Source organism: Kitasatospora sp. NPDC004614, assembly GCF_042873675.1.
GTDB lineage: Bacteria > Actinomycetota > Actinomycetes > Streptomycetales > Streptomycetaceae > Kitasatospora.
In genome coordinates this window covers 726,564-783,150 of sequence record NZ_JBIALR010000002.1, presented here as the reverse complement: position 1 = coordinate 783,150, position 56,587 = coordinate 726,564, and the positions used below count along the sequence as shown (strand labels likewise).

The 56,587-nt window shown below is 72.4% G+C and carries 52 protein-coding genes (2 of these 52 only partly in view); 22 read left to right on the top strand and 30 right to left on the bottom strand.

Going from position 1 to position 56,587, the window contains the following annotated elements; all coding sequences use genetic code 11:
- The 6 genes from ACFYST_RS09185 to ACFYST_RS09160 form a co-directional block, all read right to left on the bottom strand.
- Positions 1–1,253, bottom strand: partial view of a uroporphyrinogen-III synthase gene (locus ACFYST_RS09185; protein ID WP_387644188.1) — the 5' portion only. 367 nt of this gene lie to the left of the window's left edge; only the first 1,253 of its 1,620 coding nucleotides appear in the window; it begins with the start codon at positions 1,251–1,253; its stop codon lies off the left edge, out of view.
- The gene (gene hemC, locus ACFYST_RS09180; RefSeq protein WP_387644185.1) at positions 1,250–2,224 is read right to left on the bottom strand and encodes a hydroxymethylbilane synthase; all 975 of its coding nucleotides are present in this window, start codon (positions 2,222–2,224) and stop codon (positions 1,250–1,252) included. Before hemC ends, ACFYST_RS09185 begins: the two co-directional genes overlap by 4 nt.
- 41 nt (positions 2,225–2,265) lie before the next feature.
- A complete protein-coding gene (locus tag ACFYST_RS09175; RefSeq protein WP_387644182.1) occupies positions 2,266–3,651 on the bottom strand; it encodes a glutamyl-tRNA reductase in 1,386 nt (461 codons plus the stop codon).
- A 31-nt stretch (positions 3,652–3,682) separates the two neighbouring features.
- Positions 3,683–4,555 (bottom strand): redox-sensing transcriptional repressor Rex, encoded by an 873-nt coding sequence (locus tag ACFYST_RS09170; RefSeq protein WP_387644179.1) that lies wholly within the window; start codon positions 4,553–4,555, stop codon positions 3,683–3,685.
- Positions 4,556–4,656: 101 nt separating this feature from the next.
- Positions 4,657–5,343, bottom strand: a complete 687-nt coding sequence (locus ACFYST_RS09165) for an exonuclease domain-containing protein (RefSeq protein ID WP_387644176.1) — start codon at positions 5,341–5,343, stop codon at positions 4,657–4,659.
- Between the two features lie 145 nt (positions 5,344–5,488).
- On the bottom strand, positions 5,489–5,767 hold the full coding sequence (locus ACFYST_RS09160; RefSeq protein WP_387861037.1) for a glutaredoxin family protein: 279 nt from the start codon (positions 5,765–5,767) through the stop codon (positions 5,489–5,491).
- A 99-nt stretch (positions 5,768–5,866) separates the two neighbouring features.
- Here ACFYST_RS09160 and ACFYST_RS09155 point away from each other — a divergent pair, with 99 nt between their 5' ends.
- From ACFYST_RS09155 to ACFYST_RS09145, 3 genes are all read left to right on the top strand, one after another.
- Entirely contained in the window at positions 5,867–6,805 is a 939-nt protein-coding gene (locus ACFYST_RS09155; protein ID WP_387644171.1) for an HAD family hydrolase, read from the top strand.
- A 465-nt stretch (positions 6,806–7,270) separates the two neighbouring features.
- Complete coding sequence (locus tag ACFYST_RS09150; RefSeq protein ID WP_387861035.1) at positions 7,271–8,119, top strand: ECF subfamily RNA polymerase sigma factor, BldN family; 849 nt, start codon at positions 7,271–7,273, stop codon at positions 8,117–8,119.
- A 408-nt stretch (positions 8,120–8,527) separates the two neighbouring features.
- Positions 8,528–9,685 (top strand): DUF5667 domain-containing protein, encoded by a 1,158-nt coding sequence (locus tag ACFYST_RS09145; protein WP_387861033.1) that lies wholly within the window; start codon positions 8,528–8,530, stop codon positions 9,683–9,685.
- A gap of 77 nt (positions 9,686–9,762) precedes the next feature.
- Here the strand turns inward: ACFYST_RS09145 and ACFYST_RS09140 are convergent, their stop codons facing one another.
- The 10 genes from ACFYST_RS09140 to ACFYST_RS09095 form a co-directional block, all read right to left on the bottom strand.
- Complete coding sequence (locus ACFYST_RS09140) at positions 9,763–10,767, bottom strand: lysophospholipid acyltransferase family protein (protein WP_387644163.1); 1,005 nt, start codon at positions 10,765–10,767, stop codon at positions 9,763–9,765.
- Entirely contained in the window at positions 10,764–11,819 is a 1,056-nt protein-coding gene (locus ACFYST_RS09135) for an NAD-dependent epimerase/dehydratase family protein (protein WP_387861032.1), read from the bottom strand. The genes ACFYST_RS09140 and ACFYST_RS09135 overlap by 4 nt, the downstream gene beginning before the upstream one ends.
- 159 nt (positions 11,820–11,978) lie before the next feature.
- A complete protein-coding gene (locus tag ACFYST_RS09130) occupies positions 11,979–12,077 on the bottom strand; it encodes a 30S ribosomal protein bS22 (protein WP_003948845.1) in 99 nt (32 codons plus the stop codon).
- Between the two features lie 123 nt (positions 12,078–12,200).
- Entirely contained in the window at positions 12,201–12,404 is a 204-nt protein-coding gene (locus tag ACFYST_RS09125) for a helix-turn-helix domain-containing protein (protein ID WP_035863710.1), read from the bottom strand.
- A 117-nt stretch (positions 12,405–12,521) separates the two neighbouring features.
- On the bottom strand, positions 12,522–13,409 hold the full coding sequence (locus ACFYST_RS09120) for a phosphatase (RefSeq protein ID WP_387861031.1): 888 nt from the start codon (positions 13,407–13,409) through the stop codon (positions 12,522–12,524).
- A complete protein-coding gene (locus ACFYST_RS09115) occupies positions 13,406–14,590 on the bottom strand; it encodes an acetoin utilization protein AcuC (protein ID WP_387861029.1) in 1,185 nt (394 codons plus the stop codon). Before ACFYST_RS09115 ends, ACFYST_RS09120 begins: the two co-directional genes overlap by 4 nt.
- 124 nt (positions 14,591–14,714) lie before the next feature.
- Entirely contained in the window at positions 14,715–15,980 is a 1,266-nt protein-coding gene (locus ACFYST_RS09110; protein WP_387861118.1) for an MFS transporter, read from the bottom strand.
- 97 nt (positions 15,981–16,077) lie between these two features.
- Complete coding sequence (locus tag ACFYST_RS09105; RefSeq protein ID WP_387644150.1) at positions 16,078–16,728, bottom strand: HAD family hydrolase; 651 nt, start codon at positions 16,726–16,728, stop codon at positions 16,078–16,080.
- Between the two features lie 11 nt (positions 16,729–16,739).
- Complete coding sequence (proC, locus tag ACFYST_RS09100) at positions 16,740–17,567, bottom strand: pyrroline-5-carboxylate reductase (protein WP_387644147.1); 828 nt, start codon at positions 17,565–17,567, stop codon at positions 16,740–16,742.
- 88 nt (positions 17,568–17,655) lie between these two features.
- Entirely contained in the window at positions 17,656–18,282 is a 627-nt protein-coding gene (locus tag ACFYST_RS09095; RefSeq protein ID WP_387861027.1) for a DUF6461 domain-containing protein, read from the bottom strand.
- A 144-nt stretch (positions 18,283–18,426) separates the two neighbouring features.
- On the opposite strand from ACFYST_RS09095, the gene ACFYST_RS09090 reads away from it, so the two are divergent.
- Together ACFYST_RS09090 and ACFYST_RS09085 are read left to right on the top strand one after the other, a co-directional pair.
- Positions 18,427–18,855 carry a hypothetical protein gene (locus ACFYST_RS09090; protein ID WP_387861026.1) on the top strand — a complete coding sequence of 143 codons (429 nt, stop codon included), beginning with the start codon at positions 18,427–18,429 and terminating at the stop codon, positions 18,853–18,855.
- Positions 18,856–18,982: 127 nt separating this feature from the next.
- Complete coding sequence (locus ACFYST_RS09085) at positions 18,983–20,011, top strand: hypothetical protein (protein ID WP_387861024.1); 1,029 nt, start codon at positions 18,983–18,985, stop codon at positions 20,009–20,011.
- Between the two features lie 7 nt (positions 20,012–20,018).
- Here ACFYST_RS09085 and ACFYST_RS09080 read toward each other — a convergent pair whose 3' ends face one another.
- The 11 genes from ACFYST_RS09080 to ACFYST_RS09030 form a co-directional block, all read right to left on the bottom strand.
- Positions 20,019–20,516, bottom strand: a complete 498-nt coding sequence (locus ACFYST_RS09080; RefSeq protein WP_387861022.1) for a hypothetical protein — start codon at positions 20,514–20,516, stop codon at positions 20,019–20,021.
- 48 nt (positions 20,517–20,564) lie between these two features.
- Complete coding sequence (gene ilvD, locus ACFYST_RS09075) at positions 20,565–22,409, bottom strand: dihydroxy-acid dehydratase (RefSeq protein ID WP_387644135.1); 1,845 nt, start codon at positions 22,407–22,409, stop codon at positions 20,565–20,567.
- 152 nt (positions 22,410–22,561) lie between these two features.
- A protein-coding gene (locus ACFYST_RS09070) for an IS5 family transposase (RefSeq protein ID WP_387861020.1) occupies positions 22,562–23,487 on the bottom strand; the annotation gives its coding sequence in 2 pieces (ribosomal slippage) (positions 22,562–23,047 and positions 23,050–23,487; 924 coding nt in all).
- Between the two features lie 38 nt (positions 23,488–23,525).
- The gene (locus tag ACFYST_RS09065) at positions 23,526–24,281 is read right to left on the bottom strand and encodes a class I SAM-dependent methyltransferase (protein WP_387861018.1); all 756 of its coding nucleotides are present in this window, start codon (positions 24,279–24,281) and stop codon (positions 23,526–23,528) included.
- Between the two features lie 14 nt (positions 24,282–24,295).
- Positions 24,296–24,694 (bottom strand): VOC family protein, encoded by a 399-nt coding sequence (locus ACFYST_RS09060; RefSeq protein WP_387861017.1) that lies wholly within the window; start codon positions 24,692–24,694, stop codon positions 24,296–24,298.
- Positions 24,695–24,783: 89 nt separating this feature from the next.
- Positions 24,784–25,587 (bottom strand): sugar phosphate isomerase/epimerase family protein, encoded by an 804-nt coding sequence (locus tag ACFYST_RS09055; protein ID WP_387644970.1) that lies wholly within the window; start codon positions 25,585–25,587, stop codon positions 24,784–24,786.
- A gap of 224 nt (positions 25,588–25,811) precedes the next feature.
- Positions 25,812–28,796 carry a hypothetical protein gene (locus ACFYST_RS09050; protein ID WP_387861015.1) on the bottom strand — a complete coding sequence of 995 codons (2,985 nt, stop codon included), beginning with the start codon at positions 28,794–28,796 and terminating at the stop codon, positions 25,812–25,814.
- Between the two features lie 101 nt (positions 28,797–28,897).
- The gene (locus ACFYST_RS09045) at positions 28,898–29,851 is read right to left on the bottom strand and encodes a Ppx/GppA family phosphatase (RefSeq protein ID WP_387644124.1); all 954 of its coding nucleotides are present in this window, start codon (positions 29,849–29,851) and stop codon (positions 28,898–28,900) included.
- Between the two features lie 49 nt (positions 29,852–29,900).
- Complete coding sequence (locus ACFYST_RS09040; RefSeq protein WP_387861013.1) at positions 29,901–31,178, bottom strand: SUKH-4 family immunity protein; 1,278 nt, start codon at positions 31,176–31,178, stop codon at positions 29,901–29,903.
- The gene (locus tag ACFYST_RS09035; protein WP_387861011.1) at positions 31,175–34,423 is read right to left on the bottom strand and encodes a toxin glutamine deamidase domain-containing protein; all 3,249 of its coding nucleotides are present in this window, start codon (positions 34,421–34,423) and stop codon (positions 31,175–31,177) included. Before ACFYST_RS09035 ends, ACFYST_RS09040 begins: the two co-directional genes overlap by 4 nt.
- 65 nt (positions 34,424–34,488) lie before the next feature.
- Entirely contained in the window at positions 34,489–34,833 is a 345-nt protein-coding gene (locus ACFYST_RS09030) for a WXG100 family type VII secretion target (RefSeq protein ID WP_387644115.1), read from the bottom strand.
- Positions 34,834–35,012: 179 nt separating this feature from the next.
- Between ACFYST_RS09030 and ACFYST_RS09025 the strand changes: the two genes are divergently transcribed.
- The gene (locus ACFYST_RS09025; protein WP_387861009.1) at positions 35,013–35,912 is read left to right on the top strand and encodes a hypothetical protein; all 900 of its coding nucleotides are present in this window, start codon (positions 35,013–35,015) and stop codon (positions 35,910–35,912) included.
- Positions 35,913–36,038: 126 nt separating this feature from the next.
- On the opposite strand, the gene ACFYST_RS09020 is transcribed toward ACFYST_RS09025, so the two are convergent.
- Complete coding sequence (locus tag ACFYST_RS09020) at positions 36,039–37,202, bottom strand: NADH-quinone oxidoreductase subunit D (RefSeq protein ID WP_387644110.1); 1,164 nt, start codon at positions 37,200–37,202, stop codon at positions 36,039–36,041.
- A 14-nt stretch (positions 37,203–37,216) separates the two neighbouring features.
- Entirely contained in the window at positions 37,217–38,218 is a 1,002-nt protein-coding gene (locus ACFYST_RS09015; RefSeq protein ID WP_387861007.1) for an SAM-dependent methyltransferase, read from the bottom strand.
- A gap of 105 nt (positions 38,219–38,323) precedes the next feature.
- On the opposite strand from ACFYST_RS09015, the gene ACFYST_RS09010 reads away from it, so the two are divergent.
- The 14 genes from ACFYST_RS09010 to ACFYST_RS08945 all read left to right on the top strand — a co-directional run bounded on the left by ACFYST_RS09010 (position 38,324) and on the right by ACFYST_RS08945 (position 50,672).
- Positions 38,324–39,547, top strand: coding sequence for a sensor histidine kinase (locus ACFYST_RS09010; RefSeq protein WP_387861005.1), 1,224 nt, complete (start codon positions 38,324–38,326; stop codon positions 39,545–39,547).
- A gap of 14 nt (positions 39,548–39,561) precedes the next feature.
- A complete protein-coding gene (locus tag ACFYST_RS09005) occupies positions 39,562–40,251 on the top strand; it encodes a response regulator (protein ID WP_387861004.1) in 690 nt (229 codons plus the stop codon).
- A gap of 143 nt (positions 40,252–40,394) precedes the next feature.
- Positions 40,395–41,309 (top strand): Rossmann-like and DUF2520 domain-containing protein, encoded by a 915-nt coding sequence (locus ACFYST_RS09000; RefSeq protein WP_387644101.1) that lies wholly within the window; start codon positions 40,395–40,397, stop codon positions 41,307–41,309.
- Positions 41,309–42,214, top strand: coding sequence for a pantoate--beta-alanine ligase (gene panC / locus ACFYST_RS08995; protein ID WP_387644098.1), 906 nt, complete (start codon positions 41,309–41,311; stop codon positions 42,212–42,214). Before ACFYST_RS09000 ends, panC begins: the two co-directional genes overlap by 1 nt.
- Before the next feature lie 43 nt (positions 42,215–42,257).
- A complete protein-coding gene (gene panD, locus ACFYST_RS08990) occupies positions 42,258–42,707 on the top strand; it encodes an aspartate 1-decarboxylase (RefSeq protein ID WP_387644095.1) in 450 nt (149 codons plus the stop codon).
- Between the two features lie 16 nt (positions 42,708–42,723).
- Positions 42,724–44,337, top strand: a complete 1,614-nt coding sequence (locus ACFYST_RS08985) for an L-aspartate oxidase (RefSeq protein ID WP_387861002.1) — start codon at positions 42,724–42,726, stop codon at positions 44,335–44,337.
- 53 nt (positions 44,338–44,390) lie between these two features.
- Positions 44,391–45,368, top strand: a complete 978-nt coding sequence (gene nadC / locus ACFYST_RS08980; RefSeq protein ID WP_387644090.1) for a carboxylating nicotinate-nucleotide diphosphorylase — start codon at positions 44,391–44,393, stop codon at positions 45,366–45,368.
- 23 nt (positions 45,369–45,391) lie between these two features.
- Positions 45,392–46,186, top strand: a complete 795-nt coding sequence (locus tag ACFYST_RS08975; RefSeq protein WP_035863765.1) for a type III pantothenate kinase — start codon at positions 45,392–45,394, stop codon at positions 46,184–46,186.
- Between the two features lie 130 nt (positions 46,187–46,316).
- Positions 46,317–47,009, top strand: a complete 693-nt coding sequence (locus ACFYST_RS08970; protein ID WP_387861001.1) for a hypothetical protein — start codon at positions 46,317–46,319, stop codon at positions 47,007–47,009.
- Between the two features lie 439 nt (positions 47,010–47,448).
- Positions 47,449–49,014, top strand: a complete 1,566-nt coding sequence (lysX, locus tag ACFYST_RS08965; RefSeq protein ID WP_387644084.1) for a bifunctional lysylphosphatidylglycerol synthetase/lysine--tRNA ligase LysX — start codon at positions 47,449–47,451, stop codon at positions 49,012–49,014.
- Between the two features lie 4 nt (positions 49,015–49,018).
- Positions 49,019–49,171, top strand: a complete 153-nt coding sequence (locus ACFYST_RS08960) for a hypothetical protein (RefSeq protein ID WP_387644082.1) — start codon at positions 49,019–49,021, stop codon at positions 49,169–49,171.
- A 105-nt stretch (positions 49,172–49,276) separates the two neighbouring features.
- Positions 49,277–49,669, top strand: coding sequence for a BlaI/MecI/CopY family transcriptional regulator (locus tag ACFYST_RS08955; protein WP_387644080.1), 393 nt, complete (start codon positions 49,277–49,279; stop codon positions 49,667–49,669).
- Between the two features lie 11 nt (positions 49,670–49,680).
- Positions 49,681–50,208: an amino-acid N-acetyltransferase gene (locus tag ACFYST_RS08950; protein ID WP_387644077.1), complete on the top strand. Its 528-nt coding sequence runs from the start codon at positions 49,681–49,683 to the stop codon at positions 50,206–50,208.
- Between the two features lie 104 nt (positions 50,209–50,312).
- Entirely contained in the window at positions 50,313–50,672 is a 360-nt protein-coding gene (locus ACFYST_RS08945) for an Lsr2 family protein (protein ID WP_387644074.1), read from the top strand.
- Between the two features lie 10 nt (positions 50,673–50,682).
- Here ACFYST_RS08945 and ACFYST_RS08940 read toward each other — a convergent pair whose 3' ends face one another.
- Complete coding sequence (locus ACFYST_RS08940; protein WP_387860999.1) at positions 50,683–51,129, bottom strand: hypothetical protein; 447 nt, start codon at positions 51,127–51,129, stop codon at positions 50,683–50,685.
- A 466-nt stretch (positions 51,130–51,595) separates the two neighbouring features.
- Here ACFYST_RS08940 and ACFYST_RS08935 point away from each other — a divergent pair, with 466 nt between their 5' ends.
- A complete protein-coding gene (locus tag ACFYST_RS08935) occupies positions 51,596–54,115 on the top strand; it encodes an ATP-dependent Clp protease ATP-binding subunit (protein WP_387644068.1) in 2,520 nt (839 codons plus the stop codon).
- A gap of 374 nt (positions 54,116–54,489) precedes the next feature.
- A protein-coding gene (locus ACFYST_RS08930; protein ID WP_387861117.1) for an immune inhibitor A domain-containing protein crosses the window boundary here: on the top strand, positions 54,490–56,587 show its 5' portion. It continues 236 nt past the right edge of the window; 2,098 of the gene's 2,334 nt are visible here — the first part of the coding sequence; it begins with the start codon at positions 54,490–54,492; its stop codon lies off the right edge, out of view.

The window sequence follows — 56,587 nt, the reverse complement described above, 5'->3', positions numbered from 1 at the left end:
ACCTCCCAGCCGAGCTCGACCAGGCCGGCCACCAGGGTCTCGGTGGCGATGTCGGCGCGCGGCAGCAGCACCCGGTCGATCGGGTCGAACACCGGGTCGTAGGGCGGCCAGTCCTCCAGCAGGCCGGCGGCGGACTGCTCGCCGGACGGCACCAGGTCGGGCTTCACGCCGAAGTCGACCAGCGCCTGCGCGGTGGTCTCGCCGACCGCCGCGACCTTGATGCCGGCGAAGGCGCGGGCGTCGAGCCCGTACTCCTCGAACTTCTCCCGGACGGCCTTGACGGCGTTCACCGAGGTGAAGGCGATCCACTCGTAGCGGCCGGTGACCAGGCCCTTGATCGCGCGTTCCATCTGCTGCGGGGTGCGCGGCGGCTCGACCGCGATGGTCGGCACCTCCTGCGGCACCGCGCCGTACGAGCGCAGCTGCTCGGACAGGCCGTGGGCCTGCTCCTTGGTGCGCGGCACCAGCACGTTCCAGCCGAACAGCGGCTTGGTCTCGAACCAGGAGTGCGAGGCGCGGTGGGCGACCTGCGCGCCCACCACGGCTATCACCGAGGTCGCCGGGTCCACCGGGGCGGAGACCGGCGAGGGCAGCACCCGGGCGGCCTTCAGGTCGGCGGCGATGGCGGCCAGCGTGGAGGTGAAGGTGCGCTGGCGGGTGGTGGTGCCGGAGAGCGTCGCGGACAGCGCCGCGTCGGGCTTGCGGCCGTGCGCCACCAGGGCGTTCGCGGTCGCGGGCAGCTGGCCCAGGGTGGTGCGCACCACCAGGGTGGTCTCGGGCGCGCCGAGGTCGACCAGCTGGCCGCCGAGCAGCGCCTCGCCGTCCACGAACCGGACGTCCGCGCCCTGGTCGCCGCGGAGCGGGACACCCGCGTAGGCGGGCACGCCGACCGACTGAGCGACGCCGGGAACGACCTCGAACGGGACGCCGGCCTTGGCGCAGCGCAGCATCTCCTGGGCGGCGCAGCCGTCCAGGCCGGGGTCACCGTCGACGGTGCGGACCAGGTGGCGGCCGGCCCGGACCGCGTCGGCGGCCAGGTCGCACAGCTCCTTGCCGGCGTCGGCCGGGTCGATCACCTGAACGCCGCTGGGGCAGTGGGTGCGGACCGCGGCGGCGGTCAGCGGGTCGGCGATCAGCACGTCGGCGGTGCTGAGCACGTCGACGGCGCGCAGGGTGAGCAGTCCGGGGTCGCCGGGGCCGGCGCCGAGGAAGGTGCAGCGCCCTGCGGGCGGGTGGAATCCGGCGGCGGTCATCGGGCGCGCTCCCCCATCAGGTCGGCCGCTCCGGCGTCGAGCAGCCGGGTGGCCAGGGCGCGGCCCAGGGCCGCGGCCTGCTCCTCGGCGGCTTCGTCGAGGACGAGCGGGCCGTTGGCGGACATCTTGAGCAGTTCGGCGCCATCGGTGGTGCCGACCACGCCCTCCAGGCGCAGTTCGGTGCCGGCCCAGGTGGCCAGCGCGGCGACCGGCGCGGAGCAGCCGGCCTCCAGGGTGGCCAGCAGGGCGCGCTCGGCGACCACGGCGGCCCGGGTGGGGACGTGGTCGAGCCGGGACAGCACGGCGGCCAGGGTCGGGTCGACGCACTCGACGGCGAGCGCGCCCTGCCCGGGGGCGGGCAGCATCAGCGCGGTGTCGAGGTGCTCGGTGATCTCGGCGTGGCGGCCGAGCCGGTTCAGGCCGGCGGTGGCCAGCACCACGGCGTCGAGTTCGCCGGAGGTGACGAAGTTGATGCGGGTGTCGACGTTGCCGCGGATGGCGACGGTCTCGAGGTCGGCGTCGTGCGCCCGGGCCCAGGCGTTGAGCTGGGCCATCCGGCGCGGGGAGCCGGTGCCGATCCGGACGGTGCGGCCGTCGGCCTTGCCGACCAGCTCGGCCAGGGTGAGGCCGTCGCGGGCGATCAGGGCGTCCCGGACGTCCTCGCGCTCGGGGACGGCGGCCAGCAGCAGCCCGGTGGGGGCGGCGGTCGGCAGGTCCTTGAGCGAGTGGACGGCCAGGTCGATGCGGCCCTCCAGCAGGGCGTCGCGCAGCGCGGAGACGAACACACCGGTGCCGCCGATCTGCGCCAGCGACTCCCGGGAGACGTCCCCGTAGGTGGTGATCTCGACCAGCTCCACCCGGCGGCCGGTGATCTTGGCCACCTCCTCGGCGACCATGCCCGACTGGGCCATGGCGAGGGCGCTGCGGCGGGTACCGAGGCGCAGCGGCGTCACTGTCTCTGGACCATTCATGAGGTGATCGTCCTGGTCGTGCTGGGGGGCTGACGGGGTGTTCATCTGGGTGCTCCGGCGGGCGGGGCGACGGCGGCCTGGGCGGCGGGGATACCGCCGGCCGGGATCGAGGACCCGGCCCGGTCGCCGGTCGGGGTGCCGGAGACAGCGTGCACTGCCGCGGGGTCCAAGTCGAACAGTTCGCGCAGGGCTTCCGCGTAGGAGGCCCCGCCGGGTTCGGCGGCGAGCTGCTTGACCTTGACGGTCGGGGCGTGCAGCAGTTTTTCGACCACCCGGCGGACGGCCTGCGAGATCTCCGCGCTGGAGCGCTCGTCGAGGTCGGGCAACCGGGAGGTGAGCCGGGCGAGTTCGCTGCGGACCACCTCGGAGGCCATGGCGCGCAGGGCGACCACGGTGGGGGCGATCCGGGCGGCGCGCTGCGCCTGGCCGAATGCGGTGACCTCGTCGCCGACGATGGTGGAGACGGCGTCCACGTCGCCCGCGCCGGGGGTGGCGGCGTGCGCGTGGGAGAGGCTCTCCAGGTCGACCAGCAGGGCGCCGTCGAGCTGGTGCACGGCGTGGTCGACGTCCCGCGGCATGGCGAGGTCGAGGAAGGCGAGCGGCTGCTCGGCGCTGCGGGCGGCGACCGCGGCGGCCACCTCGGCGGCGTCGATCACGGTGCCGGCGGCGCCGGTGCAGGAGATCACCAGGTCCACGTCGGCGAGTGCCTGCGGGACCTTGTCGAAGTCCAGGGTACGGGCGGCGCCGCCGAGGATCTCCACCAGGCGTTCGGCGCGGGCCGGGGTGCGGTTGGCGATCTGCAGGTCGGTGATGCCGACCCGGACCAGGGTGGCGGCGGCCAGCGAGCTCATCGAGCCCGCGCCGACCACCAGGGCGCGCTTGCCGGCGATCGGGCCGGCGCCGACGGCGACCTGCTCCAGGCCGAAGGTGACCAGCGACTGGCCGGCCTTGTCGATGCCGGTCTCGCTGTGCGCCCGCTTGCCGACCCGCAGGGCCTGCTGGAACAGCTCGTTGAGGCCGCGGCCCGCGGTGTGCTCGTCCTGGGCCTTGGCCAGGGCGTCGCGCAGCTGGCCGAGGATCTGGCCCTCGCCGACGACCATCGAGTCCAGGCCGCAGGCCACCGAGAACAGGTGGTGGACGGCGCGGTCCTCGTAGTGCACGTACAGGTGCGGGGTGAGCTCGTCGAGGTCGACGCCGCTGTGCCCGGCGAGCATCTGGGACAGCTCGGCGACGCCGGCGTGGAACTTGTCCACGTCGGCGTACAGCTCGATCCGGTTGCAGGTGTTGACCAGTGCCGCTTCCGCGACGGTCGCCGAGGCGGCGGCGTCGTGCAGCAGCCGGGTCGGGCTCTCGCCGGTGAGCGCGGCGCGCTCCAGTACGCCGACCGGTGCGGTCCGGTGACTCAGACCGACTACCAGAAGACTCATGCCCCCACCTCGTCGTGACGGATGTTGGTGCTCACGCCGGCATCACCGCGGACAGGTCGTCCTCGGGGCCCTTGGTGCCCTTGGCGGCCGGGGTGCTCTTCGCCTGCTCACCCTTGCCGCCACCGGCGGCGCGGCGCAGCTTGGCGGCGGCGGCGCGGACCGGCCCGGGGGCGCGGTCGAGCACCGAGTCGCCGGCGGCGGGCTCGTCGCCGGCCTTGCGCTGCTCGTGGAAAGCGAGGATCTGCAGCTCGATCGACAGGTCGACCTTGCGCACGTCCACACCGTCCGGAACGGTCAGCACGGTGGGGGCGAAGTTGAGGATGCTGGTGACGCCGGCCTCGACCAGGCGGTCGCAGACCAGCTGGGCGGCGCCGGGCGGGGTGGTGATCACGCCGATGGAGACGTGCTGGGAGACGACGATGTCCTCCAGCTCGTCCATGTGCCGCACCGGCAGGCCGGCGGCGGTGCTGCCGACCACGTTGGGGTCGGCGTCCAGCAGGGCGGCGACCCGGAAGCCGCGGGAGGCGAAGCCGCCGTAGTTGGCGAGGGCGTGGCCGAGGTTGCCGATGCCGACGATGACGACCGGCCAGTCCTGGGTGAGGCCGAGCTCGCGGGAGATCTGGTAGACGAGGTATTCCACGTCGTAGCCGACGCCGCGGGTGCCGTAGGACCCGAGGTAGGAGAAGTCCTTGCGGAGCTTGGCGGAGTTCACGCCGGCCGCGGCGGCCAGCTCCTCGGAGGAGACGGTCGGCACGGAACGCTCGGACAGCGCGGTCAGCGCCCGCAGGTAGAGCGGGAGACGGGCCACCGTCGCCTCCGGAATGCCCCGCGCACGCGAGGTCCGGCGCGCGGCGCCCGGATCGGGCGTCTGCGAACTGTGGGGTGAGGGTCGGCCGATTGCCACGGTGCTCCTGTGGGTGAAGCTGGGCTTGGACCGCCAGGCTATGCGTTTGTGAACGTGTGCACAAAGATGGTGTCCGATTTGTCCCCGAACAGTGACACGCATCACTCGTAACCCGCCGCACCGACCAGCGGACGCGACCCTTCCGCTCCGGCCGGCCACGGACCCAGCGGAGCCCACCGGCGCAGCAGTCGGACCGACCCCGGGGCACGGGCCGAACGGGCCGCCGCCAGCCGCGGCCACGGCACCGCTGCGGCTCGACCGGCCTCCGGAACCAGCTCGTCCATCGGGGATCCGAGCCGCAGGCAGTGGCGCAGCAGTTCGACGGTGGCCCGGGCGTCGCCGAGCGCGGTGTGCGCCGGGAACCAGCCGAGCCCGGCCGCCTCCACGCACGCCGACAGTCCGAAACCGCCCGCCTGCGGCATCAGCCGCCGGGCCAGCCGCATCGTGCACACCGCCGGCAGCACCGGCAGCACCACGCCGATCCGCGCGAACTCCCGCTCCAGGAACGCCCGGTCGCAGGTCACGTGGTGTCCGACCAGCACCCGGTCGGCCAGCAGCTCCAGCAGCCAGGGCGCGATCTGCCGGAACCGCGGTGCGCCGACCACGTCCTCCTGCGCTATCCGGTGCACGTGCGTCGGCCCCACCGGCCCGGCCGGGTCGAGCAGCGTGGCGAACACCCGCTCGGTGCGCAGGGCGGCGTCCAGCTGCACCACGGCGACCTCGACCACCCGGTGGCGCCAGGGGCTGCGACCGGTGGCCTCGACGTCGACGACGGCATAGCCGTTCATCGCGCCCTCCTCTTGCACGGCCCCCGGTGGACAACCGTTCGATGGTAAGCCGGGAGCCGCCGGAACTCCTAGGGCCGAGGGTGTCGAGCGCCTACGAAGGACCGCCGGAGCGAGGACAGGCCCTCGGGGCCCGCCGGCCGGGGAGTCAGGCCAGCGCCTTGCGCAGCCGCTTCTCGTCCACCCGCCAGAAGTCGTGCTGGCGGCCGTCGATCAGCGTCACCGGGATCTGCTCGGCGTACTGCTCGTACAGCGCCGCGTCCTGCATGATGTCCTTCTCCTCGAAGCCGACGCCGAGCTCGCCGACCACCTTGAGGATCACCGCCCGGGCGTCCTCGCACAGATGGCAGCCGGGCTTGCCGATCAGCGTCACCGTGGTGTCGGCCGGGTTCTTCTTCGCACGTCGCAGCAGGCTCACCCCACTCATTGTGCAGGCGCTCACGGCGCCGCCCCGGATGCCCCTCGTTCACCGGTGCGGCACTCCTCGGTCACGGGGGCGGGCGCCCCGGCTGACTATGCTCGTCCCATGGCAGCGCTGCGAAGGCTCACCCGGTCGAGGCGTTCCACCGACGAACGGACCGTCCTGGCGGGCGAGGCCGCGGCCGACGCCGCTCAGGAACAGCTCACCCCCGACGCTACGGAACCGGGCCGCCCCAAGGCCCCCGAGGGCGACCACACCCCGGTGCCCGGCGACGTCCGGGCCGCCGCGTTCTTCGACTGCGACAACACCATCCTGCGCGGCGCCGCGATCTTCTACCTCGGCGTCGGCCTGTACCGGCGGCGCTTCTTCACCCGCCGCGACCTGGCCCGGTTCGCCTGGCAGCAGGCCGCGTTCCGGCTGCGCGGCGCCGAGAACGCCGAACACATCGCCGACGCCCGGGACAGCGCGCTCGGCCTGGTCGCGGGCAAGCGCACCGCCGACCTGGAACGGATCTGCGAGGAGATCTTCGAGCCCGTGCTGGCCGAGAAGGTCTGGCCCGGCACCCGCGCCCTGGTCCAGATGCACCTGGACGCCGGACAGCGGGTCTGGCTGGTCACCGCCGCCCCGCAGGAGGTCGCCCGGCTGATCGCCCGCCGGCTCGGCATGACCGGCGCCCTCGGCACCGTCGCCGAGACCCGCGACGGCGAGTACACCGGACGGCTGGTCGGCGGCATGCTGCACGGCCCCGCCAAGGCCGCCGCCGTCCAGGCCCTGGCCCGCCGCGAGCACCTCGACCTGGCCCGCTGCGCCGCGTTCAGCGACTCCGCCAACGACATCCCGATGCTCAGCCTGGTCGGCCACCCGTACGTGATCAACCCGGACGCGGCGCTGCGCCGGCACGCCCGCGCGATGGGCTGGCGGGTGCGGGACTTCCGCACCGGGCGCAAGGCAGCCAGGATCGGCATCCCCGCGGCGGCCGCGCTCGGCGTCGCGGCCGGGGCGGCCGCCGCCGCGGTGGCGATGCGCCGCCGCCAGCGGGCCTGACCCGGCATCACCCGCCCCGCCCTTGACCGGGCGTCAACCCGCCGCCGCCGACACGCCCCCCGACGGGTGGTCCCGGCATGCCCGCGGCCCCTCCCGGGCAGGCCCTGAGCAGGCGCCGCGGCCGTGACCGGAAGTGATCGTTCGGCAGTCGGTCAAAGTCGTGGGTTGGGAACGCCCCGACCGGGGAAACCCGGGCCATCCATCACCAGTCGGTCACCAGATGCGCACAAGCGGTCGCATTGAGCCGGTGAGATGGCGTCAACTCCGGTCATCGGCAGCCGAATTTGCGCGAGAAGTGGACTTCCTTCGACCACTTCGACCACGGGGTGTAGCTGTCATTGCACAAAGCGTTATTCTCTCTTGGATGCACGCCACCCCGAACGTCCCCGTGACGGGTGGTCAATGCGGCGTGCCTCTCCGCACAGGCGGAGGTGATCCGTCCACAGTTCTGCCTCTGGGAGTCCCGTGTACCCACCCGTCCGGAACGACGCGCCAGCCACCTCCCGCCCGTCGAGCGCCGGCCTCCGCCGCAGTGTGCGCCTGGAGCGACTGTGGGCCGCGATCCGCGAGTTCGAACTGCTGGTGCCCCAACCCGCGGTGGCCGGCCCCGCGTTCACCACGCCCGCCCCCGCCGCGTTCGCCGCGCCACTGCTGCGCTCCACCGCCGCCGGCAGCCCCGCCGCCGCCCCGCGCAGCCGGACCGTGCCCTCCCCCGGCACCCGCGGCCGCACCCGCACCGCGCCCGCCGGCCCCGGCTACGACACCGAGCACAACCCCGTCGTCGATCTGGTCGAACGTGCCCAGAACGGCGAGAGCGAGGCCTTCGGGCGGCTCTACGACCACTACGCCGACACCGTCTACCGGTACATCTACTACCGGGTCGGCAGCCGGGCCACCGCCGAGGACCTCACCAGCGAGACCTTCCTGCGCGCGCTGCGCCGGATCGGCACCTTCACCTGGCAGGGCCGCGACTTCGGGGCCTGGCTGGTCACCATCGCCCGGAACCTGGTGGCCGACCACTTCAAGTCCAGCCGGTTCCGGCTGGAGGTCACCACCGGCGAGATGCTCGACTCCAACGAGTGCGAGCGCAGCCCCGAGGAGTCGGTGCTGGAGTCGCTCTCCAACGCCGCCCTGCTGGACGCGGTGCGGCGGCTCAACCCGCAGCAGCAGGAGTGCGTCACGCTGCGCTTCCTGCAAGGGCTTTCGGTCGCCGAGACAGCCCGGATCATGAGCAAGAACGAGGGCGCCATCAAGACGCTGCAGTACCGGGCGGTACGCACGCTGGCCCGCCTGCTACCGCCCGACGCCCGGTGATCCGCGGGCCGTGGACGCGACACCCGAGAGACCCCCGACCGGCAGACCCCCGACCGGCAGACCCTCGCCCGGCAGGCCCCGGCGCGAACGACCTTGCCCGGCGCGCCCGTTGGCGGCGCGCCCGGGCCCGGCGGGCGTGCAGCCGGATCGCCCGGGCCGTGATGCGCCGTCAACCCCGCGCGGGCGCTTGCCCGTCCGGGTGATGGGACGGTCATCTGCTCTGCTTAATACGCCAGGGGGGTCGTGCGTAACCGACTCCCGACACCGCTCGTTGGCCAGCGTGCATCCCGCCACCGGGCCCGCAGTCAAGTGGGATTTCGAGCTGCCACCCGATGGTGTGGTTTCGGCCTGTCGGGACAACCAACCGACGGGCCACGGTGTCGAAAACGACGAAGGGAGGTGTGGCCCGTGACGGCAAATGTGCTGGAGCACCGGCGGGCGAAGTCCTTCGCCGAGGCGCTGGAGGCCCACCAGAGTGACCACCGGAGCAGCGGCGCGCACCGGGCCGGCTCCACCGCCATGACCGAGCTGCTCACCATGGCCGACGCCCTCGGCGCGCTCCCCGCCCCCGGGATCGCCGCCGAGACGCGGACGGTCCAACGCGCCCGGCTGATGGCCGCGTTCGAACAGCAGTGGGCCGAAGGCGCCCCCACGGCGGTCCTCCCCGTCCAGCGCGCCAGGCGCACCCGCCGCACCCGGTGGGGCCGCCGCCTGGCCATCGGCGGACTGGTCGCGGGCGTCGCCGTCGGCTCCCTCGGCGGGGTCGCCGCGGCCTCCACCAACGCCCTGCCCGGGGACGCCCTGTACGGCATGAAGCGCGGCCTCGAAGGGCTGCGCCTCGACCTGGCCGACAGCGACTCCGAGCGCGGCGCCCTGCTCCTCCAGCAGGCCTCCACCCGGCTCGACGAGGCGCAGTCGCTGGTCGGCCGCACCGACCCGGGCAACACGCTCAGCCCCGCCACGGTCGACCAGGTCCGCCGCGCCCTCGACGACATGCACGCCGAGGCGCTGCGCGGCCGCGCCCTGCTGCGCGCGGTCTACCGCTCCAACGGCTCGCTCGCCCCGATGCGCCAACTCGCCGGCTTCGCCGGACAGGACGAGCGCTGGTCGGCCCTGCAGTCCCGGCTGCCGTCCGGCCTGGCCGGCCAGGCCGACAAGGTGGACCGCCTGTTCAGCGACATAAGCGAGGACGTCGCGCCCCTGCGGCTGGTGCAGCCTTCCGGCCAGGGCAGCGACGGCAGCGGAACCACCGGCGGTTCCGGCACGGGGGCCGGCCAGCAGCAGCCGGGCGGCACCACCACGGGCGCCAACGGCGGCACCGGGAGCGGCCCGGCCGACGGGTCGTCCGCGCGGGGGGCCACCCCGTCGGCCAGCCCGTCCGCCAAGCCCGGTCTGGGCGACCTGCTGGGCGGCCTCACCGGCTCCGCGCCCTCGCCGACCGCCCCGCCGGCCCAGGGCGGCGCTCCGGCCCCGTCGGCCTCACCGGCCGCGCCCCCGGGAGGCAACCAGGGCCTCAACCTCCCGCCGCTCCTCCCGGGGCTGCTGCCCGGGCTCACCCTCGGCTGAGCCCCCGATCGCCCCGCGCCCCGCACCGGGGGCGCGGGGCGATCGGCGAAGCATCGGCCCGCCGGCCCGTCAGCCCGTCAGCCGAAGACCGAGCGGCGCTGCACCAGCAGCTTGTACAGCGTGTGCTGGATGGTCTCCCGCACCTGGTCGGTCAGGTTGAACACCAGCATCGGGTCGTCGGCGGCGTCCTTCGGGTAGCTGTCCGTCGGGATCGGCTCGCCGAACTGGATGGTCCACTTGGTCGGCAGCGGGATCGCCCCGAGCGGGCCCAGCCACGGGAAGGTCGGCGTGATCGGCACGTACGGCAGGCCGAGCAGCCGGGCCAGCGTCCGGAAGTTGCCGATCATCGGGTAGGTCTCCTCCGCCCCGACGATCGAGCACGGCACGATCGGCACCCCGGCCCGCAGCGCGGACGCCACGAAGCCGCCGCGGCCGAACCGCTGGAGCTTGTACCGGTCGGCGAACGGCTTGCCGATGCCCTTGAACCCCTCCGGCCAGACCCCGACCACCTCGCCGCGCTCCAGCAGCGTCTGCGCGTCCTCGTTGCAGGCCAGCGTGTGCCCGGCCTTGCGGGCCAGCTCGTTGACCACCGGCAGCACGAACACCAGGTCGGCGGCCAGCATCCGCAGGTGCCGGTCGGCGTGGTCGTGCACCGCGACCTGGGTCATCAGCGCGTCCAGCGGGATGGTGCCGGAGTGGTTGGCGACGATCAGCACGCCGCCCTCGGCGGGGATGTGCTCGGTGCCGCGGACCTCGATCCGGAAGTACTTCTCCGCCAGCGGCCGCAGCATCGCGAGGAACACCTCCTCGGTCAGCTCCCGGTCGAAGCCGAAGTCGTCGACCTCGTAGTCGCCCGTCAACCGGCGGCGCAGGAAGCCGAGTCCGCCGGCGGCGCGCTGCTCCCAGCCCTTGCCGAACAGCTGGGTCGCGGTCGCGCCGAGCCGGCCGGAGAGGGCCGCGCCGACGCTGTCGGCCAGCCGGTCGGCGAGCGCCGGGCGCGGATCGGGGCCGGACCAGCTCGGCGCGGACTCGATCGGGATGACCTTGGCCGCCGGGTCGGCGGGCTCCCGCGCGGCTGTCATCGCGGCCTCAACTCCTCGGGCTGGGTGGGACGGTGGTCGGCGAGCAGATCGGTGAGCCGGTCGGTGACGGCGGTCAGCCGGGCCGGCGGAAGCGGGCCGGGCACCACGTGCGCGGCAAAGTCGGCGAACGCCTCGGAGGTGGTCCAGCGGGGCGTGAAGCCGAAGGTGTCGCGCAGCAGCGCGGTGCTCACCACCCGTCCGTGGGTGAGCAGTTGGAGCTGTTCCTGGGAGAACGCGCGGTCCGCGGGGGCGGTCAGCTGCCGGGCCAGCTGGGCGACCAGGCCGAGCGCGGGCCGCAGCAGCGGCACGGTGGGCCGGCCGAGCCTGCGGGCGCACTGGGAGAGCAGCAGCACGCCGTCGCCCGCCACGTTGTAGGTGCCGGTCGGCGCGTCCAGCGCGGCCATCCGCAGCACCTCCAGCGCGTCGTCCTCGTGGACGAACTGCAGGCGCGGGTCGTGGCCGAGCGCGGTCGGCAGCACCGGCAGCCGGAAGTACGCGGTCAGCGGGGTGTCGCCGTGCGGGCCGAGGATGTTGGCGAACCGCAGCACCGTGACGGCGACGTCGGGGCGGCGGCGGGCGAACCCCCGTACGTAGCCCTCCACTTCGGCGGCGTCCCGGGCGAAGCCGCCGGCCGGCAGCGCCTTCGGCTGCATCCGCTCGCCGAACACCGCCGGGTCGCGCGGCGCGGAGCCGTAGACGGCGGTGGTCGACTTCACCACCAGGCGGCGCACGCCGGGGGCCTTCTGGCAGGCCCCGAGCAGCTGCATGGTGCCGATGACGTTGGTCTCCTTCACCAGCGCCCGGCCGCCGTGGCCGAGCGCGGTGACATGCAGGTGCACCACGGTGTCGACCTCGTGCTCGGCGATCACCCGGGCGATCGCCGGCCGGCGCAGGTCGACCTGCGCGTACTGGACGCCGGACGGCAGCACGGCCGGCGGCGGGCCGGCGTCCACTCCCACCACCCGGTCCACGCCCGGTTGTTCGGCGATCTGCCCGGCGAAACGCGCACCGAGCCGGTGCGACACGCCGGTGACGAGCACGACCCTGCCCACGTTGCCGCGACCTCCCATGGCTGCCGTTGCTGCCTTCCCCCTGGGCTGCACCGTACCGCGCCGCGAAGGCGGGAGCGGAAACGCCACTGCCCGCCACCGGAAATCATCCGGGGACGGGCAGTGGTGAAACCTGGCGGCGCGAGGCGACCGCAGGCGGTGTTACTTCTTGTTGCGACGCTGCACGCGAGTGCGCTTCAGAAGCTTGCGGTGCTTCTTCTTGGCCATACGCTTGCGACGCTTCTTGATGACAGAGCCCACGGAACATTCCTCGCTCACTCGGACCCGCGCCCGTGAGGAACGGGAGTCCATACGACTGACGGAGGGCCTAGCCTACCGTCCACCTCGCGTTTGCCGTAATCGGAGTCCGTCGGCCTTTCTGGACTACGCGCTCTGCAGCCGCACGTAGGACTCCTGAAGGTATTCGTGCACCTTCTGCTCGGGCACCCGGAACGAGCGTCCGACCCTGATGGCCGGAAGTTCGCCGCTGTGCACCAGGCGGTAGACCGTCATCTTCGAGACCCGCATCACCGAGGCGACCTCGGCGACGGTCAGGAAGACCACATCCTGCAGGGGACGCTCGCTCATGACCCTCACCCGACCCTTACCCGTGTGCAAGGCACCGGCTTCCCCTCCGGTGACTCCACCGGCACACGTGTATCCCCAGAGTAGTTATGGGTGGTACGGGTGGGAAGAGGGTGGCCGTCAACTGTTGTACGGTGCGAGATCCGCCCGTTGCAGTACGTAGTCGCTCAGCGCTCTGTAGCAGGACGGGTCCGAACCGTCCTCCAGCGGGACGACCACGGCGACCAGGCCGTCCGCCTCGGCGGCGAACGGGGCGACGTCGTTGCAGTCGGCGACGCCGCCGGCCGGGATGCCGAGGCGGCCGGCGCCGCACAGCCAGCCGTGGTCGCCCAGGACCAGGTCGGGCGGGCGGTGCCCGGCGTCGGCGAGGGCGGTCAGGGCGAGTCGGACGGGCAGCGGGGAGTGCGTGTGGGCGAGTTCGCCAACAGCCGGGCGGCCCGGGCGGCCGGGGCGGTCGGGGCGGTCGGGGCCGTCCAAGGCGCGCACCACCAGCACCCGGTCGACCACGTCGAGGTAACGGGGGCGGTCACCGTCCGGGGTGGGCTCACGGAAGCGCACGCCCCGCGCAGGGGTGTGCACGGGGCAGCCCGCGGCTTCGAGCGCCCTTGCGAGCGCCCCGTGGAAGCCCGCCAGCTTGGTCGGGTGCCCGGTGCCGGCCAGCACGCTGCCGCGGCGGGCGGCGGTGCGGCGCAGCAGCAGGGCGAGGCGGTCCAGGGCGGCGATGGTGAGGTCGGGGTCGATGGTGTCGGGGCCCTCGGTGTACCGGGGGTCGGGGTGCACGCCGACGCGTTCGGCCATCAGGCGCAGCACCGCGTCCGGGTCGCGACGGGGCTCCGGTCCGAGGCCCATCAGCGCCTTGGGGTCGCCCTGGGCGAAGAGCCGGTAGTGGCGCAGGTTGTTCTGCCGGGGCGTGGGCACGTCCGGGCCGGCCAGCCGGTGCTTCAGCAGGTGGGCGCGGAGATCTCCCCCCGCCTTGGCGGCCGGGAGGTGCCCCCATCGGGCGGTCACGGGATCAGTCCGTGGTGCGGGAGGACGGCGCGGCGGGTGGCCAGGACGGCCTGGTCGAGGCGGTCGGCGGGGTCGTAGCCGCCGTCGTGGAAGTCCGCCCAGTGCGGGGTGGCGCCGTCGGTCATCCGCAGCGGGGCGGGGCGGCGGGTCAGCCGGTAGACCTCGGCGCGCCAATCCTCGGGGGTTTCGGTGGCCGGGTCGACCGGGTTCCCGGCGGCGGTGGCCACCAGGTGGGTCCAGGTGCGGGGCACCACGTCGACCACCGCGTACCCGCCGCCGCCGGTGGCCACCCAGCGGCCGTCCGCGTACTGGTGGGCCAGGCGGTGCACCGACTCGGCCATCAGGCGCTGGGCGTCGACGGTGACGGCCAGATGGGCGAGCGGGTCCTCGATGTGGGTGTCCGCGCCGTGCTGGCTGACGATCACCTGCGGGCGGAACGCGGCCAGCAGGTCCGGGACGACGGCGTGGAAGGCGCGCAGCCAGCCTGCGTCGCCGGTGCCGGCCGGCAGCGCCAGGTTGGCGGCGGTGCCCACGGCGTCCGGGCCGCCGGTCTCGGTGGCCCAGCCGGTCTGCGGGAACAGCGTGCTGGGGCTCTCGTGCACCGAGACGGTGAGCACCCGGGGGTCGTTCCAGAACGCCTGCTGCACGCCGTCGCCGTGGTGGACGTCCACGTCGATGTAGGCGACCCGTTCCGCGCCCAGTTCCAGCAGGCGGGCGATGGCGAGGGCGGGGTCGTTGTAGATGCAGAACCCGGACGCCTGGCCGGGCATGGCGTGGTGCAGTCCGCCCGCGAAGTTGACGGCGTGCGGGGTCTGTCCGCGCCACACCGCCTCGGCGGCGGCCACCGACTGGCCGGCGATCAGCGCGGAGGCGGTGTGCAGCGCGGGGAACGACCAGTTGTCGTCGGTGCCGAGACCGTGCGCCGGATCGGTGGCGGACGGGTCGGCGGCGGCGCGCTTCACCGCGGCGAGGTAGTCGGCGGTGTGCACCAGCCGGAGCGTGGAGTCACCGGCGGCGGGGGCCGAACGCACCGTCACGGACGGCTGCTTGGTCAGGCCGAGAGATTCGATCAGACGCATCGTCAGGGCGAGACGGGTCGGGTCCATGGGGTGGCCCGGTCCGAAGTCGTAGCCGGTTTCGTCCTCGTCCCAGAACAGGTGCAGTCCGCAAGTTTCCGCCATGGGGCCACCGTATCGGGGCGGGTCAGGCGGGGGCGCGAGGGTATGGGACGAGGCGCGAATCCTGGGCACCTGCGGGGGCGCGCTCACGTGCAAGTCATTGTCCGTGGCGCGATCTTTCCGCCGGTCAGCTTCCGTTTCGCGCAGTTCCCCGCGCCCCCGGTTTCGCACCCACCCGCGCCCCCGGTTGCGCACCCGCCTGCGGCTCTGTGTGCGCAACCACTTGCTTCGCCGCCGGGGCGAAGTGCGGGGCGAGCGGGATGATCGCGAGGATCAGGAGCATGGGGGCGCCGAAGGCCCAGCGGTAGTTGGAGAGTTCGGCGAGGGTGCCGACGAGGGGGGAGCCGATCAGGAAGCCGGCGTAGTTGAAGAGGTTGAGGCGGGCGACGGCGGCGTCGCTCGCGTGCGGGAGGAGACGGCCGCCGGCGGCGAAGACCTGGGGGATGATCGCGCAGATGCCGAAGCCGAGGACGGTGAAGCCGAGGATGCCGGCCGAGGTGCTGGGGGCGGTGGCGGCGAGCAGGAAGCCGGCGCCGGCCAGGCTCGCGCCGGTGCGGACGACGGCGGTCGCGCCGAAGCGCTGGACGGCGCGGTCGCCGACGGCGCGGCCGAGCAGCATGGCGACCATGTAGCCGAGATAGGAGAGCTTGGCGAGGTCCTCGCGGCTGCCGAGGCCGTCGGTGAGGTACTTGACGCTGTAGTTGGAGACCGAGGCGTCGGCGATGTAGGCGAAGGCCATCGCGGCGCACAGCGGCAGCAGCGGCCGCCAGGGGATGCGGCGGGCGGCAAGTTCGGCGGCTTCCCGGACGGCGTCGCCGAGTTCGGCGGGGCCGGCGAAGTGGCGGCCGACGACGAAGGCGGCGGGTATCAGCAGGGCGGCCGCGCCGCCGAACAGCAGCGGCAGGCCGGCGTCCCAGTGGGCGCCGAGGCCGGCCAGTGCGGCGCCGAGGATGCCGCCGAGGCTGAACGCGGCGTGGAAGCCGATCATTATGCTGCGGCCGTAGCGGTGCTGGAGGCCGACGCCGAGCATGTTCATGGAGGCGTCGAGGGCGCCGACCAGGAGGCCGAACAGGCCGAGGGCGATGGCGAGTTGCCACAGTTGGTTGCCGAGGCCGGTGAGCGCGAGGGTGAGGCAGACGGCGGGCTGGACGACGCGCAGCACGCCACGTGCGGTGGTGCGCTTGACCAGTGCCTCGGAGCCGATCGAGCCGATACCGGCCAGGATCGGGACGGCGGCCAGGAAGACCGGCAGCAGGCCGTCGCTGAGGCCGTAGCGCTTCTGGAGTTCGGGAATGCAGGCCACCAGCAGCGCGAAGGTGGTGCCCTGGAGGAAGAACGAGACGGCGAGCGCGGCCCGGGCCTGGCGGAGCCGGGGGGTCGGTTCGGCCTGCATCAAAACCTCGCTCACCACCGACGCTACCGGCCGGTACGAAGGACGTTGGGCCAGAGCGTAGGCGGTGGGCGGCGTCGGCGGGAGGGGTCGCGCGCGATCAGTTCAGAAGATCGACCGCCCCCTGCAGGTCGGCGTAAAGGCCGGTGGCTCCAGCGGAGTTGAGCTTCTCGGGGTCGGTGAGTGCGGCGTACCCGTACACGTCCATTCCGGCGGCGCGGGCGGCGAGGACGCCGTTGGCGCTGTCCTCCAGGACCAGGCAGCGGGCCGGGTCGGCGCCCATGGTGCGGGCGGCGTGCAGGAACAGGTCGGGGGCGGGCTTGCCGATGCCGACGTCCTGGGCGGAGAACAGCAGTTCGTCGGTGAAGTACCCGGACAGGCCGGTGAGGCGGTGCGCGGTGCGGATCCAGGAGTGGTGGGCGGAGGAGGCGACGCAGTAGCGGATGCCGCGTTCCTGGAGGTGCGTCAGGAACTTCTCGGCGCCGCGCACGGGCCGCAGTTCGCCGTCGAAGGCGGCGAACACCCGGTCGTGGAACAGGTCGTCGAAGCCCTCGGGGAGGGTGGCCCCGTACCGCTGCGCGATCACGTCGTGGACGTGGTGCGCGGCGGTGCCCATGAAGTCGCGGTAGGAGTCCTCGACGGTGGTGGGGAAGCCGAGTTCGGTGAGGTACTCGGCGAGCACCCGGTTGGATATCGGCTCGCTGTCCACCAGCACGCCGTCATTGTCGAGGATCAGCAGGTCGTAGCTCACGTTGCTCCAGACTACTTTCCGCCGGTGGCGAGTTCCCGGGAGCGGTCCCGGGCGGCCTCCAGGGCGCCGAGCATGGCGGCCCGGACGCCGTGGTTCTCCAGTTCGCGGATGGCGGCGATGGTGGTGCCGGCCGGGGAGGTGACGGCCTCGCGGAGCTTGACGGGGTGCTCGCCGGAGTCGCGGAGCATCACCGAGGCGCCGATCGCGGACTGCACGATCAGCTCGTGCGCGACCTGGCGGGGCAGGCCGAGCAGGATGCCGGCGTCGATCATCGCCTCGACCAGGAAGTAGAAGTAGGCGGGGCCGGAGCCGGACAGCGCGGTGGCGGCGTCCTGCTGGTTCTCGGGGACGCGCAGCGCCTTGCCGACCGAGCGGAAGATCGCCTCGGTGCGCTCCAGGTGGGCCTCGGTGGCGTGCGAGCCGCCGGAGATCACGCTCATGCCCTCGTCCACCAGCACCGGGGTGTTGGGCATGACGCGGACCACGGGGGTGCCGGGGGCGAGGCGCTCCTCGAACCAGGCGGTGGGGATGCCGGCGGCGGCGGAGACGATCAGCTTGTCGGCGGCGACGTGCTCGGCGAGTTCGTCGAGCAGGGTGCCCATGTCCTGCGGCTTGACGGCGAGGATCAGGGTGTCGGCGAGCTTGGCGGCCTCGGCGTTGGTGGCCGTGGCGACGCCGTAGCGGTCGGCGAGTTCGGTGGCGCGCTCGGGGCGGCGGGCGGTGATCATGACGTCGGCCGGGTCGGCGCCGGCCCGCAGCAGGCCGGAGAGCAGGGCTTCGCCGATCTTTCCGGTGCCGAGGAAGGCGATCTTCTGGCCGGCGGTGGTGGTGTTGCTCATGGAGGCCCTCCGTGCGCTGCGGTTCCTGGCCCCCATCCTGCCCCGGAACGCCTCCGCTCCGGGGCAGGCGTCCACCCTGCGGTCGGGATCAGTCGGTGCCCTCTTCCTCCTCGTCGGCCACCACGCCGAGCAGGAACTCGGCGTCGCGGACGGTCTCGTCGATGATCCGGACGCCGGTGAGCCGCTCGGCCAGCGCGAAGAACGCCGCCTGCTTGCCGGACCCGTCGTAGCCGACCTCGCGCAGCAGCGGTCCGAGGGCCCCCGGGGCGCTGCCGTGGGACCGCTCGGGCTCCTCGAAGCTGGTGAGCACTTCGCCGTCCCGGTAGTGAGTGAACCGCTGCATGGGCTTGCCGGCGTTGCTGTCGTGGGTGACGGTGACGCCGCCCGCGGAGAGCGCCGGCAGGTGGCCGCTGATGCCGACGCCGGAGTCGAGGGCGAGCAGCAGCGTCCAGTCGCCGCCCTCGCCCGGGACGGTGACGGCGGCTGCGGCGAACGAGTCGTCCTGGTAGTCGTCGACCCACTCGCGCAGTTCCTCGTGGCAGTCGAGCAGGTCGTCGAAGCCGTCGCCGAAGCCCTGCGGGACGGCGCCGATCGCCTCGAGCACCTGCTGCGGAGTGCGGCCGCGCACCAGGGTGAGGGAGTATCCGTCCTGGTCACAGCGCCCGAACCACTGGGAGTGGGCGAGCCAGGCGTAGTCGTTCGCGGTCGGAGTCATCGGGCCAGTCTGCCCGGGCGGACCGACAGGGCGTCACCGGCCGTGTGCCGGTGCGGGTATCGGCCCGTAGGGGGAATCTCAGGGGCCCCGATGCTGGATTCCGGGGCGGCCGAGGAGCACCGTGGAGACATGGGACACGGAGAGTTGTCAGGACGTGAGAACCGCCAGGTCGCCGTCGCCGCCGCGACGCTCGGGCCGTGGCGGACGGCGACGGCGGTGGGTGCGGTGGTCGGCGGCGCCGCACTCGCGGTCGATGTGGTGACCGGGCACTGGGCGATGGACATCCTGGCGGGGCCGGTCGGCCTCGGGCTGTTCTTCTTCTTCCTGGTGGGCACGGTCGGCGGGCGGCTGCGCAAGAGCGGGGACCGGCGGCTGCGGCGCTGGGCGGACGAGCACCCGTGGCAGTCGGTGGTTCCGGCGTCCGCGGCGCTGTGGCTGGCGAACACCGTGAACCTGTGGCTGCTGGGCGACTGGGGCCTGTTCGTGGCGCTGTTCACCTCGCTGCTGCCCGCGGGTCTGCTGCTGGCGGTGGCGGGTGTGGTCGGCTCGGTGAAGGCGGCCCGCAAGGAGTAGCGGTTTCCGACCCCCGGTGTCGGGCGTGTCGGAGGTGATCGGCATACTTCCGGCCGTGCCGAGAATAGACGGGCCGGGGCCGGATAACGGCGTCCCCGGACAAGAGGGGGACCCCTTCGCGGGGTTGGTGCAGAACGAGCAGCCGGCGAAGAAGTCGCGTCCGGGGCGCAAAGCGCTGCTGGCGTGGCTGGCGGCGATGGCGCTAGTGACGGTGGCGGTGACGCTGAACCACCAGAAGTCGGAGCAGCCGGTGGCCAAGTCCTCGGCGCTGCCGTCGGTGGGTGCGGCGACGGCGGCGCCCAGCAGCGCGCCGCCGAGCCTGGCGCCGGAGACCGCGACGGTGGACCGGCCGTGGGCGGGTTCGCCCGCCGAGGCGTGGCCGGCCGGCCCGGAGGGGCTGAAGTTGCCGGAGGCCACCGCGGTCGGGGTGTTCGACCAGGACCGGGTGGCCAAGGACCTCGAGCTGGCCAAGGCCTACCTGGTGGCGACCAACCTGGATCCGAAGGTGGTGGCGGGCGGGTACCCGCAGGGCGCGCTCGACCTGGCGAACCGGGAGACCGGCGACCGGATGACGTCGGAGCTGGCCCACCCGAGCGAGGAGCGCGACCCGGCGAACTGGGTGAGCCGCTTCGACCCGGACTGGGCGGTGCCGGTGACCGACCAGGTGAAGGTGCAGGGCCTGATCACCTTCGAGGGCGACGGCGAGCAGGGCCTGCTGGTGCACGCCGACGTCACCTTCGTCTACGCACTCAAGCCGGGCCCGAAGGTCGGCCAGGCCTCGCCGTCGGCGCAGCCCTCGGGCCGCGGCACCGGGGCGCAGCCGTCCGGCAGTGCCGGTGCGAAGGCGGTGGGCTTCGTCCGGGCCGAGCCGGGTGGGGTCGAGGTGGAGCGGGAGATCGTCCGCCGCAAGATCGACTTCCGGTTCGCCGACCCGGCGCGCTTCCAGGTGAAGAAGGACAAGGTGTCGCTGGTCAGTTGGACCAGCGAGCGCGCCAACACGCTGTGCACCTTCGGCGGCGGCTACCTGCGGCCCGCCTTCCGGGCCGACCGGGGCGTCGCGAGCGCCTCGCCCGGGGCCGGGCCGACCAGTGACCCGTACGACTGGAGCAAGCCGCTGAACAGCGACGGCAAGTGCGGTACCGCCAGCCGCAGTTGACCGTGACTCAGGTCCGCCGCCGGGCCGCCTTGCGGGCGTCGCGCTCCGCACGGGCGGCCCGGCGGCGCTGCCAGGTGGCGGTCTGCTGGTCGTGGACGGCCCGCCGCAGGCCCTCGCCGGGGGCCTCGACCAGGCTGCGCAGGAAGTAGACGGCGAGCGAGCCGGTGAAGCCGACCAGCCAGACGCCGGCCAGTGATCTGTCCTCGGCCATCCAGCCGGTGAGCGATTCGCGGCCCTCGGTGAGGATCTTCCAGGTGCGCAGGCCCGCCAGCGCGGTGCAGACGCCGATGGCGAGCGTCAGCAGCACCGTGAGCGGGGCGGCGCCGGAGATCCGGACGCCGGAGACGCCCAGACGCAGCAGCAGCGCCCCGGCGGCGGTGGCCGCCAGGGCGCCGAGCGGCACCAGGACGCGGCGCAGCCAGTAGGCGGCGCCGCGGTCGACCCAGGTGGTGCCGAAGAAGCGGATCGGTTCGGGGGCCGGCGCGTCCTCAGTGGTGGTCCTCACGGGCCCGATTATCGCCACGCCGAGCGAGCCGCCCCGGGGCGGCGCGCCTCAGCCGAGCTTGCTGACGTCCCGGACGGCGCCCTTGTCGGCGGAGGTGGCCATCGCCGCGTACGCCTTGAGGGCGGCCGAGACCTGGCGGTCGCGGGACTTCGGGCGGTAGCCGCCCGCGGCCTCCAGCTTGAGCCGGCGCTCGTGCAGTTCCTCGAAGGAGACGTCGAGGTTGATGGTGCGGGCCGGGATGTCGATGGTGATCGGGTCGCCGTCCTCGACCAGGGCGATGGCACCGCCGGACGCCGCCTCCGGGGAGATGTGGCCGATGGACAGGCCGGAGGTGCCGCCGGAGAACCGGCCGTCGGTGATCAGCGCGCAGGCCTTGCCGAGGCCGCGGCCCTTCAGGAAGGACGTCGGGTAGAGCATCTCCTGCATGCCCGGGCCGCCCTTGGGGCCCTCGTAGCGGATGACCACCACGTCGCCCTCGGTGACCTGCTTGGCGAGGATCTTCTCGACGGCCTCGTCCTGGGACTCGCAGACCACGGCCTTGCCCTGGAAGCGCCAGATCGACTCGTCCACGCCGGCGGTCTTCACCACGCAGCCGTCCTCGGCGATGTTGCCGTACAGCACGGCCAGGCCGCCCTCGACCGAATAGGCGTGCTCGACGCTGCGGATGCAGCCGCCGGCTGCGTCGGTGTCCAGGGTGTCCCAGCGCTCGGACTGGCTGAACGCCTCGGCGGAGCGGACGCAGCCCGGGGCGGCGTGCCACAGTTCGACGGCCTGCTCGGAGGGCGAGCCGCCGCGCACGTCCCAGGTCTTCAGCCACTCGGCGATCGAGTCGGAGTGCACGGTGTGCACCTCCTCGTTGAGCAGCCCGCCGCGGTACAGCTCGCCGAGGATGGCGGGGATGCCGCCGGCCCGGTGCACGTCCTCCATGTAGTACTTGCCGTTCGGGGCGACCTTGGACAGGCACGGCACCTTGCGCGAGATGGCGTCGATGGCCCGCATGTCGAAGTCGACCTCGGCCTCCTGGGCGGCGGCCAGCAGGTGCAGGATCGTGTTGGTGGAGCCGCCCATCGCGATGTCCAGCGCCATGGCGTTCTCGAACGCGGCGCGGGTGGCGATGTTGCGCGGCAGGACGGAGGCGTCGTCGCCGCCGTAGTAGCGGTTGGTGATGTCCACGACGGTGCGGCCGGCCTGCTCGTACAGCGCGCGGCGGGCGGTGTGGGTGGCCAGCACCGAGCCGTTGCCCGGGAGCGACAGGCCGATCGCCTCGGTCAGGCAGTTCATCGAGTTGGCGGTGAACATGCCGGAGCAGGAGCCGCAGGTCGGGCAGGCGTTCTCCTCGATGATCGAGATGTCCGCGTCGGAGACGTTCTCGTTCACCGCCTGGGAGATCGCGTCCACCAGGTCCAGCTTGCGGACGGTGCCGTCCACCAGGGTGGCCTGGCCGGCCTCCATCGGGCCGCCGGAGACGAACACGGTGGGGATGTTGAGGCGCAGCGCGGCCATCAGCATGCCGGGGGTGATCTTGTCGCAGTTGGAGATGCAGATCAGCGCGTCCGCGCAGTGCGCGTTGACCATGTACTCGACCGAGTCGGCGATCAGGTCGCGGGACGGCAGCGAGTAGAGCATGCCGTTGTGGCCCATGGCGATGCCGTCGTCCACCGCGATGGTGTTGAACTCGCGCGGGATGCCGCCCGCCTGCTTGATCGCCTCGGAGACGATCCGGCCGACCGGCTGCAGGTGGGTGTGGCCGGGGACGAACTCGGTGAAGGAGTTGGCAACCGCGATGATCGGCTTGCCGAAGTCCTCGCGGGCTACGCCCGCGGCGCGCAGAAGGGCGCGCGCGCCCGCCATGTTGCGACCTTGGGTGACCGTGTTGGACCTCAGCTGGGGCATCGGAGCCGCTCCTTCGGGACATTTCGGGGGTCCGTCGAGCCTACGCCCGCGCCGACCGGATCCGGACCAGGTGTCCGCGATGCGGTCAGCGCGGGCGGCTGCCGGTGCTAGGGCCTGTCCGGCCGGACAGGCCCTAGGTTCTGTCCGCGCGATCACGAGCGGAGCCAGATGGCCAATGCGGCGACCGTGACCGTGCCGAGGAACACGTAGACGCGTTTGTCGTATCTGGTCGCGACGGCGCGGAAGTTCTTCAGCTTGTTGATCGCGCGCTCGACGACATTGCGCTTCTTGTACCGCTCCTTGTCGAATCCGGGCGGCCGGCCGCCGGCGCTTCCCCGCTTGCGGCGGTTGGCCGCCTGGTCGGCCTTCTCCGGGATGACGTGCGGGATCGCCCGTCGCCGCAGGTAGCGGCGGGTGCGCCGGTTGCTGTACGCCTTGTCGGCGCTGACGCTGCCGGGCGTGGTGCGGGGGCGGCCGACCGTGAGGCGTGGAACCCGGATCTTGTCCATGACGGGCTCGAACTGGGTGCAGTCGGCGCGCTGCCCCGGCGTGATGATCAGGGACAGCACCCGGCAGCATCCTTCCGCGCTCAGGTGGATCTTGGTGGTGTGGCCGCCCCGGGACCGTCCGAGGGCCTCGCCGACCGCACCACCCCCGCCAGGCAGTTGAACAGTTCCGTCCACACCTGAGCGTTCCCGACCGTGCGCGCGGCGCCCCCTTTGAGGACCGGCGGTGCGTGGCGGGCTCCGGCGGCGTGGTGGTGCGCGCGGATCGAGGTGGAGTCGACGGAGATGTCCCAGTCGATCCCGCCGACGGCATCCGCCTCCGCCTGGACCCGCTGAAGCAGGCGCTCCCACGTCCCGTCCGCCGACCAGCGGCGATGCCGCTCATGGACCGTCTTCCACGAACCGTAGCGCTCAGGAAGGTCCCGCCACGGAACACCCGTCCGGGCCCGGTACAGGATGCCGTCGATGACCTGCCGATGGTCCCGCCACCTGCCACAACGCCCGTTACTCACCGGCAGCAGCGGCCGAAGCCGCTCCCACTGGCCGTCAGTCAGATCACCCCTACTCCCCATAGTCGTATCAACGACTCAACTGATCGACAGGACACGGCCTAAGGCTTCGGGGCGACGAACAGCTCCAGCCGGTACGGCTCGACCAGCTGCCCGTCCGGGAACTCGGCGAGCAGCGCCTCCCGTTCGGCGGCCAGGATCGGGGCCCGCAGCTCCGGGTCCAGCACCGCGACGTACGAGCGGGAGGTCAGGTCGGTGATCAGCTGGTCGACCGTCACCTGCCGTTCCCAGCGCACCGTGGCCTCGCGGACCTCCAGGCCGGCCTCGGTCAACTTCTCGTGCCCGGCGATCACCCCGCCGTAGTAGTGGTAGCCGGGCAGGGTGGCCGCCATCCGCTCCTGGTGGGCGGCCAGCCAGGGCGTCTCGTAGTCCTTGATGTTCCACCACACCGCCAGCGCCCCGCCCGGGCGCAGCACCCGCAGCGCCTCCGGGACAGACCGCTCGGGATCGGTCCAGTGGAACGCCTGCGCGTAGGTGACGAGGTCCACCGAGGCGTCGTGGAACGGCAGTTCGTCGCCGCCGGCCTTCACCACCGGCAGTCCGGGACTGACCTCGCGGAGCACCGCGGCCATGCCGTCGCTGGGCTCCACCGCGACCACCCGGGCGCCGCGGTCGGCCAGCAGCCGGGTGGCGATGCCCGTGCCGGCGCCGACGTCCAGGACGTCCGCGCCCTTCAGTGGGCGGCCGGACAGCCGCTCCAGCTCGTCGAACAGCTCGTCCGGGTAGGACGGCCGGGCCGCGTTGTACTCGGCGGCGACCGCGCCGAAGGAGTTCGCGTGGGCCTGCTGGTCACTCATCGATTCGTCTCCCGTCATCCCCAGGTGCGCGAGCACAGCACCAGGCCGTACCCGTCCGGATCCAGCACCGTCACCCCGAACTCGTCCCAGTACGGGTTGTGCGCGGGCACCCGGCGGCCGCCCGCCGCGACCAGGCGCTCGACCAGCGCCTCGTCGACGGGCTCGCCCAGGTACAGCACGAACAGGTCCTCGACCGTCGGGGACGGCGCGACCGGGCGCTCCGGGTCGAGGGCCAGCTCGAAGTGCCAGGTGCCGCCCGGGAATCCGACCATCAGCAGGTCGTGCTGCCCGGACACCCGCACGGTGCTGCGCCACAGCACGGACAGGCCGAGGCCCTCGACGTAGAAGCGTTCGGCGGCCGCCAGGTCCAGGGACGGGCGGGCCAGCCGGACGTGGGTGCCGGGGCCGATCACGCCGGGACCGCCGTTCGGTGTTCGATCATGCTGGCGACTCTAGGCGCGGGCCCGCCGGGCTGTCCGGTGGTCCGTGAACTGACGATCCGTCACATCATGGGCCGGACCGCCGCCAGGTGCAGCCGGGTGAAGGCCAGCGCCTCCGCCAGGTCGGCCTCCCGGTCGGCCGGGGAGCCGGACTTGCGGGTGTTGACCTCCAGCACCACGTGCCCGTCGAAGCCGGTCCGGGCCAGCCGCTCCAGCAGCTCCGCGCACGGCTGCTTGCCGCGCCCCGGGATCAGGTGCTCGTCCTTGCCGGACCCGGACCCGTCCGCCAGGTGCACGTGCGCCAGCCGGTCCCCCATCCGGGCGGCCAGTTCCAGCGCGTCCACCCGCGAGGTCGCCGCGTGGGACAGGTCGACGGTGAAGTGCCGGTACTCCTCGTCGGTGACGTCCCAGCCGGGCGCGTACGCCAGCATCTCGCGGTCCCGGTAGCGCCACGGGTACATGTTCTCCACCGCGAACCGGACCGGCGTCTCCCCCGCCATCCGGTCGATGCCCGCCACGAACTCCTTGGCGTACTGCCGCTGCCAGCGGAACGGCGGGTGCACCACCACGGTGTCCGCGCCCAGCCGCTCGGCCGCCTTCCGGGCCCGCACCAGCTTGGTCCACGGGTCGGTGCTCCAGACCCGCTGGGTGATCAGCAGGCACGGGGCGTGCACCGCGAGGATCGGCACCTCGTAGGTGTCGGAGAGCCGCCGCAGCGCCTCCACGTCCTGGCTCACCGGGTCGTTCCAGACCATCACCTCGACGCCGTCGTAGCCCAGCCGGGAGGCCAGCTCGAACGCCGTCTCGGTGGTCGACGGGTACACCGAGGCCGTGGACAGCGCCACCTTGGTGTCCGGCACGTGCAGCGCCGGGTGCGGCGGCAGCACCAGGCGGTCCGTGGTGCGCAGCAGGGGCGGCCGCCGCTCCAGCTTCCGCCGCGCCGCGCGGGCGGCCCGCGCCGCCTTCAACGGCAGGGGGCCGCGCCTCGGCTTTCGCTGATCCGCTGAATCCGCCACGCGAACCAGGTTAAGCGCAACGCACGGCGGGGCCGCCATGGGCGGCCCCGCCGTGCTGTCTCAGTCGCTCTGTCTCAGGCGCTCTTCTTGACCACCTGGAACGCCTTGGGCAGGTAGCCCGGCGAGGGAACGCCGTCGGTGTGGGGGGCGCCCACGACCAGCAGGTCGTAGCGGACGGTGGACGCGCCCCCGAGCTCGACCCGGAGCCGCAGTTCGGTGCCGTCCGCGCTCACCCACAGCGGCCGCATGGACAGGTTCGGGTCCACCCGGGTGTTCTCAGGAACCAGCGTCAGCCTGCTGTTGAGGCTCAGCCCGGTGCCGTGGACGGTCACCTCGGCGTAGCCGCCCTCGACGGCCACCGCCGGGGTCAGCGACTGCGGAATGCCCGAGTACGCGGTGCCGGTGCCCGGCTTGGCCCCCTGCAGGGTGTAGGCGAGCGGCGTGTGGGCCTGGCCCGGGCTGAACAGCAGTACGGCGTGCCCGGTGGTGGTGCCGTTGTACGTGCACTGGTTGAAGCCCGTCGGGACTTCGCCCAGCTGCTTCACGCACTTGTAGGCGGTGTCCTCGTCGGCCCAGTTCTCCCGGCCGGCCATGCTCAGCAGCGACCAGTTGCGGTAGTCGTCGGTGGCGGTGGCGATGTCCACGCTCTGCCCGGGCTTCATGTCCAGCACCGCGCAGTACAGCGGGGCGTCGTCGCTCAGCACCCCGCTGCGCTGGTCGAAGCCGTCGGCGGAGACCGGGTGGGCGGCGCACTCGGGTGCCCACCCGGCGGCGGTGGCCAGCCGCCAGACGTCCAGCGCACCCGGAAGCGGCCCCGTGTCCACCGAGTCGCGGGTGGCCACCAGCGTGACGTAGCTGGTCGAGCCGGTGACCCGGCAGCTGGTCTCCCAGGCGTTGCAGCGGGTCCGGCCGTCGGCGTCCAGCACGGTCAGCTGGGCGGACCGACCACCGGAGGTGCGGGAGTTCATCTGCAGCAGGTCCGCCGCAGCGGCGCCGACCGTGGTGCAGTGCGCGTCGGTGGAGCTGTCGACGGCGATACCGGCGGACGGCCCACCGACCTGGCCGGTCGCCGCGGGCAGGTCGCAGGGCGCGGACACGGTGGCGTCGCGGCGGACGGCGGTGAAGTCGCTCACGCTGCTGTCGTAGGTCAGCACGGCCGTGTAGGGCCGGCCGGCGGGAGCACGGCAGACGTCGGCGACCCCGGTGTTGATCCGGCAGACCTCCGTACCGGACGAATCGACCACGTGCAGCACGGACTTGAACCGGTTCCCCGTGACGCGGTAGCCGATCAGTTCGGCGGCCGGGTGGTCGGCCGGGACGGCGAAGCAGCTCTCCAGGGCCCCGTTGGCGGGCTTCCCGGTCAGGCCGGTGCGGGCGCCGCTGCCGGTGCCGTACTCGGCGGCGGCCCACGGCGTGCAGCCGGCGGTCTCACCGACCCGCTGCACCAGAAGACGGTAGTTGAACGGGCCCTGGGCCTCCGCCGTCAGCCGGAACGGCGCGGTGCCGGTCAGCCGGCACACCTGGTAGGTGTCGTACACGGTGAAGCCGTGGCACTGTTCGGTGCCGGCGGCGTCCAGCACGCGGTAGCGCGCCGTCTCGCCCTTGTCCGTCCCGTTCAGCACGTAGACGGACTGGCCGGACGCGGTCGGCAGGGTGCGGCAGATGTCCTGCCCGGCCGAGGGGAAGGTCTCGACGGGCGCGCCGGAATCCATCTGGTCGTCGCGGCCGGCGGTGCAGCCGCGGGTCTCGGTGTCGGCGCGGAAGACCATCGCGAACGGCGACGGCTGGTAGATGGGCGGCGGGATCGTGTACAGGTAGTCGCCGGCGGTGAGGTCACAGGTCCCGGACGGGCAGATCGGGCTGAGGTCGGACCGGTAGAGGGTGCCGCCGATGTTGCCGGTGTCGTGGGTCCCGCGGAACGAGTAACGGCCGTCGGTGGGCACCCGCAGGATCCGGCAGCGGGTGATGTCCGTCAGGTCGAGGGCCGCCCCGTACGTCTGCGGCTCGACCGTCAGGCAGCCCTCCGGCCGCGACATCCGCGACATGGCCATCAGGTAGGCCGGGGTGCCGGGGTCGGCGGGGTTGTAGTCGTGCCCGTACTGGACGACCAGCCGGTAGGGGGCGGTGCCGGTCAGCTTGCAGTCCGTCCCGGACACCGGCGGGGTGCCGGGGACACAGACCTGCTGGCCGGTGGCGTCGAACAGGAGCTGCTCCAGGTTGGTGCCGAGCTGCCGCACCACGTCACCGGCGGCGAAGTCGGTCACCCAGCAGTCACCCGCCATGCCCTGCGGCACGGTGCCCCGGTAGAGGGTGGGGTTGCCCAGCGACGTGTCGGTGCCCCGCATGGTCACGCACTTGTCGGTGGAGAACACCGGCAGGTACGACAGCGCGATCGGCAGGGTCCCCGAACCGTAGTTGATCAGCTGCAGCGTGTACGTGCCGGCCTTGTTGGTGACGCACCGGACCGGGCCCCTGACGTAGTCGTCGGGCGCGATGTTGCACTGCACCTGCTGGCCGTCCGGGTCGAACAGCCGCGGCGCCATGCCGTACAGCGTGCTGACCACCTGGATCATCACCATGTCCCGGCCCGCCGACACGTCGAGCTTGAACAGCGTCCGCTGGCCCGACTCGGCGCCGCAGCGCACCACCGTGTGGGGCTGCAGAACGAACGGGCACGGGCCGTCCGTGGGCATGGGGTTGGGCGTCCCGCTGGGATACGAGACCGGCCGCGGCGGCCGGCTCGGCAAGGGGGAGCCCCCCAGCTGGTTCTGGGCGGCGGACGGAGCCGCGCCGCCGCTGACGGAGTTGGCGGAGTTGCCGGAGCTGCCGAGGCTGTTCGCACTCGGCGATGCACCGGGCGTCGGCGTCGGCGCCGAGGTACCGGACACCGGAGCGCCCGCCTGCGCGGCGACCGGAACGGCCCCGGCCGCGGTCGGCTGCGGGTCGTTGCCCGGCAGCAGTGCGGCCAGCGACAGCAGCATGGCGACCAGTGGCAGGCCACCGATCGCGGCGAACCGGCGCCTCCCTCTTCGGCGGTCGGCAAAAGACGGCACGGACATCGCAATCCCCCCGGTGAGCGCTCCCCTGAAAACCACCCGGATCCTAGCCGCTCGCACACGAATTCCCTAGGGAAAAAGGCGAGTTGCGGCCGCCCGCCGGGTCACGCTTCGATTGCGACCCGACTGTCCTGGCCGTCCATGGTGTCGAGGCGGCGCAGGATGATGCCCTCGCGCAGCGCCCACGGGCAGATGTCCAGCTCGTCCAGGCCGAACAGGTCCATCGCGGCGTCGGCGACCAGCGCGCCGGCCAGCAGCTGGCGGGCGCGGCCGAGCGAGACGCCGGGGATGCGGGCGCGTTCGGCGGGGGTCATGGCGGCGAGGCGGGGCAGCCAGGCGGAGAGGCCGGCCCGGGTGAGCTTGCGGGGGACGCGGACGCCGGCGCCCTCGGGGGCGGCGCCGGTCATCCGGGCGAGCTGCTTGAAGGTCTTGGAGGTGGCCACCGAGTGGTCGGGCGCGCCGAGGCGGGCGATCTCGCCGACCGCGCCGGCGATCTCGGCGCGGATGTGCCGCCGCAGTTCGCGGATGTCGCCGGGGTCGGCGACGTCGCCGGGGAGCCGGGAGGTGAGGCGTCCGGCGCCGAGCGGCAGGGAGGTGGCGACGTCGGGCTGTTCGTCGAGGCCGCAGGCGATCTCCAGGGAGCCGCCGCCGATGTCGAGGTTGAGCAGCCGGCCGGAGGACCAGCCGAACCAGCGGCGGACGGCGAGGAAGGTCAGCCGGGCCTCGTCCTGGCCGGACAGCACGGTGAGCGCGACGCCGGTCTCGTCCTCGACCCGGCGCAGCACCTCCTCGCCGTTGCTGGCCTCCCGGACGGCGGAGGTGGCGAACGGCAGCAGGTCGACGACGCCCTTGTCCTCGGCGACCCGCAGCGAGGAGGCGACCATCGAGACCAGCCGTTCGATGCCGATCGGGCTGATTGCACCGTCCGCGTCCAGCAGCTCGGCGAGGCGCAGGTCGGCCTTGTGGGAGTAGGCGGGCAGCGGGGCCGCACCGGGGTGGGCGTCCACCACGAGGAAGTGGACGGTGTTGGAGCCTACGTCGAGCACACCGAGTCGCATGACCGTCCAACTTAGCCCAGACCGGTGACCTCCCGGGGTACCGGTGGGGTCACAGCAGTCCGTCCCAGAGCTGTTCGACGATGACCGCCCACCAGTTCTCGGGGTTCCGCAGCGCGGTCCGGTCGAGTGCGGCCAGCGCCCACTGGAACTCGGCGACGGCCGGGCCGGCCTGCTCGGGCGGCAGGTCGCGCAGGCGCGGGTAGCGCTCGGCGAGCAGCGCGAGGCAGCGGGTGAAGGCGGTCAGGTCGGCGTTGGTGTAGCGGGCCTCGCAGGTGTCGGGGTCGACGGCGCGGATCCGGCCCTGCGCGGTGTCGACGGTGAACAGTGCCCAGCCGTCGGTGCCGAGCAGCCGCTGGCCGATCAGCGCGGCGCGGGCCGCGGCGGTGGCGCGGCGGCCGCGGCCGAGCGCGCCGAGGTGTTCGGTGAGGTCGGGTAGGACGGGTCCGGCCTGCCCGGCGATGCCGTCGCTCTCGGGGAGGTGGAGGGTGAAGAACCCGGCCACCACCCGCGGCAGGCCGGTGCGCTGCAGGGCGCGGGCGGCGGCCTCGGGCAGGTCGGCGGCGAGCACCGCGGTCTGCTCGAAGCGGTGTGCGCCGTCCTCGCCGAACAGCGCGGCCAGCCGCTGCCCGAGGCCGTTCTCGTCCTCGGGCTGGGCGGGCGGCACGGCGAGCGGGAACGGCACCCGGTTCCAGTGCCGGCCGGTGCGGGCGGCCAGCGCCCGGACGGCGGCCGCCCGGTGGTCGTGGCGCGGGCCGTACGGCTGCTCGAACTCGATCCGGACGCCGGGCAGCCGGGCCGCGATGACGTGCTCCCAGTAGCCGCCGGGGAGCATCGACAGCCGCAGGTCGGTGCGGAGCGCGATCAGGTCGTCGAGGGCGACGCCCTGCGCGGACAGCTGCTGCCAGGCGCGCAGCGCGGGGTGCGGGTGGCCGTGCGCGGAGTGCACGGTGAGCGACTGGGTGACGCCCTTGCCGTCCCGGTAGCTGAGCGCGGCCCGGGTGCCGGGGCCGGTGACGGGCGGCAGCGCCGGGTGGTGGCTGCCGGCGCCGAGGCGGTCGCGGTAGAGCCGCTCCACCTCGGGCACCGGGACGGACGGGAAGACGGTGAGTTCGCCGCTGACCCGGTCGACCACGGCGCAGGCCGCGCCGATCTCCTCCGGGGCGCGGCGCACCCCGGTGAGCGGGTCGGTGAGGATCGGCGCGGGCTCCGGCCAGAGCACCCAGCCGAGGTCGAACTCGTGGCACCTGACAGGCCGCGAAGCCTCCTGCGGGAGGTCGCCGTTGACCCAGCGGTGGGCGGTGGCGAGGGCCTGTTCACGGCTGATCATCGGTTGGTGCTCCCGGCGGTGCGGTGGATGGTGAGACGGGAGCGCGGCGGCGCTGCCGCGGGCGGGACGTCCGCGGCCTGTTCCTCTGCGGGGGCGCCGGCCATGGCGGGCACCGGCTCGGCCACCGCGTCGTCGCGGTCCCCGGTGGGGACGGCGACGGTGACGGGCAGCGGAGCGGACAGGTCGATCGGCCGGTCGGCGGCGTCCACCGCGATCGCCCACAGGCCGTGGTCGGCCGGGTAGAGCGGGGTCGGCGCGGCGTAGCCGGTCTGGTGGTCGAGGTAGCTGAGCACGCCCTTGTGGTTGACGGCGTTCCAGGTGTGCGAGCGGCCGAAGCCGTCGACGGTGAGCAGCACCGCGCGGGTGCCGGTGCCGTGCGCGAGCAGCGCCTGGCCGAGCTTGCCGTGCGCCTCGGCGCCGTCGCCCAGGTCGAGGAAGCGGGTGCCGAGTTCGAGCTCGGCGCGGTCGCGGCCGCCGCGCTCGCCGGCCGGGCCGTCGGGCAGTCGAGGCGCGGCGCAGGTGGGTGCGGTGCCGAGCGTGTCGACGGCCGAAAGTGCCACGTCCACGCAGTTGTTGGCGCGTCCGCTCTCGGTCGGGCCGCCGCCGTTGAGGACCTCGATCCACTCCCCGACCATCGGGTCCGGGAACGGCGCGGGGGTGCGCCGCACCACCTCGGCCTGGTGCGCGGGATCGACCGGTCCGAGCCCGCCGGGCAGCCCGTACGGGCGGCTGTCGGCGAGGGTGCGCACCACCTGCTCGGCGGAGCCGGGCCGCACCACGCCGCCCTGCCCGCCGCCGGAGAGCACCAGCCAGGCCGCGGACGCCTGGTGCAGCGGCGCGCCGGACTCGTCGGCGGGGCTGTGCCGCCGGACGTCCGGCAGCGGGTCGTGCCGGACGGGACCACCGGGGGCCTGCTGACCGATGCCGCCGCCGCCCGTGGGCGGGACCGGGCCGGTCACCGGACGGGCCGCCACCGGGCGGCCGTCCGCCGCGTGCTGGCCGACACCGACCACCGCGGCCGCACCGCCGCCCTGCCCACCCGCGCCGGGGGCGCCGGGGGTACCGGCCGCAGCGCCGGGAGCACCCGGGGTGCCGGCTGCCGCACCGGCCGCAGCACCGGGGGCGCCGGCGGCACCGGCCGCCGCGCCCGGGGCACCGGGGGTACCGGCCGCGCCAGGAGTGCCGCCGGAGGCACCGCCGACCGGGCCCGCACCGGCCACCGGGCCGGCGCCGACCGAACCGCCGACCGAACCGCCGACCGGCACGCCGCCGCCGGCCGGGGCGGAACCGCCGCCGACCGGGCCGAGCTGGATGGACGAGCCGCCACCCGAACCGCCCGAACCGCCGAACACCGAACCGGGGTCGCCGCGGTGCACACCACCGCCACCGCCACCGCTACCGCCGGACGACCAGATGTCACTGCTGTCCACCGACGGCGGGAGGTGCGGCGCGGGCGGCGTCAGCACCGAGTCGACGTGCACCGACACCGGCCCGTGCGACGAGGAGGGCGAGGGCGAGTCGCTCGGGGACCAGCCGCCACCGCCGCCGTACGAACCGCCACCGCCACCGCCGTACGAACCGCCACCGCCGCCGCCACCGGACGAGCCGCTGTGCGAATTGCCGTACACCGGAGCCGAGTTGTTCTGGTAGCCGCCGGAGTTGCCGCCACCGCGGTGCCCACCGCCGCCCGCCGGAGCGGACTGCGGCTGGCCGCCGCCCTGGTCCTGGCCGCCCTGCTGGTCGAAGATCGCGCCGTCGAGCTTGCCCGGGAGCCCGTTCAGCGGGGAGTTGCCACCGGACATGTTGCTGCCGGGTCCGTTGCCGCGGCCGTTGCCCTGGCCCTGGCCGTTGCCGTTGCCGTTGCCGTTGCCCTGGCCGTCGTGGCCGTCGTGGCCGTTGTGGCCGCCCTGGCCGTTGTGGCCGCGCGTGCCGTCCCCGTACGGGCTGTTGTTCTGACCGTCGCCGATCGGCAGCGGCTGCCCGTCCTTGCCGAGCACGTCGAGCGGGCGGCCGTCGGCGCCGAACTGCACGATCTGCCCGTTCGGGCCGACCGCCTGCATGTCCGCGTTGACGGTGACGGCCTGGCCGTTGCTGCCGATCAGCAGGTGGCCCTTCTGGTCGGCGACCAGGCCGGAGACCGGGGTGCCGTTGGCGGCCATCATCACCGGGTGGCCGTCGTCGTCGAGCTTGGGGTGGCCGTCCAGGCCGAGGGCCAGCACGATGCCGGTGCCGACCAGCGCGCCGGTCAGGCCGACCAGCACCGGCTTGCCGTCCTTGCCGAGCAGCGGCTTGCCGTCCTCGCCCATCGCCACGCCGCCGACCGGGGTGCCGTCCGGGCCGACCAGCTGCTGGGTGCCGTCGGTGCCCTGGGTGACCTTCAGGCCCTCGACGCCCTTGACTCGCTGGCCGTCGTCACCGACCAGGATCGGGTTGCCGTGCCGGTCGGTCTTGACGGTGCCGTCGGCCTTCAGCTCGGCGTGCACGCCGGCCACGCCGGCGACCTCCACCGAGCGGGCCACGCCGGACTTCGCCAGGACGCCGGTGACCTGCCCGGACCGGGCGGCCATCGAGCTCTCGCGCTTCTCGCCGTGCAGGCCGCGGCCGTCGGCCTGGGCGATCCGCTCCAGGGCTATCAGTGGGGGCTCCTTGGCGAGCGACTTCGCCGCCTCCGCCATGTCCCGCTCGAGCTGCTCCAGCAGCTGTCCGATCTTCAGCTTGGCGTGCTCGACGGCGGCCAGTTCCTCGGCCTCGGCGACGCCCTCCTTCACCAGGCCGGCCGCGCCGGACACCAGCCCGGAGATCAGGCCGCCGGAGACGATGTCCTTGCCGGCCTGGGCGATCTGCGCCTTGGCCTTCGCCTCGGCCGCGTCCGCCGCCCGGATCTTCTCGGTCAGCTCCTGCAGCACCGCGATGATCTCGGCCTTGCTGTGGTCGACCACGCCGGCCGCCTTGTCCAGCGCGCCGGCCACCAGGCCCGCCGCCGCCGAGGCGTCGTCCAGCTGGCCGCGGCCGCCGCCGCTGAACTGCTGCCAGTGCGTGGTGAACGCGTCCACCGCGGGGCCCTCGTTCTCCCCGGACACCCGCTGCGCGGCCGTGTTGCCGCGCCGCACCAGGGCGTCCGCCTCCGAACCGAACTCCCGCCACAGGCCGGCCGCCCGGCGCAGCCCGTCCTCGTCCGCCTGTGGCCACGCGTGGCCGGTCCGTGCCAGCGCGGGGGCGAGTTCCTCCGGCAGGTTCCTGGACACGTGCTCCCCCTTCGGGTGGTGCGGTTCGGCGTGCACAGCCGCCCGCCGCGTGCTCTGACTGCGGTTCAGGCCCGGCCGGTTGCGGTCGGGTGGTTAGACGACGGCGCGTTGAAGTCCGCGCTGACCTCGCTGTCGGTGCGCTCCATGTTGTCCGCCATGCTGTGCAGCCCCCGGCCGATCCGGCCCAGCCGCTCCGACAGACCCTGCAGCCCGGCCAGCACGCCCTCCCGGGCCTCGCCGTACGCGGTACCGAACGGCTTGCCCGGAGCGTCACCGCCCCACGGCGCACCCAGCGCCGCCAGCCCGCTCTCCAACTGCTTCGCCGCACTGCCGAACTCGTTCGAGACTGTCTCGAACTCCTTTGCCTCGCCGTGGAGTTCCCACGACCGGATGACGACCTTGTCGCCCATGTGCACTCCCCCGTGCAAGGGCGCTCATGCGCCCGACCTACCCCCGGCTGGGCCATCCTAGGGCCGCGCACGGCCGCCGCCGCCCGGGCTGCGGCCCTTTTCACAGCCGTTTCACCTACGCCGCCCACGGGCAGCCCCGGAAAACCCCCCAATCCCGGCAAACCGGACCAAAAGCCGCGATGCCCCTCCGCCCTCGCCCCGCCAGGCCATACCCTTGCCGGGTGGCACCAGCTGAGAACAAGAAGTCCAAGAAGTCCGGCAAGGCAGGCAAGGCCGGCGGCGCGGCCAAGGCCCCGGTCGTCGACCTGGCGATGCCCACCGTCCGCGAAGTCGCCCTCGACTTCCCGCGCGCCTGGGTCGAGTTCACCGACCCCGCCGACGAGGACCAGGTGTTCCGCTGCGACCTCACCTGGCTCACCTCCAACTGGGGCTGCATCTTCGGCAAGGGCTGCCACGGCATCCAGCCCGGCCGCGGCGCCTCCGACGGCTGCTGCACCCTCGGCGCCCACTACTCTGACGAGGACGACGAACAGCGCGTCACCGGACACGCCGCCCGCCTCACCCCCGACATCTGGGAACACCACGCCGAAGGCACCGACGCCAAGGGCCGGATCCGCCGCGACGGCGGCATCACCATGCTGGACGAGGACGGCGACCGCCAGACCCGCCGCGTCAACGGCGCCTGCCTCTTCCTGAACAGCCCCGGCTTCCCCGGCGGCGCCGGCTGCGCCCTGCACGTCCTCGCCCTCCGCGAGGGCCTCGAACCCCTGGAAACCAAGCCCGACGTCTGCTGGCAACTCCCGATCCGCCGCACCTACGACTGGATCGACCGCCCCGACGACACCCGCTACCTCCAGGTCTCCATCGGCGAATACGACCGCCGCGGCTGGGGCCCCGGCGGCCACGACCTCCACTGGTGGTGCACCAGCTCACCCGAGGCCCACAACGCCGCCAAGCCCGTCTACGTCTCCTACCGCCCCGAACTCATCGAACTCATGGGCCCCGAGGCGTACGCGACACTCGTCACCCTCTGCGAAGCCCACAACCCCAAGCTGGCACCGCACCCCGCAGGCATCTAGGGGGGCTTGCATCCAGGGGCCCGGGGAACGGCGGGGCCAAGTCTGCGGAGGATCAACGGGGCGCGAAAAGGCCCCGTAGTTTCTGGTCCCCGCCCTTGACCCGCCGCAGCCTCCCGTCCGCCTTCCCTACTTGTCGATGTCCCCCACCACGAAGAACATCGACCCCAGAATCGCCACCATGTCCGCCACCAGCGTCCCCGGCAGCAATTCCGTCAGCGCCTGAATGTTGTTGAACGACGCGGACCGAAGCTTCAGCCGCCAGGGCGTCTTCTCCCCGCGCGACACCAGGTAGTACCCGTTCACCCCGAGCGGGTTCTCGGTCCACGCGTACGTCTCACCCTCCGGCGCCTTGAGCACCTTGGGCAGCCGCAGGTTGATCGGCCCGGCCGGCATCTCCACCAGCCGGTCCAGGCACGCGTCTGCCAGCGCGAGCGAGTTCTCGGTCTGTTCGAGCAGGCACTCGAACCGGGCCAGACAGTCCCCCTCCTCCCGCACCGGCACCCGCAGTACGTCCTGCAGTTCGCCGTACGCGAGGTACGGCTCGTCGCGTCGCAGGTCGAAGTCGACGCCGCTGGCCCGGGCGATCGGCCCGGTGACGCCGTACGCGTGCACGTGTTCGCGGGAGAGGACGCCGATGCCGGCCGTCCGGCCGCGGAAGATCTCGTTGCCGAGGACCAGGTTCTCGAAGACCGGCAGCTGCGAGCGGACGACGCCGATGGCCGCGCGGACCCGGCCGAGCCAGCCGGCCGGGAGGTCCTCCTTGAGGCCGCCGACCCGGTTGAACATGTAGTGCATGCGTCCGCCGGAGGCTTCCTCCAGGACGTGCTGGAGTTCTTCGCGGCCGTTGAAGGAGTGGAAGATCGGCGTGATGCCGCCCAGTTCCAGGGGGTACGAGCCGAGGAACATCAGGTGGTTGAGCACCCGGTTCAGCTCGGCCAGCAGCGTCCGCAGCCAGACGGCGCGCTCGGGGACCTCCATGCCGAGCATCCGCTCGACGGCGAGGACCACGCCGAGTTCGTTGGCGAAGGCGGACAGCCAGTCGTGCCGGTTGGCCAGCATGATGATCTGCCGGTAGTCACGGGCCTCGAAGAGCTTCTCCGCGCCGCGGTGCATGTAGCCGATCACGGGTTCGGCGGAGATGATCCGCTCGCCGTCGAGGACCAGCTTCAGGCGCAGCACGCCGTGCGTGGACGGGTGCTGGGGGCCGATGTTGAGCACCATGTCGGTGCTGCCGGGCTCCCCGGGGAGCGTCTGCGCGCCCGGGCCGATGCCGACCGTGGTCTCCGTCATGCCCGTCGACTCCTTCATGAGGGGAGAGTCTGCCATCCCGGCAGGCCCGCGAGGTCGTCCGGTACCGGCATGCGGACGGCCTGGACCAGCCAGTGGAATGCTCCGAGCCCGGCCGGGTCGGTGAGTTCGGCGGCCTCGCCGGCCCCGCCCAGGGCCCGCAGGTAGCCGGCCGGGTCGGTGGTGGCGAGGGCTAGTGGCGGGCGGGCGCCGCTGACGCCGAGCGCGCGCAGGGCGGTGCGCTGGGTGGTCAGCAGCACCGGATGAGCCGGGACCGCGGCGGCGTCGAGGGCGACGTGCGCGGTCAGGTCGCAGCTGCCGTCGGGGACGGGTGCGGTCTCCCGGCCGTCCCGGAAGCCGGTGAGGGTGCCGAACGGGGGGCGGGTGTCGCGGGTGTGTGCGTAGTCGACGGCCACCGCGAGGCCGCGTTCCAGGGCGCCGACCGCCCCGGCCCAGGCGGCGTCCCGGGGGCCGCCCAGCTCCACCCGTTCCCCGGGCCACCAGTGTGCGGCCCAGGCCGCGTCGTCCGCATCGAGCGGTTCACCCAGCCGTTCGTCGCCGTCGGGGGCGACCTCGAGGTACCGCAGCTGCCCGTCCTCGTCGCGTTCGGCGAGGTCGAGGGGGACGTTGTCGAGCCACTCGTTGGCGAACAGCAGGCCGGTGACGCCGGACGGCAGCTCGGGGCCCCAGCCGATCCCGTCGGGCAGGCCGGCGGGGCGGTCGGCGAGTTCGACGGCGTGGAACGCGACCCGGGCGCGCAGTTCGGCGGGCAGTGCGTCACGGACGGCGACGGTGAGTTCGCCGCGGCCGGCGCCGACGTCCACGAAGGCCAGCCGGTCCGGCGAGCCGAGCGCGGCGTCGACCCCTGCCAACAGGCGGGCCACCGCGCCGGCGAACCGGGCGGAGGCGTGCACGGAGGTGCGGAAGTGCCCGGCCGGGCCCTCCGGCCTGCGGTAGAAGCCGCCGTCGGGCCGGTACAGCGCGTGTTCGATCGCGGGCCGCCACCGCATCCATGTCATAGCGGGCGACGTTACCGGGAGGAGGGGATCTCCACCTTGGGGAGTAGCACCGGATCGCTCTCCCGACGGACCTGAACACGCCATCCGACTCCCTAGGCTGGACCTGTGCATCGACTCAACGCCTGGCTCCGCCGACACCCCATGGTGGTCGACTCCGCCTGGGCACTGATGGTGCTGTTCCCGGGCGTGCTCGTCGCGCTGGACCAGGCCACGCCCGACGGATATCGGCTCTCCGGCGCCGCGAGGTTCCTGGCCGTCGCGGTCGCCGTGATCCTGCCCGGACTGATGGTCGTCCGGCGGCGCTGGCCCGACATCACCACCGCAGTGGCCGTCGTCCTCGGCATCGGCCAGATCGCCCTCGTGATCGAACCCGGCGCGGCCAGCATCGGCTACCTGGTGTTCGCCTACACCGGCGCGGCCTTCGGCAGACGCTGGACGCCCTGGCTGGCACTGGTCGCCAGCCTGGCCGCCGGGCCGCTCACCGTCTGGCGGCTGATGCCGACGTCGCCCGATGCCCCGAACGACACCTTCGCCAAGCGGGTCCTGGTGGCCGCGCTGATGACCACCCCGTTCGTACTGTGCTGGGCGTGGGGCCGGCTGACCCGGGTCCGCCGCGCCTACCTGATCGAGCTGGAGGACCGGGCCTCCCGGCTGGAGCGCGAACGGGACGCCCAGTCGCAGGTCGCGGTCGCCGCCGAGCGCGCCCGGATCGCCCGCGAACTGCACGACGTGGTGGCGCACAACGTCTCCGTGATGATCGTCCAGGCCGACGGCGCCGCGTACGTCATGGACTCCTCCCCGCAGCAGACCAAGGAAGCGCTCGGCACCATCGCCTCCACCGGCCGCCAGGCGCTCGCCGAAATGCGCCGCCTGCTCGGCGTGCTGCGCACCGCCGACACCACCGGCGAGTACGTGCCGCAGCCCGGCGTCGAGGAACTCCCCGACCTGCTCGAACAGGTCCGCACGGCCGGCCTGCCGGTCGAGTTCACCGCCACCGGCGAGGTCCGCGAACTGCCCCGCGGCCTGGAGCTCACGGTCTACCGGATCGTCCAGGAGGCCCTCACCAACGTCCGCAAGCACGGCGGCCCCGACGCCCACGCCACCGTCGCCGTCGACTTCCGGGACGGCGACCTGGAGGTCCTGGTCGAGGACGACGGCCGCGGCAGCACCCGCGAACAGCTCGCCACCGGCGGCACCGACGGCCTCGGCCACGGTCTGATCGGCATGCGCGAACGGGTCGGCATGGTCAGCGGAAGCCTGGACGTCGGGCCCCGGCCCGGCGGCGGCTTCCGGATCCGAGCCGTCCTCCCCCTCAAAGTGTCCAAGTGAAGGAGACCCGACCGATGCCGATCCGCGTAATGCTGGTCGACGACCAGGAACTGCTGCGAACCGGCTTCCGGATGGTCCTGCAATCGCAGGGCGACATCGAGATCGCCGCCGAGGCCGGTGACGGCCAGCAGGCACTCGACGTCCTGCGCACCGCCGACGTCGACGTGATCCTGATGGACGTCCGGATGCCCCGCCTCGACGGCGTCCAGGCCACCCGCCGCATCTGCCTCGACGACCACGGCACCCCGATCGAGGGCGCCCCCCGAGTCCTCATCCTCACCACCTTCGACCTCGACGAATACGCCTTCGCCGCGCTCAAGGCCGGCGCGTCCGGCTTCCTGCTCAAGGACGTACCGCCGGCCGAACTGGTCGCCGCGATCCGCGCCGTCAACGGCGGCGACGCGGTGGTCGCACCCACCACCACCCGCCGCATGATTGACCGCTTCGCCGAGGTTCTGCCCACTCCCACCGCGACGCCCGGCTCCGCCGTCCTCGCCCCGCTCACCGAACGCGAGCGCGAGGTCTTCCTGCTGGTCGCCCAGGGCCTCTCCAACGGCGAGATCGCCCGCCGGCTGGTCCTCTCCGAAGCCACTGTCAAAACCCACGTCGGCCGCATCCTCGCCAAACTCAGCCTCCGCGACCGCGTCCAGGCCGTCGTCCTCGCCTACGAGAACGGCCTCGTCCGCGCCGGCGAAACCCCCTGACCCCGGCTGCCCGTGTCCCTGGTGGTGCTCTTTCCCTTCCCTGGTGGGTGCTCGGGCGGGTGGGTGGACGCAGTAACGTGCACCCCCGCAGCCCGTACCATTGAGCGGTACGTCTGGTACCCGCCGAGGACTGGAACGGAAGAGTGCTGCACGACTTCGGAGACCCCTCCGACCCCGGTAATCGCCCGGCCCGGCTCGCTGTCGGTGTGGTCGGGGCCGGCCGGGTCGGTCCTGCCCTGGGTGCGGCCCTGCAGCTGGCCGGCCATCGCGTGGTTGCCGCGTCCGGCGTCTCCGCCGCCTCGCGGCGTCGCGCCGAGGCCCTGCTGCCCGGTGTCCGCCTGGTGACGCCGCCGCAGGTGATGGCGGCGGCCGATCTGGTGCTGCTGACCGTCCCGGACGATGCCCTGCCGGATCTGGTGAGCGGTCTGGCCGCGACCGACGCCGTCCGTCCCGGCCAGATACTCGTCCACACTTCGGGCGCGCACGGCGTGGCCGTGCTGGAGCCCGCGACCCGCAAGGGCGCGTTGCCGCTGGCGCTGCACCCGGCGATGACGTTCACCGGCACGTCGGTGGATGTGGCCCGGCTGGCCGGCTGCCCGTTCGGTGTGACCGCGCCCGAGGAATTGCGTCCGGTCGCCGAGGCGCTGGTGGTGGAGATGGGCGGCGAGCCGTCGTGGATCCCGGAGGACGTCCGGCCGCTGTACCACACGGCTCTCGCGCACGGCGCGAATCACCTGGTCACGCTGGTCGCGCAGGCGATGGAGCTGCTGCGCACCGCGGGTGTCGCCGAGCCCGGCCAGATGCTCGGCCCGCTGCTCGGCGCGGCCCTGGACAACGCCCTGCGCTCCGGCGATCTGGCCCTGACCGGCCCGGTCGCCCGGGGTGATGTGGGAACGGTGCGCAAGCACCTGGACCGACTCGCTACGGTGACCCCGGACATCGGCCAGGCGTACCGGGCGATGGCGAAGGCGACCGCGCAACGGGCGGTCGCCAACGGATCGCTGAAGCCGGAACCGGCGGCAGCACTGCTGGACGTACTGAACGAGGAGAACCACTGATGGCACGCGACAGGCGCCCGGCGAAGGCCCCGAAGGCGGCGAAGGTCCGCAAGGCGGTGCTGACCCGCACCGTTGAGGAGTTCGAGGCCGCGTTCTGGCCGGACGAGCAGCCGGTGGACAACGCCGTGGTGATGACCATGGGCGCCCTGCACCAGGGCCACGCGGCGCTGGTCCGGGAGGCCCGCCGCCAGGTCGGCAAGGACGGCCGGGTGGCCGTCACGGTGTTCGTGAACCCGCTGCAGTTCGGCGCCGGCGAGGACCTGGACAGCTACCCGCGCACCCTGGACGCGGACGTCGCGCTCGCCGAGGAGATGGGCGCGGACGTGGTGTTCGCCCCGTCCGTGGACGAGGTGTACCCGAACGGGGAGCCGCTGGTGCGCCTCTCGGCGGGCCCGATGGGCGCGGGCTTCGAGGGCGCGTCCCGCCCCGGCCACTTCGACGGCATGCTGACCGTCGTCGCCAAGCTGCTGCACATCACCGACCCGGACTTCGCGGTCTTCGGCGAGAAGGACGCCCAGCAGCTGGCGATCATCCGCCGGATGGTCGCGGACCTGGACTTCGACGTGGAGATCGTCGGCGTCCCGACCGTCCGCGAGGAGGACGGCCTGGCGCTGTCCTCCCGCAACCGCTTCCTCTCCGACGACGAGCGCACCCAGGCGCTCGCCCTCTCCCGCGCCCTGTTCGCCGGCCGCGACGCCGGCGCCCAGGGTGCCAAGGCCGTCCGTGAGGCGGCCGCCGCCGCGCTGGACGGCGCGGACGGCATCTCCCTCGACTACCTCGCCCTGATCGATCCGATGTCCTTCACCGAGGCGCCGGACGACTACCGGGGCGAGGCGGTGCTCGCGCTGGCGGCCAAGGTCGGTCCGACCCGGCTGATCGACAACGTGAGCATCATCGTCCGATAAGTACGGCTGTAGCCCAGGCATGCACTCAGAGAGGCGTGACCACATGCTCCGCACCATGCTCAAGTCCAAGATCCACCGTGCCACCGTCACCCAGGCCGACCTGCACTACGTGGGATCGGTGACGGTCGACGAGGACCTGCTCGACGCCGCGGACCTGCTCCCCGGCGAGCTGGTCCACATCGTCGACATCAACAACGGCGCCCGGCTGGAGACCTACACCATCGCGGGCCCGCGCGGCTCCGGCATCATCGGCATCAACGGCGCGGCCGCCCGGCTGGTCCACCCCGGCGACCTGGTGATCCTGATCGCCTACGGGCAGATGGACACCGCCGAGGCCAAGGCGTACCTGCCGAAGGTGGTGTTCGTGGACGAGCACAACCGGGTCACCGGCCTGGGCGGCGACCCCGCGGACGCCCCCGAGGGCAGCGGACTGCTGCGCGGCGACGCCGCGTACGGTGGGGCGGACGGCGTGGCCGTCGCCGCCGCGCACTGAAGGAGCAGCTGAAGCCATGTCGCACCGCCTGACCGCCCCTGCCCCCGGCTGGACCACGAGCACCGACGTGGTCGTGGTCGGCTCCGGCGTGGCCGGACTCACCGTCGCGCTCAATGTCCGCAAGGCCGGTCTGCGGGCCATGGTGGTCACCAAGGCGATGCTCGACGACGGTTCCACCCGCTGGGCCCAGGGCGGCATCGCCGCCGCCCTGGGCGAGGGCGACACCCCGGAGCAGCACCTCCAGGACACCCTGGTCGCGGGCGCCGGGCTGTGCGACGAGGAGGCGGTCCGCACCCTGGTCACCGAGGGGCCGGACGCGGTGCGCCGGCTCATCGAGGTGGGTGCCGAGTTCGACCTGGACGAGGACGGCGAGATCGTCCTCACCCGCGAGGGCGGCCACCACCGGCGCCGGATCGCGCACGCCGGCGGCGACGCCACCGGCGCCGAGATCGAGCGCGCCCTGGTCGCCGCCGTCGAGGCCGACCCTGGCCTCGAACTCATCGAGCACGCCCTCGTCCTGGACCTGCTCACCGACGCCGGCGGCCACGCCTCCGGCGTCACCCTGCACGTGATGGGCGAGGGCCAGCGGGACGGCGTCGGCGCGATCCTGGCCCGCGCCGTGGTGCTGGCGTCCGGCGGCATGGGCCAGATCTTCTCGGCCACCACCAACCCGGCGGTCTCCACCGGCGACGGCGTCGCGCTCGCCCTGCGGGCCGGCGCCGAGGTCACCGACCTGGAGTTCGTCCAGTTCCACCCCACCGTGCTGTTCCTCGGCGCGGACGCGCAGGGCCAGCAGCCGCTGGTCTCCGAGGCCGTCCGCGGCGAGGGCGCGTACCTGGTGGACGCCGACGGCGTGCGTTTCATGACCGGTCAGCACGAACTCGCCGAGCTTGCCCCGCGCGACATCGTCGCCAAGACCATCACCCGCCGGATGCACGAGCACGGCACCCGGCACATGTACCTGGACGGGCGGCACTTCGGCGCCGAGATGTGGGAGAACCGCTTCCCGACCATCCTGGCCGCCTGCCGCAGCCACGGCATCGACCCGGTCACCGAGCCGATACCGGTCGCCCCCGCCGCGCACTACGCCTCCGGCGGCATCCGCACCGACCTGCACGGCCGCACCACCGTCCCCGGCCTGTACGCCTGCGGCGAGGTCGCCTGCACCGGCGTGCACGGGGCCAACCGCCTCGCCTCCAACTCGCTGCTCGAAGGCCTGGTGTTCGCCGAGCGGATCGCCGCCGACCTCGCCGAGCTCGCCGAGGCCGGCCGGCTCCCCGCCCGCACCGTGGACGCGGACGCCGCCCAGGCCGCCGAGCCGGTGCCGCTGCTGCCCGCGGAGAGCCGCGGCGCGATCCAGCACCTGATGTCCACCGGCGCGGGCGTGATCCGCTCCGCGGACTCGCTGGCCGCCACCGCGAAGGGCCTGGAGGCCCTGCCCGAACCGGCCCACCCCGCCTCCCCGTCCGTCGAGACCTGGGAGGCCACCAACCTCCACCAGGTCGCCACCGCCCTCACCGCCGCCGCCACCCTCCGCGAGGAGACCCGCGGCTGCCACTGGCGCGAGGACTTCCCCGACCGCGACGACACCACCTGGCACCGCCACGTGACCCACCCGCTCAGCAGCTGACGTCTTCCGCATCCCGCTCTTCGCGCCCCGCATCCCCCTTTGGAGCCCTCTTCATGTCCCACGACGAACTCCCCCTCCTCTCCGCCGAATCCGCCGAAGGCGGCTGTGGTGACGGCTGCGCGTGCGGTGACGGCGAGGTGTACGAGACCGGGCTCGACCCGGCGCTGGCCGAGCTGCTGGAGGAGGCCGGCCTGGACCCGGTCGAGGTCGAGGACGTGGCGATGATGGCCCTGTCCGAGGACCTGGCCGGCGGCGAGGACGTCACCTCGGTGGCGACCGTCCCCGCCGAAGCCGTCGCGACCGCGGACTTCACGGCCCGTCAGGCGGGCGTCGTCGCGGGCCTGCGGGTCGCCGAGGCGGTCGTCTCGCTGGTGTGCGAGGACGAGTTCGAGGTCGAGCGGCACGTCGAGGACGGCGCGGCGGTCGAGGCCGGCCAGGTGCTGCTCTCGGTGCGCAGCCGCACCCGCGACCTGCTCACCGCCGAGCGTTCGGCGCTGAACCTGCTCTGCCACCTGTCCGGCATCGCCACCGCGACCCGTGCCTGGGCGGACGCCCTGGAGGGCACCAAGGCGGTCGTCCGCGACACCCGCAAGACCACCCCGGGCCTGCGCGCGCTGGAGAAGTTCGCGGTCCGCGCGGGCGGCGGCGCCAACCACCGGATGGCGCTCTCGGACGCGGCCCTGGTGAAGGACAACCACGTGGTCGCGGCCGGCGGCGTCGCCGAGGCGTTCACCGCCGTCCGGGCCGCGTTCCCGGAGCTGCCGATCGAGGTCGAGGTGGACACCATCGACCAGATCACCCCCGTGCTGGAGGCCGGCGCGGACCTGATCCTGCTGGACAACTTCAGCACCGAGCAGCTGCGCGAGGCGGTCGCCCTGGTCGCGGGCCGGGCGAAGCTGGAGGCTTCCGGTGGCCTGACCCTGGCCACGGCGCGCGAGGTCGCGGAGACTGGTGTCGACTTCCTGGCCGTCGGCGCCCTGACGCACTCCTCGCCGATCCTGGACATCGGCCTGGACCTCCGCAGTTCCTGACCCTTCCAAGCAGAAAGCGCCCCATGCTCCTCACCATCGACGTCGGCAACACCCAGACCACGCTCGGCCTGTTCGACGGCGAGGAGATCGTCGAGCACTGGCGGATCTCCACCGACCCGCGCCGCACCGCCGACGAAATGGCGGTGCTGCTCCAGGGGTTGATGGGCGCCCACCCGATCGTCTCGGCGGACGACCGGGTGGCCGGCCTGGCGATCTGCTCCTCGGTGCCGGCGGTGCTGCACGAACTGCGCGAGGTGACCCGCCGGTACTACGGGGACGTGCCGGCGGTGATCGTGGAGCCGGGTGTGAAGACCGGCGTGCACGTGCTGATGGACAACCCGAAGGAGGTCGGCGCCGACCGGATCGTCAACGCGCTGGCCGCCAACCACCTCTACGGCGGGCCGTGCATCGTGGTCGACTTCGGCACCGCCACCACCTTCGACGCGATCAACGCGCGCGGCGACTACGTGGGCGGCGCGATCGCCCCGGGCATCGAGATCTCGGTCGACGCCCTGGGCGGCCGCACCGCGATGCTCCGCAAGATCGAGCTGGCCCGCCCGCGCAACGTGATCGGCAAGAACACCGTCGAGGGCATGCAGTCGGGCATCCTGTACGGCTTCGCCGGACAGGTCGACGGCCTGGTCAACCGGATGGCCAAGGAACTGGCCAAGGACCCGAACGACGTCCAGGTGATCGCCACCGGCGGCCTGGCCCCGCTGGTCCTCGGCGAGGCCGACTCGATCGACGTGCACGAGCCGTGGCTGACCCTGATCGGCCTCCGCCTGATCTTCGAACGCAACCGCCCCGCCACCGCCTGACGGCCCCTGACGCCCGGCCGGCCGCTATTGGACGGCCGACCGGGCGTCAGATGCACCATCTCATAGGCCAATCGGGACAAACACGTCCTCAATCGCCATAAGTCGGACGTACGGCACGTACTGTCGAGCCATGCCAACGCCTCACGGATCGCGCGGCGGTATGGCCTTCAGCGCCGACGAAGTCCGGGTGCTGCGCCGTGCCCTCGCCCAAGCCCTTTATCCGGCCGCGCCCGACCGGCTCCCGCTGCCCACCGCCACCGGCGAACTGTGGGCCGAGGACGTCCAGGAAGCGCTTCGACTCACCGAGGCCATCGACGAAGCGGTCCAGGAAGGCGGCCGGCTGCGCACCTTCCTGCTGGCCGACCTGGGCCGCTACCGCGCCGCCCTGCCCGGCAGCGCGGGCGGCTACCTGGAACGCCTGGAGGAAGCCGTCACCGACGGCTACCTGCCCACCGCCGAAGACCTCTCCGCCCTTCGCGCCCTGTCCCGCCAGCCGTGCGGCCCGCCCGAACACGCCCGCCGCTCCCGGCTCGCCGGACGCTGCCACGCACTCGCCGAGGCGGAGGTCCGCGAGCGCCTCTCCCTCGGCTCCGGACAGCGGCACCTCGCCGCCGTACCGAGCCCCGCGCCCGAACCCCAGCCCGCCATCCCAGTTGGAGGACGGTTCCCGATGAGCGACCAGCACCCGCAGCCCCCCGCCGATCGCCCCCGGCCGCGCCGGATGCCCACCCCCGCCGAACTCTTCGGCCGCCGCACCCGCCCCGCCCCCGAACCCCCCACCGACACCGACCAGCCGGAACTCGCCACCGGCACCGACGGCTGATCCACCGTCAACTCGCCCGAGCCCCCTCCCCGGAGGGGGCTGTTCGCGTGGCCCCAGTGTCTCCGGCAAGCTGCCCGCCGATTGCGGGAAGATCAACCCGGGCCTCGTCCACTGTTACCTGCCGACCTTCCTGCTGAACGGCGCGGACCGGACCTTCGACCTGCCGCTCGCGGTCGCCGACCCGGCCGCCGACCCGACGGTCACCATCGGGGTGACCACCGAGCAGGGCCTGTACGAGAACGCCGTCCAGCCGCTGCCGTACGACGACGTGGACGCCAACAACACCACCTCGCTGGCGCTCGGCACCACCGCCACCCAGAGCTGACCGGACGCCAGGACGCCCCGGGCCGCCCATCGGGGTCCGGGGTTCCGGCGCTGTCGGGTGCGTGGGGCGATATCCCGTGGCGGAACAGCCCGTGAGCCTGGCTACCCTGGTGGGGTGAGCGATCAGAGCACTCTCCCCGCGACCGACGACCTTCCCGAGCAGATGCGCGTCCGGCGCGAGAAGCTGGACCGGCTGCGGGCCGCCGGCATCGACCCGTACCCGGTCGGTTTCCCCCGCACCTCGACCATCGCCGAGCTGCGCGACAAGCACCCGGACCTGGCGCCGGACACCGCGACCGGCGAGCGGGCGGGCATCACCGGCCGGGTCATCCTGGCCCGCACCGGCGGCAAGCTCTGCTTCGCCACCCTTCGCGACGGCTCCGGCGACCTCCAGGTGATGCTGTCCCTGGACAAGCTGGGCGAGGAGCGGCTGGCCGCCTGGAAGGCCGACATCGACCTCGGCGACCAGGTCGGCGTCGAGGGCGAGGTGATCACCTCCCGCCGCGGCGAGCTGAGCGTGATGGTGGACCGGTGGGAGCTCACCGCCAAGTGCCTGCGTCCGCTGCCGGACAAGCACAAGGGCCTGACCGACCCGGAGGCCCGGGTCCGCCAGCGCTACGTGGACCTGATCGTGAACCCCGAGGCGCGCGAGATGCTGCACCTGCGCACCCGGGTGATCCGCTCGATCCGCCGCACCTACGAGGACCGCGGCTACCTCGAGGTCGAGACCCCGATGCTGCAGCCGATCCACGGCGGCGCCAACGCCCGTCCGTTCAGGACGCACATCAACGCGTACGACATCGAGCTGTACCTGCGGATCGCGACCGAGCTGTACCTGAAGCGGCTGGTGGTCGGTGGCGCCGAGAAGGTCTTCGAGATCAACCGGAACTTCCGCAACGAGGGCGCGGACGCCACCCACAACCCGGAGTTCACCGCCCTGGAGTCGTACGAGGCGTACGGCGACTACGACACCCAGGCCGAGCTGATCCGGGCGATCATCGTGAACGCCGCGCAGGACGCGCTGGGCACCACCGTGGTCAAGGGTCTCGGCCCGGACGGCGTCGAGCACGAGATCGACCTCGCCGAGCCCTGGCAGGAGGTCTCGGTCTACCCGGGCATCTCCGCCCACCTGGGCACCGAGGTCACCCCGGCCACCACGGTGGACGAGCTGCGCAAGCTCGCCGACGAAGCCGGCATCCCGTACGAGAAGGAGTGGGGCCACGGCCAGATCGTCCTGGAGATGGTCGAGCGCCTGCTGGAGCACCACGCGATCAAGCCGACCTTCATCAAGGACTACCCGACCGAGGTGTCCCCGCTGACCCGCCAGCACCGCTCGATCGAGGGTGTCGCGGAGAAGTGGGACCTGGTGATCTTCGGTACCGAGATCGGCACCGCCTACTCCGAGCTGATCGACCCGGTCGAGCAGCGCGCCCGCCTGACCGCGCAGTCGCTGCTGGCGGCCGGTGGCGACGTCGAGGCGATGCAGCTGGACGAGGACTTCCTGCGCGCCCTGGAGTACGCGATGCCGCCCACCGGCGGCCTCGGCCTGGGTGTGGACCGCCTGATCATGCTGCTGACCGGCAAGAACATCCGCGAGACGGTGCTGTTCCCGCTGGTGAAGCCGGAGAAGGCCGGTAAGAGTGACAAGGCCGCCGAAGCCGACGAGGACACCGAGGAGTAAAACCATGGAGTACGTCAGCGCGATCGTGCCGCCACTGGTCATGGCGATCGGTTTCGCCTTCCTGGTGCGGGCCATCATCCGCAGCCAGGGCGGCGCCCAGAAGGCCAAGGAGGACGCCGCCGCCGAGGCGATGGTGTCGCGTTCCTCCGCCGAATAGTCCGACCGCAGACCGGCGCGCCGTTCCCTCTTTCGGGGAGCGGCGCGCCGGTCTGTTTGCCATTTGCCGCCCTTTGTCCGATTCGGTCCTATCCTGGGCCGCACTATGGTGCGGCAACTCGGAGAACTCGAGAACGACATCATGACCCGGGTGTGGCAGTGGAACCGCCCGGTCACCGTTCGGGAGGTTCTGCAGGATCTGCGTTCGGAACGTGAAATCGCGTACACAACAGTGATGACGGTGCTCGACAAGCTCTATCGAAAGGGCTGGGTGCGCCGGGAGCGCGCCGGGCGCGCATACCGATATGAGCCGGTGTCCTCACGCGAGGCTTACACCGCCGCGCTGATGAACGACGCCTGGGCGACGAGTGACAATCCGGCCGCGGCTCTGGTGCACTTCTTCGGGATGATGTCGCCGGAACAGCGCGAGTGGCTGCGGGACGCTCTCCGAGTGGCCGGGGCCGATACCGAGGAGACCCGCCCGCCCGAGGCACGATAACGTTCCCAGGCATGGAGGTCACCATCCGCCGTGCGCGGACCACCGACGTACGCGCCGTTCGTCGGCTCATCGACACGTACGCCCGCAACGGCATTCTGCTCGACAAGCCGACCGTCACGCTGTTCGAATCCGTCCAGGAGTTCTGGGTCGCCGAACGCGACGAGGACGGCCGCGTGGTGGCCTGCGGCGCGCTGCACGTGATGTGGGAGGACCTGGCCGAGGTGCGCACCCTCGCGGTCGATCCGATCTGCAAAGGCCTCGGCATCGGCCACCAGCTACTGGACAAGCTGCTGGAGACGGCGCGCTGGCTCGGCGTCCGTCGGATTTTCTGCCTGACGTTCGAGGTGCCGTTCTTCTCGAAACACGGCTTCGTCGAGATCGGCGAAAACGACGATCGTACGGCAGACCCGGCGGTCGTGGCCACAGAAGTCTATGAAGAACTTCTGCGCTCGTACGACGAAGGTGTCGCCGAGTTCCTCGACCTGGAGCGGGTGAAGCCGAACACGCTGGGCAACTCGCGCATGCTGCTGCACCTCTGATCCGGCTCTGCGGGCACGGCGAGCGGCACAGGGGTTTGTGTTTTCCGGGAAAAGGCGCTTTCCTTTCACTAGGCAATGGACCGTTATCGCGGAAAGGGAAGCCCGTGGCACAGAGGGTTCAGGTCATTCTGGAAGACGATCTCGACGGTGGCTCCGCGGACGAGACGGTGACGTTCGCCCTGGACGGCGTGGCCTACGAGATCGACCTGAAGAGCGACAACGCGGACAAGCTCCGCGGTCTGCTTGCCCCGTACGTCGAGAAGGGCCGCAAGCAGAGCGGTCGGCTGACCGCCCCGCGTCGCGGCGGCAGCACCCGGGGCGCCGGTCGCTCCGCCGCCTCGACCGGACAGGCCGACACCGCCAAGATCCGTAACTGGGCGAAGGAGAACGGCTACCCGGTCAACGACCGCGGCCGTGTCCCGAGCAACGTGCGCGAGGCGTACGAGAAGGCCAACGCCTCCTGAGGCGTCCGGCTCACCACCGCGCGGGCGGCAACCCCAGCCGCTCCCGCGCACAGGCGTCCGCCAGGGCGTCCAGCAGGCAGAGCAGGTCGGGCGAGCGCAGGTCCAGTGCGGGCCGCTCGGAGCCGACCTGCAGCCAGTCGGCGGTCCGCGGTTCGGGCACCCGGGGCTCTCCCGGGTGCGCCGTGACGGCGTCGATCGGCAGCCGCAGTTCGGGGCCCCAGCCGAGCCAGCCCAACAGGTCGGGCACCGGCTCGGCGGCTCCGGGGGCGAGCAGGAAGGCGGCCCGGCCGCCGCGCCGCAGCACCGGTCCGGTGGTGCGGCCGAGCCGGTCGAGGCGGCCGAGGGCGGCCAGTGCGGGCCGCAGCGGTGCGATCACCAGGTCCGTTCCGGCCCGGCCGGGGACGGTCGTCCGAGGTGCCTTCGAGGTGCAGGCGGCGGCCGGCGGCGGACTGGTCACGACCTGTGCAACGCTGGAGTGAGCGACCCGGTCACGACCGCCAGCGGTGTGGCAGTACGTCACGCGCGGCCGACCTGACCGGCCGTCACTCCGGGTGCCCGGTCGGCCGACTTCTCGCCAGGCGAACAAGCACCCCCCGTAAACCGCGCGAAACCCGCCGCCCAACCGGGTATGAATGCAGGTGGACGGGGTCGCAGGAGCCCGGCCGCAGCACTGCGCGGGGCCGGTCCACCGGTTCCACCGGACTGTGTTCGCCGTTGGCGTAGCGGTATCCGGTGCATCGGGCCCGCCGCTGGGAACACCGTCTCCCAGCATCAGGTTGGGAAAGGTGTCGGCTGGTCGCGCAGCATGTTTCTCCCGCTCCGGTGGGAGTTCCGTAGCCGCGCCGCTGAGCGGGACTAGCATGCGGAAGGACAGGGCGGGGACGGCCCCCGAACTGACCGACCGCTCTGAGGAGCGATTAACGATGTTCGAGAGGTTCACCGACCGCGCGCGGCGGGTTGTCGTCCTGGCACAGGAAGAAGCCCGGATGCTCAACCACAACTACATCGGCACCGAGCACATCCTCCTGGGCCTGATCCACGAGGGCGAGGGTGTCGCCGCCAAGGCGCTGGAGAGCCTCGGCATCTCGCTCGAGGCGGTCCGCCAGCAGGTCGAGGAGATTATCGGCCAGGGCCAGCAGGCCCCGTCCGGCCACATCCCCTTCACTCCCCGGGCGAAGAAGGTGCTGGAGCTGTCGCTCCGCGAGGCCCTTCAGCTCGGCCACAACTACATCGGCACCGAGCACATCCTGCTCGGCCTGATCCGCGAGGGCGAGGGCGTCGCCGCCCAGGTCCTGGTGAAGCTCGGCGCCGACCTGAACCGGGTGCGCCAGCAGGTGATCCAGCTGCTGTCCGGCTACTCCACCAGCGGCGGCAAGGAGTCCGCCACCGCCGGTGGCCCCGCCGAGGGCACCCCGTCCACCTCCCTGGTGCTCGACCAGTTCGGCCGCAACCTGACGCAGGCCGCCCGCGAGGCCAAGCTCGACCCGGTGATCGGGCGCGAGAAGGAGATCGAGCGGGTCATGCAGGTGCTGTCCCGCCGCACCAAGAACAACCCGGTGCTGATCGGCGAGCCCGGCGTCGGCAAGACCGCCGTCGTCGAGGGCCTGGCCCAGGCGATCGTCAAGGGCGAGGTCCCGGAGACGCTGAAGGACAAGCAGCTCTACACGCTGGACCTCGGCGCCCTGGTGGCCGGCTCGCGCTACCGCGGTGACTTCGAGGAGCGCCTGAAGAAGGTGCTCAAGGAGATCCGCACCCGCGGCGACATCATCCTGTTCATCGACGAGCTGCACACCCTGGTCGGTGCGGGCGCCGCCGAGGGCGCGATCGACGCCGCCTCCATCCTGAAGCCGATGCTGGCCCGCGGTGAGCTGCAGACCATCGGTGCCACCACGCTGGACGAGTACCGCAAGCACCTGGAGAAGGACGCCGCGCTGGAGCGCCGCTTCCAGCCGATCCAGGTCGCCGAGCCCTCGCTCCCGCACACCATCGAGATCCTCAAGGGCCTGCGCGACCGGTACGAGGCGCACCACCGCGTCTCGATCACCGACGCCGCCCTGGTCGCCGCCGCCACCCTGGCCGACCGGTACATCTCGGACCGCTTCCTGCCGGACAAGGCGATCGACCTGATCGACGAGGCCGGTTCCCGGATGCGCATCCGCCGGATGACCGCGCCGCCGGACCTGCGCGAGTTCGACGAGAAGATCGCCGAGGTTCGCCGGGAGAAGGAGTCCGCGATCGACGCGCAGGACTTCGAGAAGGCCGCGTCGCTTCGTGACAACGAGAAGCAGCTGCTCCAGGCGAAGGCCAAGCGGGAGAAGGAGTGGAAGGCCGGCGACATGGATGTCGTGGCCGAGGTGGACGAGGAGCTCATCGCCGAGGTCCTGGCCACCGCCACCGGCATCCCGGTCTTCAAGCTGACCGAGGAGGAGTCCTCGCGTCTGCTGCGCATGGAGGACGAGCTGCACAAGCGGGTCATCGGCCAGGAGGACGCCATCAAGGCGCTCTCCCAGGCGATCCGCCGTACCCGTGCCGGCCTGAAGGACCCGAAGCGCCCCGGCGGTTCGTTCATCTTCGCCGGCCCCTCGGGTGTCGGTAAGACCGAGCTGTCCAAGACCCTGGCGGAGTTCCTGTTCGGGGACGAGGACGCGCTGATCGCGCTCGACATGTCCGAGTTCTCGGAGAAGCACACCGTGTCGCGGCTGTTCGGCTCCCCGCCCGGATACGTGGGTTACGAAGAGGGCGGCCAGCTCACCGAGAAGGTGCGCCGCAAGCCGTTCTCGGTCGTGCTGTTCGACGAGGTCGAGAAGGCCCACCCGGACATCTTCAACTCGCTGCTGCAGATCCTGGAGGACGGTCGCCTGACCGACTCCCAGGGCCGGGTCGTGGACTTCAAGAACACGGTCATCATCATGACCACCAACCTCGGCACCCGGGACATCTCCAAGGGCTTCAACCTGGGCTTCGCGGCCACGGGTGACGTCCAGACCGGCTACGAGCGGATGAAGGCGAAGGTCGGCGAGGAGCTCAAGCAGCACTTCCGTCCCGAGTTCCTGAACCGTGTCGACGACATCGTGGTGTTCCACCAGCTGTCCGAGGCGAACATCATCGAGATCGTCGACCTGATGATCGCGAAGGTGGACCAGCGGATGAAGGACCGCGACATGGCCATCGAGCTCAGCGCCGAGGCGAAGAGCCTGCTGGCGAAGCGCGGTTACGACCCGATCCTGGGCGCCCGTCCGCTGCGTCGCACGATCCAGCGGGAGATCGAGGACCACCTGTCCGAGAAGATCCTGTTCGGCGAGCTGCGGGCCGGCCACATCGTGGTGGTCGGCGTGGAGGGTGAGGGCAAGGCTGCCAAGTTCACCTTCCGCGGCGAGGAGAAGTCCCCGGTGGCGGACACTCCGGCGGCGGTCTCGGCGACCGGTCCGGATCTGACGAAGTAATAGCGCCACAAAGCGCCTTCCAAGCCTCCGCCCCCGACCTGATCAGGTCGGGGGCGGAGGCTTTTCTGCGTTCGGGTTTTCAGTTGAAAAACTGTTTAGGTTTCCGTGCGCTGTGAATGCGGACGTTTGGAAGGCCGAACGGGTGGGTTCCGGCGCGGTGCGAGTGCGACCGACCCGCCTCCTGCCAGCGCCGTAGGTAGATTGACGGATCGTCAGATCATTTGAGTTGCCGGAGCATAGCGGCGTGGCCATGGCAAGGTCAAGGTCTTTCTTTTTTACCCGACCTTGGGTCAAATGTCGTCCACCTGTCTTGCATTGGTTCACCGGATCGGCCATCCGCCGCACCCGGTAAGGGGAGGACGTCCCAGTTGAAGATGACCAAGAAGGTCGCCGCGGCCTCCGCCGCCATCGCGGTGACCGCCGCGCTTGGTGTCGGCATGCTGCCGGGCACGGCTACCGCCGCGCCGGCGACGCCGGTCCTGAAGGACCCGGCCGACGCCATTCAGAACGACACGGTGCCGCGCGAACTGCAGAGCCCGCTGATCGACAAGGTTGAGGGCGAGCAGAAGGCTGCGATAGAGCAGCTGATCAACGGCACCGCCAAGATCGAGAAGCACGGCAACAGCAGCGCGGTGAAGCTCGGCCGCGACAAGTACGTCGAACTCTCCCGTGAGCGCACCGACCGGATCTTCACCATTCTGGTCGACTTCGGCGACCAGGTGGACAACACCACCAAGACCGCCGACGGCAAGGTGAAGTACGGCGGTACCCCCGGCCCGGCGCACAACAAGATCGAATCCCCGGACCGCGCCAAGGACAACTCCACTGCCTGGCAGGCGGATTACAACCAGGCCCACTACCAGGACCTGTACTTCGCGGCGAACAAGCCGTCGCTGAAGACCTACTACGAGAAGCAGTCCTCGGGCCGCTACTCGGTCGACGGCCTGGTCACCGACTGGGTGCGGGTCCCGTGGAACGAGGCCCGCTACGGCTCGGACTACTGCGGCCAGCACATCTGCGCCAACGCGCAGGACCTGATCCGCGACGGCATCAACGCCTGGGTCGCCGACCAGAAGGCCAAGGGCCGCACCGACGCGGACATCAAGGCCGACCTGGCGCAGTACGACCAGTGGGACCGTTACGACTACAACGGCAACGGCAACTTCAACGAGCCCGACGGCTACCTGGACCACTTCCAGATCGTCCACGCTGGTGAGGACCAGTCGGCCGGCGGCGGCGTCCAGGGCACGGACGCGCTGTGGGCGCACCGCTCGTACGTGTACGCCAACCAGGCCGGCAAGACCGGTCCGGCGAACAACAAGCTCGGCGGCACCCCGATCGGCGACACCGGCCTGTGGGTCGGCGACTACACCATGCAGCCGGAGAACGGCGGCCTGGGCGTGTTCGCCCACGAGTACGGCCACGACCTGGGCCTGCCGGACCTGTACGACACCTCCGGCACCGGCATCGACAACTCGGTCGGCTTCTGGTCCCTGATGTCCTCGGGCTCCTGGCTGGGCGAGGGCCGCAACGAGATCGGCGACATGCCGAACGACCTGGACATCTGGTCGAAGCTGAAGCTCGGCTGGCTGGACTACGACACCGCCAAGGCCGGCAAGAACGCCGTCAGCCTGCTCGGCCCGGCCGAGTACAACAACAAGCGCAAGCAGGGTCTGGTCGTCGACCTGCCGGCGAAGACCGTCACCACCGAGATCAACACCCCGTTCGCGGGTGGCAACGAGTGGTGGAGCGGCAGCGCCGACAACCTGAACGTCACCCTGATCCGTGACGTCGACCTCACCGGGAAGACCTCGGCCTCGCTCACCGCGAAGGCCTGGTACGACCTGGAGCAGGACTACGACTTCGCGTACGCCGAGGTCTCCACCGACGGCGGCAAGAACTGGTCCTCGCTGGCCGGCACCTTCAACGGCAAGGCGCTGCCGGAGAACTCCATCACCGGCAACTCGGCCGGCTGGGGCGACCTGGCGTTCTCGCTGGACGCGTACGCCGGCAAGGCGATCAAGCTGCGCTTCCACAACACCACCGACCCGGGCGTCCACATGAAGGGCCTGGCCCTGGACGAGATCGCGATCACCGCGAACGGTGCGACGGTCTTCACCGACGGTGCCGAGAACGGTGACAACGGCTGGACCGCGTCGGGCTTCTCCCGGATCTCCGGCAAGTTCAACAAGGACTACGACCAGCACTACCTGGTCGAGAACCGTCAGTACGTGTCCTTCGACAGCACGCTGAAGACCGGCCCGTACAACTTCGGTTCGGCCGCCCGCCCGGACTGGGTCGAGCACTACGCCAACCAGAACGGCATCCTGATCTGGCTGTGGGACTCCTCGCAGTCCGACAACAACGTCGCCAACCACCCCGGCCAGGGCCTGATCCTCCCGATCGACGCCCACCCGGCCCCGCTGAAGTGGAACGACGGCACCCTGATGCGCCCGCGCTTCCAGGGCTACG

What these genes read in the sequence shown, in the direction of transcription:
- hemC (WP_387644185.1), bottom strand. Translation starts at nt 2,224, where the DNA reads ATGAATGGTCCAGAGACAGTGACGCCGCTGCGCCTCGGTACCCGCCGC.
- ACFYST_RS09175 (WP_387644182.1), bottom strand. Translation starts at nt 3,651, where the DNA reads ATGAGTCTTCTGGTAGTCGGTCTGAGTCACCGGACCGCACCGGTCGGC.
- ACFYST_RS09165 (WP_387644176.1), bottom strand. Translation starts at nt 5,343, where the DNA reads ATGAACGGCTATGCCGTCGTCGACGTCGAGGCCACCGGTCGCAGCCCC.
- ACFYST_RS09160 (WP_387861037.1), bottom strand. Translation starts at nt 5,767, where the DNA reads ATGAGTGGGGTGAGCCTGCTGCGACGTGCGAAGAAGAACCCGGCCGAC.
- ACFYST_RS09155 (WP_387644171.1), top strand. Translation starts at nt 5,867, where the DNA reads ATGGCAGCGCTGCGAAGGCTCACCCGGTCGAGGCGTTCCACCGACGAA.
- ACFYST_RS09140 (WP_387644163.1), bottom strand. Translation starts at nt 10,767, where the DNA reads ATGACAGCCGCGCGGGAGCCCGCCGACCCGGCGGCCAAGGTCATCCCG.
- ACFYST_RS09125 (WP_035863710.1), bottom strand. Translation starts at nt 12,404, where the DNA reads ATGAGCGAGCGTCCCCTGCAGGATGTGGTCTTCCTGACCGTCGCCGAG.
- ACFYST_RS09115 (WP_387861029.1), bottom strand. Translation starts at nt 14,590, where the DNA reads ATGGCGGAAACTTGCGGACTGCACCTGTTCTGGGACGAGGACGAAACC.
- ACFYST_RS09110 (WP_387861118.1), bottom strand. Translation starts at nt 15,980, where the DNA reads ATGCAGGCCGAACCGACCCCCCGGCTCCGCCAGGCCCGGGCCGCGCTC.
- proC (WP_387644147.1), bottom strand. Translation starts at nt 17,567, where the DNA reads ATGAGCAACACCACCACCGCCGGCCAGAAGATCGCCTTCCTCGGCACC.
- ACFYST_RS09095 (WP_387861027.1), bottom strand. Translation starts at nt 18,282, where the DNA reads ATGACTCCGACCGCGAACGACTACGCCTGGCTCGCCCACTCCCAGTGG.
- ilvD (WP_387644135.1), bottom strand. Translation starts at nt 22,409, where the DNA reads ATGCCCCAGCTGAGGTCCAACACGGTCACCCAAGGTCGCAACATGGCG.
- ACFYST_RS09065 (WP_387861018.1), bottom strand. Translation starts at nt 24,281, where the DNA reads ATGAGTGACCAGCAGGCCCACGCGAACTCCTTCGGCGCGGTCGCCGCC.
- ACFYST_RS09050 (WP_387861015.1), bottom strand. Translation starts at nt 28,796, where the DNA reads ATGTCCGTGCCGTCTTTTGCCGACCGCCGAAGAGGGAGGCGCCGGTTC.
- ACFYST_RS09045 (WP_387644124.1), bottom strand. Translation starts at nt 29,851, where the DNA reads ATGCGACTCGGTGTGCTCGACGTAGGCTCCAACACCGTCCACTTCCTC.
- ACFYST_RS09040 (WP_387861013.1), bottom strand. Translation starts at nt 31,178, where the DNA reads ATGATCAGCCGTGAACAGGCCCTCGCCACCGCCCACCGCTGGGTCAAC.
- ACFYST_RS09030 (WP_387644115.1), bottom strand. Translation starts at nt 34,833, where the DNA reads ATGGGCGACAAGGTCGTCATCCGGTCGTGGGAACTCCACGGCGAGGCA.
- ACFYST_RS09025 (WP_387861009.1), top strand. Translation starts at nt 35,013, where the DNA reads ATGCCCCTCCGCCCTCGCCCCGCCAGGCCATACCCTTGCCGGGTGGCA.
- ACFYST_RS09020 (WP_387644110.1), bottom strand. Translation starts at nt 37,202, where the DNA reads ATGACGGAGACCACGGTCGGCATCGGCCCGGGCGCGCAGACGCTCCCC.
- ACFYST_RS09015 (WP_387861007.1), bottom strand. Translation starts at nt 38,218, where the DNA reads ATGACATGGATGCGGTGGCGGCCCGCGATCGAACACGCGCTGTACCGG.
- ACFYST_RS09005 (WP_387861004.1), top strand. Translation starts at nt 39,562, where the DNA reads ATGCCGATCCGCGTAATGCTGGTCGACGACCAGGAACTGCTGCGAACC.
- panC (WP_387644098.1), top strand. Translation starts at nt 41,309, where the DNA reads ATGGCACGCGACAGGCGCCCGGCGAAGGCCCCGAAGGCGGCGAAGGTC.
- panD (WP_387644095.1), top strand. Translation starts at nt 42,258, where the DNA reads ATGCTCCGCACCATGCTCAAGTCCAAGATCCACCGTGCCACCGTCACC.
- ACFYST_RS08985 (WP_387861002.1), top strand. Translation starts at nt 42,724, where the DNA reads ATGTCGCACCGCCTGACCGCCCCTGCCCCCGGCTGGACCACGAGCACC.
- nadC (WP_387644090.1), top strand. Translation starts at nt 44,391, where the DNA reads ATGTCCCACGACGAACTCCCCCTCCTCTCCGCCGAATCCGCCGAAGGC.
- ACFYST_RS08975 (WP_035863765.1), top strand. Translation starts at nt 45,392, where the DNA reads ATGCTCCTCACCATCGACGTCGGCAACACCCAGACCACGCTCGGCCTG.
- ACFYST_RS08970 (WP_387861001.1), top strand. Translation starts at nt 46,317, where the DNA reads ATGCCAACGCCTCACGGATCGCGCGGCGGTATGGCCTTCAGCGCCGAC.
- ACFYST_RS08960 (WP_387644082.1), top strand. Translation starts at nt 49,019, where the DNA reads ATGGAGTACGTCAGCGCGATCGTGCCGCCACTGGTCATGGCGATCGGT.
- ACFYST_RS08955 (WP_387644080.1), top strand. Translation starts at nt 49,277, where the DNA reads ATGGTGCGGCAACTCGGAGAACTCGAGAACGACATCATGACCCGGGTG.
- ACFYST_RS08950 (WP_387644077.1), top strand. Translation starts at nt 49,681, where the DNA reads ATGGAGGTCACCATCCGCCGTGCGCGGACCACCGACGTACGCGCCGTT.
- ACFYST_RS08935 (WP_387644068.1), top strand. Translation starts at nt 51,596, where the DNA reads ATGTTCGAGAGGTTCACCGACCGCGCGCGGCGGGTTGTCGTCCTGGCA.